Source organism: Streptococcus infantis, assembly GCF_047460685.1.
In the GTDB taxonomy this organism is placed as follows: Bacteria; Bacillota; Bacilli; order Lactobacillales; family Streptococcaceae; genus Streptococcus; species Streptococcus infantis_AD.
In genome coordinates this window covers 1-44,156 of the sequence record NZ_JASHFS010000019.1, presented here as the reverse complement: position 1 = coordinate 44,156, position 44,156 = coordinate 1, and the positions used below count along the sequence as shown (strand labels likewise).

The window sequence follows — 44,156 nt, the reverse complement described above, 5'->3', positions numbered from 1 at the left end:
ATGGCTCAACATATCCACCAGGAACTAAGGTAGAAATCCCAGGTAAAGATGGTAACCCAATCACAGTCACAATCGGTGAAGACGGTAAAGGTAAAGTACCAAACAGTGAATTACCAGACGGTAAAGTTCCAGGTACAGGTAAGATTACAGAACCAGGTCAACCAGCAGTTGAAGTTCCAGTAGAAACTCCAGCTAAGGTAACACCAGAAACACCAGTTGCGCCAGTAACACCTGATACTAATGGAGCTAAGTCAAATGATTCTCAAAAAGTATTGCCAAATACTGGTACTGAATCAAATGCGACTCTTGCTTCTCTAGGCCTTCTTGGTATTCTAGGCGGTCTCGGACTTGCTTTGGGAAAGAAAAAAGAAGACTAAAAATTTAGTCAAATAAACATTCATTCTTTTGTGTTATAAAGACAAACTAGATTGGTTCTGGGAATCATGTTAGTCGTAAAATAAAAAGAATGTTTAGATAAAGAAAGCGAACAATGCTAGGATTTTGTTAAACGGAATTCTAAGTATTGTTCGCTTTTGTGGTATAATAAATACTATGCAGAAGAAACCGACATCAGCCTACGTGCACATACCATTTTGCACACAGATTTGTTATTATTGTGACTTTTCCAAGGTCTTTATCAAAAATCAGCCAGTAGACAGCTATCTAGAGCATCTACTGCAAGAATTTCATTCTTATGATATTCAAAAATTGCGTACACTCTATATTGGTGGTGGGACACCGACAGCCCTGTCGGCTTCTCAATTGGAAGTTTTGTTAGAAGGATTGACTAAAAACTTAGATTTATCAGTCTTAGAAGAATTGACCATTGAGGCCAATCCTGGTGATTTGGATGCTGATAAGATTGCTGTTCTGCAAAATTCTGCAGTTAATCGTGTTTCACTAGGTGTTCAGACCTTTGATGATAAAATGCTGAAAAAGATAGGGCGTAGTCATACGGAAAAGGATATTTATGAAAATATCGATCGTCTCAAACTGGCTGGTTTTGACAATATTTCCATTGACTTGATCTACGCACTTCCTGGGCAGACCATGGATCAGGTAAAGGACAATGTCGCTAAGGCAATTGCCCTTGATATTCCTCATATGAGTCTCTATAGCTTGATTTTGGAAAATCATACGGTCTTTATGAATCGCATGAGACGAGGAAAATTACCACTTCCTAAGGAAGAATTAGAAGCTGAGATGTTTGAGTATATCATTGCAGAGCTAGAAAGAGCTGGATTTGAGCACTATGAGATTTCTAACTTTTCTAAGCCAGGATTTGAAAGTCGTCACAATCTTATGTACTGGGATAATGCCGAGTATTATGGAATCGGTGCTGGTGCGTCGGGCTATGTAAACGGTGTTCGCTATAAAAATCATGGTCCTATCCTCCATTATTTAAAGGCAGTAGAAGATGGGAATGCTCGTATCACAGAAGAGCACCTGAGTCAAAAAGAGCAAATGGAAGAAGAGATGTTTCTCGGCCTTCGCAAGAAGTCAGGAGTTTCCATGGCGCGATTTGAAGAAAAATTCGAACGGTCTTTTCAGGAACTTTATGGAGATGTTGTTAGAGAATTGATTCAACAAGGTCTTATGCAGGTTGAGGGTGATCGTGTTCGTATGACCAAGAGAGGGCTCTTCTTAGGTGATACAGTAGCAGAACGATTTATATTGGAGTAAAATTATGGGCTTAACTTATCAAATGAAGATGAAAATTCCTTTTGATATGGCTGACATGAATGGCCATATCAAGCTACCAGACCTTATCTTATTGTCCCTCCAGGTATCAGGAATGCAGTCAATTGAACTGGGAGTGAGTGACAAGGATGTTTTAGAACAGTATAATCTGGTCTGGATTATCACAGATTATGATATTGACGTGGTTCGTTTGCCTCGTTTTGCTGAGGAAATCACCATTGAAACAGAAGCTTTGACCTATAATCGTCTCTTTTGCTACCGCCGATTTACTATTTATGATGAAGATGGTCAAGAAATCATTCATATGGTAGCTACCTTTGTCCTTATGGATCGTGAGAGTCGAAAGGTTCATCCTGTAGTAGCAGAAATTATTGCCCCTTATCAATCTGAGTTTTCTAAGAAATGGGTCCGTGGGCCAAAATATAGAGAGCTGGAAGAAGCGATAAGCAAGGATTATCACGTTCGTTTCTATGACTTAGATATGAATGGTCACGTCAATAACAGCAAATACCTAGATTGGATTTTTGAGGTCATGGGAGCCGATTTCCTGACTAACCATATCCCTAAAAAAATTAACCTTAAATATGTTAAGGAAGTTCGACCAGGCGGAATGATTACTTCTAGTTATGAATTGAATGGACTAGAAAGCCATCACCAGATTACAAGTGATGGTGACACCAATGCTAAGGCAAGGATAACTTGGCAAGAAATTAAAAAAGATTAGAAAGAAAGATATGACTTATAAAGGATATTTAATTGATTTAGACGGAACGATCTATAAGGGGAAAGATAGAATTCCAGCAGGTGAAGCTTTTGTTCATGAGTTACAAAAAAGAGAGCTTCCTTATCTTTTTGTAACAAACAACACCACTCGTACACCTGAAAGTGTTCAAGAGATGTTAGCCAATCAGTTTAACATTGACACACCTGTATCGACGATCTATACTGCAACCTTAGCGACCATTGATTACATGAATGACCTAGGACTTAAAAAGACAGTCTATGTCATCGGAGAAGCAGGCCTAAAGGAGGCCATCCAAGCAGCAGGGTATGTCGAAGATAAAGAAAATCCAGCCTATGTGGTTGTAGGTTTGGACTGGCAAGTTGACTATGAAAAATTTGCTACGGCGACCCTAGCTATCCATAAAGGTGCTCACTTTATCGGCACCAATCCAGATTTAAATATTCCAACAGAACGTGGACTTTTGCCTGGTGCTGGTTCACTGATTACTCTTCTTGAAGCAGCAACTCGTGTAAAACCAGTTTATATTGGAAAACCTAATGCGATTATTATGGACAAGGCTGTTGAACACCTAGGCCTTGAACGCCAAGAAATTGTCATGGTGGGAGATAATTATCTTACTGATATTCGAGCTGGTATTGACAATGGCATTCCTAGTCTTTTGGTAACGACAGGATTTACAAAACCAGAAGAAGTAGCAGACTTGCCAATTGCACCAACTCATGTCCTTTCAAGTCTAGCGGAGTGGGATTTCGATGAAAACTAAGTTTACTTTTGTAGGAAGTATTCTCTTTCTTCTCTCGCTTGCAATTTTATTGACCATTTACCTGGCTTGGTTGGTCTATCCTCAGGAAATTTCTTGGTTAAACTTGACAAATCGTGTTCATCTGCAACCTCAGACCATCCAGCATAATTTTAATGTTTTGATGGATTATTTGACCAATCCATTGAGTCAAGTATTAGCAATGCCAGATTTTCCTTCGTCTGCATCTGGAATCCATCATTTTGCGGTTGTGAAGTGTTTGTTCCATCTGGCTCAAGGAGTAGCGATAGTTACCCTACCGATTTTCTATCTTTTTTGGAAGCAAGTCATTCAGAAAGGATTTCTATCTCTCTATCGTAGAGGTCTCTTAATCATGCTCTCGCTACCTTTGGTTCTTGGTTTGGTCGGAGTTTTCATTGGATTTGAGCAGTTCTTTACTTTGTTTCATCAGATACTTTTTGTAGGTGATGATACCTGGCTATTTGATCCAGCAAAGGATTCTGTCATTCTTATCCTACCAGAGGACTTTTTCCTCCATGCCTTTCTTCTATTTTTCTGCTTGTATGAATTGATTTTTGGATTTCTGTACCTACAGAGTAGAAAAACAAATAGATAAGTGAAGAAAAGTATTGCTGATTCCAAATAAAATCTAGGAAAAAACTATCGTTTGTAACATGAATATTTCTACTTTTAAGCAAAACATTCACATTTGATTCTAAAAAACCTATTTTTCTTGAAAAAGTAGGTTTTTTTACGGAAATAACTAGTCAAGCGCTTTATTTTTTTGTATAATAGGAATAGAAAAGTATGTAAAGAAGAGGAAAGCATGATTACACTATTTTTATCACCGAGTTGTACATCATGTCGTAAAGCAAAGGCCTGGCTCGAGAATCATAAAGTGCCCTTCCAAGAGCATAATATTATGACCAGCCCTTTAACGAGAAAAGAACTGCAACACATTCTTTCCTTGACCGAAAATGGTACTGATGACATCATCTCGACTCGTTCAAAGATTTTTCAAAAATTGAATATTGATGTAGAGAGTATCTCAGTATCGGAGTTGCTTCATTTAATTGAGCAGTATCCGAGTCTTTTGCGTCGTCCGATTATTATTGACGCAAAGCGGATGCAAATCGGTTTTAATGAAGATGAGATTCGTGCTTTTCTCCCTCGTAGTTACCGTAAACAAGAACTGAAAGAAGCTACATTGAGAGCTGGTATTAATTAGATGAATAAACAGTATAGTTACCCACTAGATTTGTCGTGGAGCACTGAAGAACTTGCTTCAGTGCTTTCTTTTTTTAATGATGTTGAAGCTGCCTATGAGACTAAGGTAGAGGCAAAAAAACTACTAGATTCCTATAAGGGATTCAAAGCGGTTGTTCCAAGCAAGAGTGAAGAAAAACGCTTGGGCCGTGAATTTGAAACTGCGAGTGGTTACTCCTTCTATCGAGCTGTCCAATTGGCCAAAGAACAAGGGGAAGGGAAGATTTCGCTTGGAAAATAAATTTATGTTTGCCAAAGAGATTGTCAAGGAAGCAGGAGACTATATTCTAGCTCATATGCAGGAAGAATTGCATATTGAGAGAAAATCATCCCCTACAGACTTGGTGACTCGTTTGGACAAGGAAGTTCAGAATTTTTTGATTGATAAGATTCGTTCGCATTTTCCGGATGACCAATTTTGTGCAGAAGAGGGATGTCTACGTGCTTCAGTTGGACATGGATTTGTTTGGGTCATTGATCCCATTGATGGTACCAACAACTTTGTCGCACAAGGTGATGATTTTGCCATTATGGTAGCATATTTTGAAAATGGTGTGGGCCAGTTTGGGATCATTTATGATGTCATGAAAGGTCATTGTTATCATGGAGGAGGTACTTTTCAGGCCTGTCTCAATGAAGAACCCTTGCCTAATTTTAAAGATAAGCCCTTGCGAGATTTTCTAATTGCGAGTAATGCTGGCATGTTGGAAACAAATGCCTGGGGTGTCGCAGAATTGGCTAATGCTTCACTTGGCGTACGAATATATGGAAGTGCGGCTATTAGTTTTGCAAAAATATTATCTGGTCAGCTATTGACCTATATCACCTATCTCCAACCTTGGGACTATGCTGCAGCTGGTATCATTGGAAAAAGTTTAGGTTATCAGATTGTAACCTTAACTGGAGAGCCGGTGGATTTTCAGACACGACAACCAATTATGATGGTTCCAACAGACAAGTTGGCAGAAATTCAATCCTATATCTACGAAAGGAAATAAACTTACATGCAATTTCCAGAAGGATTTGTAAAAAAATATGAAGAAATATTGGGAGATGAGGCAAGAGCTTTTCTTGCCTCTTTTGATGATGAGGCAGTTTCCGCCTTTCGCATCAATCCCTTAAAAGAAAGCCAAGTTTCTTTTTCAGATGCTATTCCACATACACCTTGGGGCTATTATGGCAAGGTTTCAGGGAAATCACCTGAGCATGTAACAGGCTTGGTCTATTCACAAGAGCCTGCTGCACAAATGGTTGCACAAGTAGCTCAACCAAAACCAGGCATGAAGGTCTTGGATTTGGCAGCGGCTCCCGGTGGGAAATCAACTCAACTGGCAGCTTATCTTGCAGGCGAAGGACTACTTGTTTCCAATGAAATTTCTAGCAAGCGAGCTAAGATTTTGGTTGAAAATATGGAGCGTTTTGGTGCATCAAATGTTGTTGTAACCAATGAATCTGCAGATCGTTTGGCTAAAGTGTTTAAGGGATATTTTGACCTAATTGTTCTAGATGCTCCATGTTCAGGAGAAGGAATGTTCCGAAAACAGCCAGATGCCATGGATTATTGGAGTGTAGAATATCCAAGCCAATGTGCTGACTTGCAGCGTGTAATTCTAGAGGATGCGGTCACCATGTTAGCTGATGGTGGTCGTTTGGTCTATTCGACTTGTACATGGGCTCCAGAAGAAAACGAAGAAATTATTAAATGGTTGCTGGATAGTTATGATTTTGAATTGATTCCAGTTACACATATCAATGGAATGGCTCCTGGGATTGATTTTCCTGAGACAGCTCGGATGTACCCACATCGTTTTAAGGGAGAAGGTCAATTTGTTGCCCATCTTCAGTTTAAGGGACAAAACAAGTCAGGGAAGTTCAAGTCTTTTAAGACTAATCTCAGTCGCGAACAGTTGAGTTTATGGCAAGATTTTGAAAAAAAACACCTGAAGATAAATTTGCCAGGAATTTTACAGACTTTTGGAGAACAACTATATCTCTTACCTGAAGTTCTACCAGATTTGGGTAAACTTAGGATTGCACGAAACGGACTTCATCTTGGAACCTTTAAGAAAAAACGTTTTGAACCAAGTTTTGCTCTTGGTTTAGCCTTAAAACCAAGCCAAGTCAATCAAAGAATTGAAATTCATGAAGCGGACTTTGTCAAATACGTGGCCGGTGAAACAGTTCAGCTGTCTGAAACTTTGTCAAATGGCTGGTATCAAGTTTTGGTTGGTGGAAATGGTCTAGGTTTTGCAAAAGTGACCGGAAATACCTTGAAGAATTATTTCCCTAAGGGCTTGAGGTTTAAGGTAAAAAACTAGTCAAAATCAGTATTCTATGTTATAGTGGAAGTATGGATTTTTTGCATAAAACAATAGAAAAATAGGGCGAAATTCCAAGCTATTCATCATTATTTTCAAGGAGACAAATAGTGAAAAAAATTAAAAAACTCACCCTCTTTCTTGCAACCTTTTTACTTGCTGGTTCACTAGCAGGATGTGCAAGTTGGATTGATCGTGGGGAGTCAATGACGGCTGTTGGCTCAACTGCCCTCCAACCTTTAGTCGAGGCGGCGGCAGATGAATTCGCATCAGCTCATATCGGTAAAACGGTCAATGTTCAAGGTGGAGGTTCTGGTACAGGACTATCGCAGGTTCAATCAGGAGCAGTAGATGTCGGAAACTCGGATGTATTTGCTGAGGAAAAAGACGGTATTGATGCTTCAGCCTTGGTCGATCATAAGGTAGCTGTTGCAGGTTTGGCTGTTATTATCAATAAAGAAGTAGATGTTGATAATCTAACGACAGATCAACTCCGACAAATCTTCACAGGAGAAATTACTAACTGGAAAGAAGTCGGCGGGAAAGATTTAGCCATCTCTATAATCAACCGTGCGGCTAGTTCAGGTTCTCGTGCAACCTTTGATAGTGTGATCATGAATGGTCAATCAGCAATGCAAAGTCAGGAACAGGATTCAAACGGGATGGTCAAATCAATCGTTTCTCAAACCCCTGGAGCTATTTCCTATCTAGCGTTTGCCTATGTCGATGATTCTGTTGGGACAATCAAACTCAATGGTTATGAACCAATTTCAGAGAATGTAACCACGAATAATTGGCCTTTGTGGTCTTATGAACATATGTATACACTTGGTGAGCCAAATGAATTGGTTGCCGAATTCTTAAACTTTGTTCTTTCAGACGAAGCTCAGAACGGAATCGTTAAAGGAATGGGCTATATTTCTGTTAAGGAAATGAAGGTTGAAAAAGATGCTACAGGGACTGTAACAGCGCTAGAAGGGAGTCAATAATGAACCAAGAAGAATTATCTAAAAAATTGCTCTCTCCGTCAAAGAACTCTCGTCTTGAGAAATTAGGGAAAAGTCTGACTTTTGCCTGCCTCTCTTTGATTGTTATCATTGTGGCTATGATTTTAATCTTTGTAGCCCAAAAAGGGTTATCTACCTTCTTTGTGAATGGTGTGAATATCTTTGATTTTCTCTTTGGTGCAACTTGGAACCCTTCAGGTAAGCAGTTTGGTGCTCTTCCAATGATTTTAGGTTCCTTTATCGTTACCATCCTATCTGCTCTCATCGCAACACCATTTGCAATTGGTGCTGCAGTCTTTATGACAGAAGTATCGCCAAAAGGAGCTAAGATTTTGCAACCAGCTATCGAACTTCTAGTTGGGATTCCTTCGGTAGTATACGGATTTATCGGTTTGCAGGTCGTTGTACCATTTGTACGTAGTGTCTTTGGTGGAACAGGTTTTGGTATTTTATCGGGGATTTTCGTTCTCTTTGTTATGATCTTGCCGACTGTAACCTTTATGACAACTGATAGCTTACGTGCAGTTCCTCGTCACTACCGTGAAGCTAGTTTAGCTATGGGAGCAACTCGTTGGCAAACAATCTGGCGTGTTACTTTGAAGGCTGCTCGTTCAGGTATTTTTACTGCTGTAGTCTTTGGTATGGCGCGTGCTTTCGGTGAAGCCCTTGCGATTCAGATGGTTGTCGGTAACTCAGCAGTTGTTCCAACTTCATTGACGACACCAGCAGCGACTCTGACATCTGTTTTGACCATGGGAATCGGTAATACCGTTATGGGAACTGTTGATAATAATGTTCTTTGGTCACTGGCCCTAGTATTGCTCTTGATGAGTTTGGCCTTTAACAGTGTGATTAAATTGATTACGAAAGAAAGAGGAAAGAAAAACTATGCACGCTAAGAAATTAGATAAACTTGCAACAGCTGTCCTCTATACCATCGCAGGAATCATTGTGACCATCCTAGCTTCCTTGATTCTCTATATCTTGGTTCGAGGATTGCCACATGTTTCATGGTCATTCTTGACAGGAAAATCATCTTCTTATCAAGCAGGTGGTGGTATCGGGATTCAGCTTTATAATTCCTTTTTCCTTTTGGTCATTACCTTGTTCATCTCTGTTCCCCTATCAATGGGAGCTGGGATTTACTTGGCTGAATATGCCAAAAAAGGTCGTGTTACCAACTTAGTTCGTACCTGTATTGAGATTTTGTCTTCTCTACCATCTGTCGTAGTCGGTCTCTTTGGTTACCTCATCTTTGTAGTTCAGTTTGAATATGGATTTTCAATTATTTCAGGTGCCTTGGCTTTGACTGTCTTTAACCTTCCCCAGATGACGCGTAATGTTGAAGACAGCTTAAAACACGTTCACCATACACAACGTGAAGCTGGTTTAGCACTTGGACTTTCTCGTTGGGAAACAGTTCTTCATGTCGTTATCCCCGAAGCCTTACCTGGTATTGTTACGGGTGTTGTCCTTGCATCAGGTCGTATCTTTGGTGAAGCTGCGGCTCTTATCTATACGGCAGGACAATCAGCTCCAGCTCTTGACTGGTCAAACTGGAATGTTCTCAGTGTAACCAGTCCGATCTCAATCTTCCGTCAAGCAGAAACCTTGGCCGTCCATATTTGGAAAGTCAACAGTGAAGGAACTATTCCTGATGGAACCCTTGTTTCAGCAGGTTCTGCTGCGGTGCTCCTAATCTTTATCTTAATCTTTAACTTTGGAGCTCGCAAACTCGGAAGCTACCTACACAAGAAATTAACCGCTGCCTAAAGGAGAAGCCATGTCAAAATATAACTGGGATGAAAAGCATATCATCACCTTCCCTGAAGAAAAAGTGGCCCTCTCTACGAAGGATTTACATGTTTACTACGGTAAGAATGAATCCATCAAGGGCGTGGATATGCAATTCGAAAAAAATAAAATCACGGCCCTGATTGGTCCGTCTGGATCTGGGAAATCAACCTATCTACGCAGTCTTAATCGTATGAATGATACCATTGATATTGCAAAGGTTACAGGACAGATTCTCTATCGAGGTATTGACGTTAACCGTCCAGAAATTAATGTTTATGAAATGCGTAAACATATCGGAATGGTATTTCAACGTCCAAATCCATTTGCTAAATCAATCTATCGTAATATCACTTTTGCACATGAACGTGCAGGTGTCAAGGACAAGAAAGTTCTAGATGAAATTGTAGAAACATCACTTCGTCAAGCTGCTCTCTGGGATCAGGTAAAAGACGACCTTCACAAGTCGGCCTTGACCCTATCAGGTGGTCAGCAGCAACGTCTTTGTATCGCTCGTGCAATCTCTGTTAAACCGGATATTCTCTTGATGGATGAGCCGGCATCAGCTTTAGATCCGATTGCGACAGCTCAACTTGAAGAAACCATGCTTGAGTTGAAGAAGGATTTTACCATTATCATCGTAACTCACAGTATGCAACAAGCTGCGCGTGCTAGTGACTATACAGGATTTTTCTACTTGGGTGACTTGATTGAGTATGATAAGACTGCTAATATTTTCCAAAATGCTAAGCTACAGTCAACAAATGACTATGTAACTGGACACTTTGGTTAGAGAGGAAATAGTATGACAGAACCGATTTTACAGGTTTCAGACCTGTCTGTTTATTATAACAAAAAGAAGGCTTTGAATAGTGTTTCCTTATCATTCCAACCTAAGGAAATTACCGCCCTTATCGGTCCCTCTGGATCTGGGAAATCAACACTTCTAAAGGCTATTAACCGAATGGGTGACCTTAATCCTGAAGTGACGACAACTGGATCAGTGGTTTATAACGGGCACAATATCTATAGTCCGCGTACCGACACTGTTGAATTACGTAAAGAAATTGGTATGGTCTTCCAACAACCCAATCCTTTTCCTATGTCTATCTACGAAAATGTCGTTTATGGCCTCCGTATAAATGGGGAAAAAGACAAGCAGGTCTTAGATGAAGCAGTGGAGAAGGCTTTACAACGTGCTTCAATCTGGGATGAAGTCAAGGATCGCTTGCATGACTCTGCTATTGGTCTTTCAGGTGGGCAACAACAACGTGTTTGTGTGGCACGTGTATTAGCGACTAGCCCTAAAATCATCCTCTTGGATGAACCCACTTCAGCCTTGGACCCTATTTCTGCTGGTAAGATTGAGGAAACCTTGTATGGTCTAAAAGACAAATACACCATGCTCTTGGTTACGCGTTCTATGCAGCAAGCATCTCGAATCTCCGATAAGACAGGCTTTTTCCTCAATGGAGATTTGATTGAATTTAACGATACCAAGGATATGTTCCTCTATCCTCAACATAAGGAGACAGAGGACTACATTTCAGGTAAATTTGGATAAGGAGTGAGAAGATGTTACGATCTCAATTTGAAGAAGATTTAGAGAAATTGCATAATCAGTTTTATGCTATGGGACAAGAAGTTCTTTCCCAAATCAATCGTACCGTACGTGCTTTTGTAACGCATGACCGTGACATGGCTAAAGAAGTCATTGAGGAAGATGCAGAAGTAAACGAATACGAAGTGAAACTTGAAAAGAAATCATTTGAAATGATCGCCCTACAACAACCAGTTTCACAAGACTTACGAACAGTTTTAACAGTTTTAAAAGCTGTTTCAGACCTAGAACGTATGGGAGACCATGCAGTTTCTATCGCAAAAGCAACGATTCGTATGAAGGGGGAGCAACGTATCCCTGCAGTTGAAGAAGAAATTAAAAAAATGGGTCGTGAAGTAAAAAACTTTGTTGAGGCAGCTTTAGAACTTTATTTGAATGGTTCTGTGGATCAAGCCTATGAAGTTGCAACTATGGATGAAAATATCAACCATTACTTTGATAACATTCGAGACCTAGCTACAGAAGAAATCAAGAAACATCCTGAAGCCATTATCACAGGTCGTGATTATTTCCAAGTTATTTCCTACTTGGAACGCATCGGTGACTATGCAAAAAATATCTGTGAATGGGTTGTTTACTTTGAAACAGGTAAGATTGTTGAATTGTAAGATTGATTAAATATACAGAAAAAAGGAGCTAAATAATGAATAAAAGCTCCTTTTTTGAAAGAAAAATTGAAAATATGCTTGACAAACGAAGTTAATAGAGTTATAATTATACAAAATCAACAGAGAGGTTGTTTATTTATGAATTTTAAAAAATGGATATTTGTCTTATGTAGTTTTCTTGCAAGCTTCTTTTTAGTAGCTTGCCAATCGTCTAGCTCAAGCTCACAATCTGCAGTGGAGGCCATCAAGCAAAAAGGGAAATTGGTGGTCGCAACTAGTCCAGACTATGCTCCCTTTGAGTTTCAAGCCCTTGTAGATGGTAAGAACCAAGTCGTAGGTGCTGATATTGACATGGCGCAAGCAATCGCTGATGAACTTGGAGTGAAATTGGAAGTTTCAAGCATGAGTTTTGATAATGTCTTGACTAGTCTTCAGACAGGTAAGGCTGATTTGGCCATTGCGGGAATCAGTGCAACTGAAGAAAGACAAGAAGTCTTTGATTTCTCAATTCCTTACTATGAAAATAAAATTAGCTTCCTTATCAGAAAGTCAGATCTTGAAAAATACAAGGATTTGGACTCTCTAGCAAGTGCTAATATTGCAGCTCAAAAAGGGACTGTTCCTGAATCTATGGTCAAAGAGCAACTTCCTAAGGCACAGTTGACTTCTTTGACAAACATGGGTGAGGCAGTCAATGAGCTTCAATCAGGTAAGGTTGATGCCGTTCATATGGATGAGCCAGTAGCACTAAGCTATGCTGCTAAGAACTCAGATTTGGCAGTAGCTACTGTAAGCTTGACTATGAAAGAAGGCGAAGCAAATGCTGTAGCTATCAAAAAAGGTAACTCAGATTTGAAGGAAGTGGTTGATAAGGTCATCCAAAAACTGAAAGATGACGGAACTTACCAAACTTATCTTGAAAAAGCTGCTAAGCTAACAGAAGTAGAACAATAAAAAATAACAGAGTTGGATTTCAGTCCAGCTCTGTTTTTAAATAGCTTAATGTTTCTTCAATATTTTCTAAAGGAACTTTTGCAAAGTGATAGGGACAAGACTCTATGTAGGATGATTCGAAAAAGTCGAGTCCTAGAGGACTGTGTTTAAGACTAGCGATGCTAGGATAGTTCCTGAGATCAAGCAAAAGCCCATCATGAAGTGGATAGCTCGGTAGGGAAATGGGATAGGTTTGTAAGAGCTGTTGGATGTGCTCCTGACTTTTTTCTTGCAGTACCAATCGTGCTAGTCTGTTTTTTTCAAAGAGTTGACTATCAATATAGAGTGATAGAGCCTTTTGCATGATAAGGTTGTTATCGTAGTCGAGAATGTTTTTATAGGTCACAAAAGCTTCCTTGATCGCATTAGGAAGAAGAAGGGCAGTAATCCGGAGGGCAGGAAATAGACTTGTAGAAAAGGACTTGATATAGATGACCAAATCATGTTGGTCCAGATAATGAAAGGTTTGTCCCATTTTAGGATCCAAGTCACCCAGGTAGTCATCCTCAACGATATAAATCTGATATTTTGCAGCTAAGTCAAGGATAGCAAGTTTTTCCTCTTCAGAATAAGAATGCCCCAGAGGATAGTGGAAACGGGGAATGGTATAGAAGAACTTAATCTTTCCGCTTTTAAACTGTTCCTCAAGTTCTTTCAGGTCAATGCCGTCCACTCGACGTTCAATGGTTTGAAAGGGAAGATTTTGGGCTAGCAGCAGCTGGTTCATTCGATGATAGGTCGGTTGTTCAACCAGTATTTCCTGAGCTTGACCTGGAAAGTCAATCTGAGAAAGAATAAACAGTGCTTGTTGGGTTCCAGACGTCATGACCAACTGGTCTGCCTTACTATAAATGGCTTGATCAAAGAGCAAAGTCTGAACGGACTGACGTAATTCTTCTAAGCCCTCTTGGTGTTCATAGTAGTTGTAGAGATAATTTTCTCGCCCAATCAAGCTTTCGTTGACACAAAGACGAAAATCATCATAGGCTGCTGCATGCTCATCGTTGACTGAGATAATTAGATCTTCATGACTGGTTTGTTGCTCCAATACATAATAACCACTTTGAGGTTTGGAGTAGATATATTTCTGGTATCGGAGTTCTAAGAGTGCGCGCTGTATGGTGTCTTTGCTACAGTGAAAATCTTGACTGAGTTTTCGGATAGATGGTAGGCGACTTCCAGTGGGAAATCTACCTGATTCTATCTCATTTTTTAGATAGTGAACGACTTGTTCATACTTGCTTTCTTGCTTCATCCCAGACCTCTCATGATTTTGTTACATTGTACCTTTTTTTTAGAAGTTTGGCAATGTTATACTCTTTGAAAATCTCTTCAAACTGCGTCAACGTCGCCTTGCTGTATATATGTTACTGACTACGTCAGTTCTATCCACAACCTCAAAACAGTGTTTTGAGCTGACTACGTCAGTTCCATCTACAACCTCAAAACAGTGCTTTGAGCTGATTACGTCAGTTCCATCTACAACCTCAAAACAGTGCTTTGAGCAACCTGCGGCTAGTTTTCTAGTTTGCTCTTTGATTTTCATTGAGTATTAAAAGGCAGTCTAGCATTCAATTCTAATCAGAAATATGATATACTTATTAAGTGAAAAATTCTGGAAAGAGTGAGATTATTAAGGTGCAAGAACCAGTAAAATTATTTCAATACAATACTTTAGGAGCGCTGATGGCGGGACTCTATGGAGGAAGTCTAACCGTTGGTGAATTGCTCCAACATGGTGATTTAGGTTTAGGGACGCTGGACTCTATCGATGGCGAGCTTATTGTCTTAGATGGTAAAGCTTATCAAGCTAAGGGATCAGGTGAAAAACCAGAGATTGTTGAAGTTTCAGCAGATGCGCTTATTCCCTATGCAGCAGTTGTCCCCCACCAGGCAGAAGTTATATTCCGTCAGCGTTTTGAAATGACTGATCAGGAACTTGAAAAACGTATTGAGTCCTACTATGATGGTGAAAACCTCTTTCGTTCTATCAAGATTCATGGTGATTTCAAGAACATGCATGTGCGCATGATTCCTAAGTCAACCTCTGAAACAAAGTTTGCAGAAGTAGCAACGCATCAGCCAGAGTATAGTCGCGAAAATGTTTCAGGAACCATCGTCGGCTTTTGGACCCCAGAGATTTTCCATGGAGTTAGTGTTGCTGGTTACCATCTACACTTTATTTCAGATGACCTAACTTTTGGTGGCCACGTTATGGACTTTGTCATCAAGGAAGGGATTGTTGAACTAGGAGCTGTTGATCAACTGGATCAACGTTTTCCTGTTCAGGATCGTCAATATCTATTTGCTAAGTTTAATGTTGACGAGATGAAAAAAGATATCGATAAGTCAGAATAAAAGGAGTCAAATATGAAAATTCATGTAATAATAACGATGCTGGCCTTGTTTGCCGTCCTCATTGCAGCAGTTTGGTACGCAAGAAAGAAATACAAGATTAATTTTGCAGTTTTGGGACTTGGTGCAGTTGCCTTTTTTGCCTCATCGCAGGTTTTAGAAAAAATCGTTCATCTGCTGGTTCTTCGACCTCAGAGAGATGGAACCATTGCTCTCATGACAGAGAATCCCCTTCTCTATGTGATTTATGGAATCTGTATGGCTGCCTTATTCGAAGAAACAGCCCGACTAATCTTTTTCAAATGGTTGAACAAAAAAAGAGAGATGGAAGATTCAGATGCCCTCGCCTATGGCCTTGGTCATGGTGGACTAGAAATGATTTATATCGGAATTGCTGGTTTACTCAATCTCTTTATCCTATTTTCAGCAGTTGAATCGCAAAATCCAGCTATCATGCAACTCTTACCTGAGAGTACACTCGCAACCATTCATAATCTAGCAGCTTGGCAAATTTATCTTTTGGGAGTCGAAAGAATTCTTGCCTTGATTCTTCAGCTTGGCTTAACTGTCTGGGTATTCCAAGCTGTTCGCCAAAAAAAATGGATTTATCTAGTAGCAGCTTACGGTCTGCATGCTTTATTTGATCTGGCACCGAGCCTTTCTCAAGTTGGCTGGATCTCAAATCCTCTGGTGGTAGAGGGAATCTTAGCAGTAGAAGTTTTGGCTTTCGTTTTCCTAACAAAATCAATCTTTTACAAGAAACAGTAATATTAAGGAGGCCTAGCCTCTTTTTGTATTGTCACTGGTAAAAGGTGACATAATCATCGAAAAAAATCGCTAAAAATGGTATAATGGAATGAATTTTATAAAAGGATTAGAAAAATGACCGTATTAGATAAATTAAATGAAACCCTAGAAGGAATCGATATTCGATTCGATGAACCGCTAAAAACTTATACCTATACCAAAGTTGGAGGGAAGGCAGATTATTTAGTATTTCCTCGTAATCGCTACGAGATGGCTCGTGTAGTAAAATTTGCCAATCAGGAAAACATTCCTTGGATGGTTCTTGGAAATGCAAGTAACATTATCGTTCGTGAGGGTGGAGTCCGTGGCTTTGTAATCATGTGTGACAAGCTCAATAATGTTTCTGTTGATGGTTACACTATTGAGGCTGAAGCTGGAGCGAACTTGATTGAAACCACTCGTATTGCCCTCCGTCATAGTTTGACTGGTTTTGAGTTTGCTTGTGGAATTCCAGGAAGCGTTGGTGGTGCTGTCTTTATGAATGCTGGGGCTTATGGTGGTGAGATTGCTCATGTTCTACAGTCTTGTCAAATCTTGACTAAGGAAGGTGAAATCGAAACCATATCTGCTAAAGATTTGGCCTTTGGTTATCGTCATTCAGCCATTCAAGCATCTGGAGCAGTTGTCCTATCTGCTAAGTTTGCACTATCGCCAGGAAATTATGAGACTATCAAACAAGAAATGGATCGATTGACCCACCTTCGTGAACTCAAGCAACCTTTAGAGTATCCTTCATGTGGATCAGTCTTTAAACGTCCAGTGGGTCATTTTGCAGGTCAATTGATTGCAGAAGCAGGATTGAAAGGTTATCGTATCGGTGGCGTCGAAGTCTCAGAAAAGCATGCAGGCTTTATGGTTAATATTGCGGATGGAACTGCTAAGGACTATGAGGAATTAATCGAGTCTGTCATTGAAAAGGTTAAAGAACACTCAGGTGTTACTCTCGAGCGAGAAGTTCGTATCTTGGGTGAACATGAGTAAATAGTAGAAATAGCCTAGCTGCTACTAACTAGACATGTAAAGGGGGTGAAAGCCTATCGGTAGCGAAGATATATGCAGGTGGTCTAACTCCCTGCAAGAGGTAGTAGCGGCCTGACAGAGCCCTGATCTGTTAATCTATGAAAAAGAAGGAATTTATGCCAATTGAAAAAACCAATTATCGAATTCAGAAACGTTTCTAAAGTTTTTGAAGATAGCAACACCAAGGTTCTCAAGGATATTAACTTTGAGTTGGAAGAAGGGAAGTTCTACACACTTCTCGGTGCCTCAGGATCTGGTAAATCAACCATCCTCAATATCATTGCAGGTTTGTTGGATGCAACAACTGGTGATATCATGCTAGACGGTGTCCGTATCAATGATATCCCAACCAATAAACGTGATGTTCATACAGTCTTCCAATCATATGCCTTGTTTCCGCATATGAATGTCTTTGAAAATGTTGCCTTTCCATTGCGTTTGCGTAAGGTCGATAAAAAAGAAATCGAACAACGTGTATTAGAAGTTCTAAAGATGGTACAGTTGGAAGGTTTCGAAAAACGTTCTATTCGTAAGCTTTCTGGAGGACAACGCCAGCGTGTAGCTATTGCGCGTGCGATTATCAACCAGCCTCGTGTGGTCTTGTTGGATGAACCTTTGTCAGCCTTGGACTTGAAATTGCGAACAGACATGCAGTACGAACTGCGTGAACTGCAACAGCGATTGGGCATTACCTTTGTCTTTGTTACCCACGATCAAGAAGAAGCCTTGGCCATGAGTGACTGGATTTTCGTTATGAATGATGGAGAAATCGTTCAGTCTGGTACACCAGTTGATATCTACGACGAGCCAATCAACCACTTTGTTGCAACCTTTATCGGTGAATCAAACATCTTGCCAGGAACCATGATTGAGGACTACTTGGTGGAATTCAACGGTAAACGATTTGAAGCGGTCGACGGTGGGATGAAGCCAAATGAACCAGTCGAAGTCGTGATTCGTCCAGAGGACTTGCGCATTACCCTTCCAGAAGAAGGAAAACTTCAAGTTAAGGTTGATACTCAGCTCTTCCGTGGAGTTCACTATGAGATTATCGCCTATGATGAACTTGGCAATGAATGGATGATTCACTCGACTCGCAAAGCTATTGTGGGCGAGGAAATCGGTCTGGACTTTGAACCAGAAGACATCCACATCATGCGTCTTAATGAAACAGAAGAAGAATTCGATGCTCGTATTGAGGAATATGTAGAAATCGAAGAGCAAGAAGCAGGTTTGATTAACGCTATTGAGGAGGAAAGAGATGAAGAAAACAACCTCTAAACTCTTTGTAGTGCCCTACATGCTTTGGATTGCACTCTTTGTTTTGGCGCCTTTGGTCTTGATTTTTGGGCAATCCTTTTTCAACATTGAAGGCCAGTTCAGTTTAGAAAACTATAAATCCTACTTTGCGTCACAAAATTTGACCTATCTCAAAATGAGTTTTAACTCAGTTCTCTATGCTGGGATTGTAACTCTAGTGACACTTCTTATCAGTTATCCAACAGCCCTCTTTTTGACTCGTCTTAAACACCGTCAACTCTGGCTCATGCTGATCATCTTGCCAACATGGATCAACCTTCTCCTCAAGGCCTATGCCTTTATCGGGATTTTTGGGCAAAATGGCTCTATCAACCAATTCCTGGAATTTATCGGAATCGGTTCGCAGCAGTTGCTCTTTACGGATTTCTCATTTATCTTTGTTGCAAGCTACATCGAGCTTCCATTTATGATTTTGCCAATCTTCAATGTCTTGGATGATATGGATAACAATCTCATTAATGCCAGCTATGACCTTGGTGCAACCAAGTGGGAAACTTTCCGTCATGTCATCTTCCCTCTGTCAATGAACGGAGTGCGAAGTGGTGTCCAATCTGTCTTTATCCCGAGTTTAAGTCTCTTCATGCTGACGCGTTTGATTGGTGGGAACCGAGTGATCACCTTGGGGACTGCTATTGAGCAGAACTTCCTTACCAATGACAACTACGGTATGGGTTCAACTATTGGTGTTGTTCTTATCCTAACCATGTTTATCACCATGTGGGTGACTAAGGAAAGGAGAGAACGATGAAAAAATTATCAAATCTTTACCTAGCCTTTGTCTTTATCGTCCTCTATCTGCCAATCTTTTACTTGATTGGTTATGCCTTCAATGCTGGGGATGATATGAATAGCTTTACAGGCTTTAGTTTGTCTCACTTTGAAACCATGTTTGGCGATGGAAGACTCATGCTAATCTTGGTTCAGACCTTTTTACTAGCCTTCCTATCAGCCCTGATTGCGACTGTCATTGGGACTTTTGGTGCCATTTACATCTACCAATCTCGAAAAAAATACCAAGAAGCCTTCCTATCACTTAATAACATTTTGATGGTTGCACCAGATGTCATGATTGGTGCCAGTTTCTTGATTCTCTTTACACAACTCAAGTTTTCACTTGGATTTTTGACAGTTCTTTCTAGTCATGTGGCCTTCTCCATTCCAATCGTAGTGCTTATGGTCTTGCCTCGATTAAAAGAGATGAATGGAGATATGATTCATGCAGCCTATGACCTTGGAGCTAGTCAGTTCCAGATGTTCAAGGAAATTATGCTTCCTTACCTAACGCCGTCTATTATTGCAGGTTACTTCATGGCATTCACCTATTCATTAGATGACTTTGCTGTGACCTTCTTTGTAACGGGAAATGGTTTTTCAACCTTGTCAGTTGAGATATACTCTAGAGCTCGTAAGGGAATTTCTCTAGAAATCAATGCTCTTTCAGCCTTGGTCTTTCTCTTTAGTATTATCCTAGTTGTCGGATATTACTTCATTTCACGTGAGAAGGAGGAGCAAGCATGAAACGACTCTATTCATTTTTAGCAGGAATTCTAGCCATTATCCTTGTCTTGTGGGGAATTTCTTACCATCTTGACAGTAAAATCAATAGTCGCGATAGTCAAAAATTGGTTATCTACAACTGGGGAGACTATATCGCCCCTGAACTTCTGGAGAAATTTACAGAAGAAACAGGAATCCAAGTTCAGTACGAAACCTTTGACTCCAATGAAGCCATGTACACGAAAATCAAGCAGGGTGGAACAACCTATGATATTGCTATCCCGAGTGAGTACATGATTAACAAAATGAAGGACGAAGACCTTCTAGTTCCACTGGATTATAGTAAGATTGAGGGCATTGAGAATATCGGTTCTGAATTTCTCAACCAGTCCTTTGATCCCAACAACCAGTACTCTATCCCATACTTCTGGGGGACCTTGGGAATTGTCTACAATGAAACTATGGTGGAAGAAGCGCCTGAACATTGGGATGACCTTTGGAAGCCAGAGTATAAGAACTCCATTATGCTTTTTGATGGGGCGCGTGAAGTACTTGGTTTAGGTCTTAACTCGCTAGGCTATAGCCTAAACTCTAAAGATCCACAGCAGTTGGAGGAAACGGTAGATAAGCTCTACAAGCTAACTCCAAATATCAAGGCTATTGTGGCGGATGAGATGAAGGGGTACATGATTCAGAATAACGCTGCTATAGGTGTGACCTTCTCTGGTGAAGCCAGTCAGATGCTAGAGAAAAATGAAAATCTTCGCTATGTCGTACCGACAGAGGCAAGTAATCTCTGGTTTGACAATATGGTCATTCCCAAAACAGTCAAAAACCAAGACGCAGCCTATGCCTTTATCAACTTTATGTTGAAACCCGAAAATGCTCTCAAAAATGCAGAATATGTCGGCTATTCAACACCAAACAATGCTGCTAAGGAAATGCTCCCTGAGGAGACCAAAGAGGACAAGTCCTTCTATCCAGATGCAGATACTATGAAACACTTGGAAGTCTATGAGAAGTTTGACCATAAATGGACAGGTATCTATAGTGACCTCTTTCTACAATTTAAAATGTATCGGAAGTAGGAGTTAGCAGTCACGAAACGAACCAGTTTAACTGGTTCGTTTTTTGAATAGTTGTATAGCTGTGTATTTTTACTATCCTATTTGCTTATTTTATAGCCTAGTAGTATACTAAGTTTATAATAATAGAAAGCGGTAACAAATCATGAAAATGTCTACTTTTTTCAAAAAAAGTTATTGGCCAACCTTTTTGATTGTTAACGAAACAATTATACTATTCCATTTAAAGGATGGCTTGGATCGACAATACCTAACAACTGATTCCATACATTTGGTGATAGGTTACTTTATATTTGCAAATATTTTCGTATTTATGTATAGCAATTCGAAAATTTGGGATAAAAGTTGGGATAAAAAGAAAAATGGCAGTAAGAAAAAATATATCCTGAAAAAGTAATCAGAGATGTAGGGAGTTGGTTATTTAAATGAGGATTATTTCCAGTTGACGCAGACTTAAAAAAACGATATAATGAGAAAGTTGAGAATTGATTTTCTCTCCATCTTAGTTCAGAGAATTGGCGGTGCTGCGAGCCATCTAAGATAGAAAATCATGCTACTCGATTGTAACAATTGCATAAGAATCAAAGAATGACAAGTTCATTGAATGAAGGTGGTACCGCGGTTTTTCGCCCTTCGTGATATGGATTTGTCTTTTATTTTTGGAGGTGTTTATGAGAACATTTCTTGTCAAACAAAAATTTCGCCTAGGTGGTGAACGCTTTGATATCAAGGATGAAATGGGCAATGTCGCCTATCAGGTTGAAGGTTCATTTTTTAAGATTCCTAAAACCTTTACCATCTATGATGCTGCTGGTGAACAGGTCAGTGAGATTAGTAAGGAAGTCTTAACTTTCCTACCTCGTTTTGAGATTCAACTCAGTAATGGCGATCATTTTTATATCCGAAAGAAGTTGACTTTCTTCAGAGATAAGTATGAGTTTGATAATCTCGGTCTTCGTATCGAAGGAAATGTCTGGGATTTGAATTTTAAATTGCTGGATGATCGTGACCGTGACCAAGTGATTGCTGAGATTACCAAGGAACTTTTCCATTTAACCTCTACCTATACTGTAACCGTCTATGACGAATCTTATGCAGACCTAGTCATTTCCCTCTGCGTTGCTATCGACTATGTGGAAATGCTAGAAAGCCAATCAAATTAGTAAAAAGGAGATACATATGAAACAATTATCTAGTGCGCAAGTTCGCCAAATGTGGCTTGATTTCTGGGCTACAAAAGGCCACTCAGTAGAACCATCCGTTAGCTTGGTTCCAGTAAACGACCCAACACTTTTGTGGATCAATTCAGGAGTTGCTACCCTCAAGAAATACTTTGACGGAACCATCATTCCTGAAAACCCACGTATTACCAATGCGCAAAAAGCCATCCGTACCAATGATATCGAAAACGTAGGAAAGACTGCTCGTCACCATACCATGTTTGAAATGTTGGGGAACTTCTCTATCGGAGATTACTTCCGTGACGAAGCAATTACATGGGCATATGAGCTTCTGACAAGTCCTGAATGGTTTGACTTCCCCAAAGAAAAACTCTACATGACCTACTACCCAGCTGATACAGATTCTTACAATCGCTGGATTGAAGTGGGCGTGGATCCAAGTCACTTGATTCCAATCGAGGACAACTTCTGGGAAATCGGTGCAGGACCTTCTGGACCTGATACAGAAATCTTCTTCGACCGTGGAGAAGCCTTTGACCCAGAAAACATCGGTCTTCGTCTTCTTGCAGAAGATATCGAAAATGACCGTTATATCGAAATCTGGAACATCGTTTTGTCACAATTTAACGCTGACCCAGCTGTTCCTCGTAGCGAGTACAAAGAATTGCCACACAAAAACATTGATACGGGCGCTGGTTTAGAGCGTTTGGTAGCAGTGATCCAAGGGGCTAAGACTAACTTTGAAACAGACCTCTTCATGCCAATTATCCGTGAAGTTGAGAAATTATCTGGTAAGGTTTACGACCAAGATGGCGACAACATGAGCTTCAAGGTTATTGCAGACCACATCCGTTCTCTTTCATTTGCGATTGGTGATGGTGCCCTTCCTGGAAATGAAGGTCGTGGTTATGTCCTTCGTCGTCTCCTCCGTCGTGCCTCTATGCATGGTCAAAAATTGGGTATCAACGAACCTTTCCTTTATAAACTCGTTCCAACTGTTGGAAAAATCATGGAAAGCTACTACCCAGAAGTGCTAGAAAAACGTGACTTTATCGAAAAAATCGTTAAGAGCGAAGAAGAGTCATTTGCTCGTACTCTTCACTCAGGTCAACACTTTGCCCAAGGCATCGTAGCAGACTTGAAAGCTAAAGGACAATCTGTCATCGCTGGTGCAGATGTCTTTAAACTCTATGATACATACGGATTTCCAGTAGAGTTGACAGAAGAAATCGCTGAAGAAGCTGGTATGACTGTAGACCGTGAAGGTTTTGAAGCAGCTATGAAGGAACAACAAGAGCGTGCACGTGCCTCTGCTGTCAAAGGCGGATCTATGGGTATGCAAAATGAAACCCTTCAAAACATCACTGTAGAAAGTGTCTTCAACTACAATGCTAGTCAATTGTCTTCTAAGTTGGTTGCTATCGTAGCGGACAATGCTGAAGTAGAAGCTGTATCAGAAGGAACTGCGTCACTTATCTTTGCAGAGACACCTTTCTACGCTGAAATGGGTGGACAAGTTGCGGACCATGGTCAAATCTTGGATGCTGCAGGAAATGTCGTAGCGACTGTAACAGACGTTCAAAAAGCACCAAACGGACAAGCATTGCACACCGTTGAAGTTCTTGCTCCTCTTGCTCTGAACCAAGAATACACTTTGGCCATCGATAGCAATCGTCGTCATCGTGTCATGAAGAACCACACAGCCACTCACTTGCTTCATGCAGCTCTTCACAATATTCTTGGCCATCATGCAACTCAAGCAGGTTCACTTAATGAAGTAGAATTCCTTCGCTTTGACTTCACTCACTTCCAAGCCGTGACTCCAGAAGAATTGCGTGCTATTGAACAACAAGTCAATGAGAAGATTTGGGAAGCCATCGCAGTAGAAACAGTTGAGACTGATATTGACACAGCTAAAGAAATGGGAGCTATGGCCCTCTTCGGTGAGAAATACGGTAAGGAAGTTCGCGTAGTCACTATCGGGGACTATTCAGTAGAGCTTTGTGGTGGTACTCACGTTGGCAATACTTCTGAAATTGGTCTCTTCAAGATTGTCAAAGAAGAAGGTATCGGATCAGGAACTCGTCGTATCTTGGCAGTGACTGGTAAAGAGGCCTTTGAAGCTTATCGTGACCAAGAAGATGCACTGAAAGCAGTCGCAGCAACCTTGAAAGCTCCTCAACTCAAAGAAGTACCTCACAAAGTTGAAGGACTTCAAGAACAACTTCGTCAATTGCAAAAAGAAAATGCAGAATTGAAGGAAAAAGCAGCGGCAGCGGCAGCAGGTGATGTCTTCAAGAATGTTCAAGAAGCAAACGGTCACCGTTACATTGCCAGCCAAGTATCTGTATCAGATGCAGGTGCCCTTCGTACCTTTGCGGATAACTGGAAACAAAAAGATTACTCTGATGTTCTTGTTCTTGTCGCAGCTATCGGTGATAAGGTCAATGTCCTTGTAGCCAGCAAGAACAAAGACATCCACGCAGGTAACTTGGTTAAAGAATTAGCTCCAATCGTCGATGGACGTGGTGGTGGTAAACCAGACATGGCCATGGCAGGAGGAAGCAACCAAGCGAAAATCCAAGAATTGTTGGATGCAGTAGCAGGTAAATTGTAAGATAACAAAGATCTATCCAGTAGGGTAGGTCTTTTTTTATGTATAAGAAAAAACTCCTCACACGAGATGTGAGGAGTTATATAGTTACTAGGAATTAAACAATCCCTTGAGCGATCATAGCGTTTGCTACGTTTTCAAAGGCTGCAATGTTAGCACCTGCAAGGTAGTCAGTTCCAAGACCGTAAGTTTCTGCAGTTGTTTTAGCTGTGTTGAAGATGTTAGTCATGATATCTCTCAAACGACCGTCCACTTCTTCACGTGTCCATGAAAGGCGAAGGCTGTTTTGGCTCATTTCAAGAGCTGATACAGCTACCCCACCAGCATTGGCAGCTTTAGCAGGTCCGTAAAGGATTCCATTTTCCTTGTAGACTTTGATAGCTTCAAGGTCGCTAGGCATGTTAGCTCCTTCAGATACACAGATAACTCCTTGAGCAACCAAGCGTTTCGCAGCTTCGCCGTTGATTTCGTTTTGAGTCGCACATGGAAGAGCGATGTCATAGTTACCAGTGTAAGTCCATACAGAACCTTCGTAGTAAGTAGCAGTTGGTTTTTCTGCAGCGTACTCAGTCAAACGAGCACGGCGTTTTTCTTTAACGTCTGTAAGAAGGTCAAAGTCGATACCATTTTCATCGATGACATAACCATTTGAGTCAGATACAGAGATAACAGTCGCACCAAGTTCAGTTGCTTTTTGAAGAGCGTATTGTGCTACGTTACCAGAACCTGAAATAACTACTTTCTTACCAGCAAAGCTGTTGCCGTTAGCTTTAAGCATTTCTTCAGTGTAGTAAACCAAACCGTAACCAGTTGCTTCTGGACGAATCAAGCTACCACCAAATCCAAGAGGTTTACCAGTCAAGACACCAGCATCAAATTGGTTGAGGCGTTTGTATTGTCCGTAAAGGTAACCAATCTCACGTCCACCAACACCGATATCACCAGCAGGTACGTCAAGAGATGGTCCGATGTATTTTTGCAATTCAGTCATGAAGCTTTGGCAGAAGCGCATCACTTCAGCATCAGTTTTGCCTTTAGGATCGAAGTCTGATCCACCTTTACCTCCACCGATTGGAAGTCCAGTCAAAACGTTTTTAAAGATTTGTTCGAATCCGAGGAATTTCAAGATTCCTTGGTTAACAGTTGGGTGGAAACGAAGTCCGCCTTTGTATGGTCCAACAGCTGAGTTGAATTGAACACGGTAACCACGGTTAACTTGAACTTTTCCATCACGGTCAACCCAAGGAACACGGAAAGAAATTACGCGCTCTGGCTCAGTGATACGTGCCAAGATATTTTCTTCAATATACTCAGGGTGTTTTTCAAAGACAGGCTCCAAAGTGCTGAAGAATTCTTCAACCGCCTGGAGAAATTCAGCCTCATGCCCGTTACGAGCTTTTACAGTTTCAAACACGCTTTGGATATATTCTTTAGCAGATGTCATATCGTTCTCCTTTTTGTTGTCATATTTTATTACATGAGTCATTATAGCAGAAAATTTTTTCAGTGTAAAGAAAAAAACACAAATTTTCTAAAAATTCTTTCAATTTGATACAACTGATTCAAAACTTGCTAAAAAACGAACATTTTCTATGGAAATGGTTTTATTGAAAAGCAAAAGTCAAAGTATGGTATAATATTAAACATAAAAAGGAATCTGGAGGAACAGAATCATGGTATCAACTAAAACACAGATTGATGGTTTTGAGTTTGACAATTGCTTGATGAATGCGGCAGGAGTTGCTTGTATGACAGTTGAGGAGTTGGAAGGTGTCAAAAACTCAGCAGCAGGAACCTTTGTCACTAAAACAGCAACCTTGGAATTTCGTCAGGGAAATCCAGAACCACGTTATCAAGATGTTCCACTCGGTTCTATCAACTCTATGGGGCTACCAAATAATGGTTTAGATTATTACTTAAACTATCTTTTAGAGTTACAAGAAAAGGAACCGAACCGTACCTTCTTTTTATCATTAGTTGGAATGTCTCCAGAGGAAACTCATACCATTTTGAAAAAGGGTCAAGAGAGTGATTTTCGTGGTCTAACTGAGCTTAATCTTTCATGCCCAAATGTTCCAGGTAAACCTCAGATTGCCTATGATTTTGAAACAACAGACCGTATCTTGTCAGAAGTCTTTGAGTATTTTACAAAACCATTAGGAATTAAGCTTCCACCTTATTTTGATATTGTTCATTTTGACCAGGCTGCAGCGATCTTTAACAAATATCCGCTCAAGTTTGTCAATTGTGTTAACTCTATTGGAAATGGTCTTTATATAGAAGATGAGTCAGTCGTGATTCGTCCTAAGAATGGCTTTGGTGGGATTGGTGGAGAATATATCAAACCAACAGCTCTTGCTAATGTCCATGCTTTTTATCAACGCTTGAATCCAGAAATTCAAATCATCGGAACTGGTGGAGTATTAACAGGACGTGATGCTTTTGAACATATCCTATGTGGTGCCAGCATGGTGCAGGTAGGAACTACCCTACATAAAGAAGGTGTGGGTGCTTTTGAACGTATTACTAAGGAACTCAAAGAAATTATGACGGAAAAAGGTTATGAAAACCTTGAAGATTTCCGTGGTAAATTGAATTATATTGATTAAATAAAAGCAAAACTAAAAAGAAAGGAGAAATGATGCTAGCAATAGAAGAAAGCCAAAAGCTATCTTTATCAAATTTACCTAGTTTGACCTTGTTTACAGGCCCTGATCAAGGACAGTATGAAATCATGAAAACTCAGGTGCTAAAGCAAATCGGCTACGATTCTGCTGATTTGAACTTTGCTTATTTTGATATGAAAGAAGTAGACTACAAAAGCTTGGAACTAGAGCTGGTCAGTCTTCCTTTCTTTGCGGATGAAAAAATTGTTATTTTAGATCATTTTCTTGATATAACAACAGCTAAAAAACGCTATCTATCTGATGATGAGCTTAAGGCTTTTGAAGAATATTTGGAAAATCCATCTCCGACGAGTAAATTAGTTATTTTTGCTGAAGGTAAACTAGACAGCAAGCGCCGTCTAGTTAAAATTCTAAAGAGGGATGCCAAGATTTTTGAAGCCATCGAGCCAAAAGAACAAGAGATGCGTGCTTATTTTCAAAAGTGGACTCAGGAACAAGGACTGACCTTTGATGGAAAATCCTTCGAACAGTTGCTTATCAAATCAGGTTTTCAATTCAGTGAAATTCAGAAAAATCTACTCTTCTTACAGTCTTATAAGGATGATGACCGAATTACCGAAGAAGACATTGTTGAGGCCATACCAAAGACTTTGCAGGATAATATCTTTGATTTAACTCAGTTAATATTGACTAAGAAGATAGATCAGGCAAGGGACTTAGTTAAAGATTTGACCCTACAGGGTGAAGATGAGATTAAACTGATTGCCATTATGCTGGGGCAGTTTAGACTCTATACCCAAGTAAAAATATTGCAAGAGTCTGGTCAGACAGAATCACAGATGGTTAGCAGTTTGGGTCATTATCTTGGTCGCAATCCGAATCCCTATCAAATCAAATTTGCCCTTCGTGACACGCGAGGGTTGTCCCTGAAGTTCCTGCAAGATTCTATTCGTTATCTCATTCAGGCAGATTATCAAATTAAGACTGGTGTTTACGAAAAAGGGTACTTGTTTGAGAAGGCTTTATTGCAGATTGCGAGCCAGTCAAATTGAGCAAATAACTTGAAAAAAAAGGTTGTTTGTGTTATCATTTTTATATAGAAAGAAAAAGAGGTATTACAGATGGCTATTATCTTACCAGATCTTCCATACGCTTACGACGCCTTGGAACCATATATTGATGCTGAAACAATGCATTTACACCATGACAAACATCACCAAGCATATGTAAATAACGCAAATGCAGCTCTTGAAAAACACCCTGAAATCGGTGAAGACCTTGAAGCTTTGCTTGCAGATGTTGAATCTATCCCTGCAGATATTCGTCAAGCTCTTATCAATAATGGTGGTGGCCACTTGAACCATGCTCTTTTCTGGGAATTGATGACTCCTGAAAAAACAGCTCCTTCAGCAGAACTTGCAGCCGCAATTGATGCAACATTTGGTTCATTCGAAGAATTCCAAGCAGCATTCACTGCAGCAGCAACAACTCGTTTTGGTTCTGGATGGGCATGGTTGGTTGTTAACAAAGAAGGTAAACTTGAAGTGACTTCAACAGCAAACCAAGATACACCAATCTCAGAAGGTAAAAAACCAATCTTGGGCTTGGACGTTTGGGAACATGCCTACTACGTGAAATACCGCAACGTTCGTCCTGACTATATCAAAGCTTTCTTCTCAGTTATTAACTGGAATAAAGTAGACGAACTCTACGCAGCAGCTAAATAATCTTAATAACGACACCTTGGGGTTAGAATTTCATCTAACTTGAAAGGTGTTTTTTGTTTGCTTTTCTTAGAAGTAATACTCAATGAAAATCAAAGAGCAAACTAGGAAACTAGCCGCAGGCTGTACTTGAGTACGGCAAGGCGACGTTGACGCGGTTTGAATTTGATTTTCGAAGAGTATAACTGTCTTATGATTTTCCTTTGTTAGATAGGCTTTATTTATGGTATAATGATAAGATAGAAAACGAAGGAGAAATCATGAATATTCAACAATTACGCTACGTTGTAGCTATTGCTAATAGTGGTACTTTTCGTGAAGCTGCTGAGAAAATGTACGTTAGCCAGCCGAGTCTATCTATTTCTGTAAGAGACTTGGAAAAAGAGCTTGGCTTCAAGATTTTCCGCAGAACCAGTTCAGGAACTTTTCTTACACGTCGTGGGATGGAATTTTATGAAAAGGCACAAGAGTTGGTTAAAGGATTTGATGTTTTCCAAAATCAGTATGCCAATCCTGAAGAGGAGAAAGATGAGTTTTCAATAGCCAGCCAGCACTATGATTTCTTGCCACCAACCATTACAGCTTTTTCGCAACAATATCCTGACTATAAGAATTTCCGTATTTTTGAATCAACAACTGTTCAGATTTTGGATGAAGTAGCCCAAGGACATAGTGAGATTGGGATTATCTACCTTAACAATCAAAACCAAAAGGGAATCATGCAACGGGTTGAAAAGTTAGGACTTGAAGTGATTGAGTTGATTCCTTTCCAAACCCATATCTATCTGCGTGAAGGGCATCCTTTAGCCAAGAAAAAAGAGTTGGTCATGGAAGATTTAGCTGATTTACCAACAGTTCGATTCACACAGGAAAAGGATGAGTATCTTTATTACTCAGAGAACTTTGTAGATACAAGTGCTAGCTCTCAAATGTTTAATGTAACTGACCGTGCTACCTTAAATGGGATTCTTGAAAGAACAAATGCTTATGCGACTGGTTCTGGATTCTTAGATAGCGACAGTGTGAACGGGATTACCGTTATTCCATTAAATGATAATCTCAATAATCGCATGGTTTATGTAAAACGTGAGGAAGTAGACTTGAGCCAAGCAGGGACTTTATTTGTAGAGGTTATGCAAGAGTATTTTGATCAGAAGAGGAAAGCATGAAAAAAAGAGGAATAATTGCAGGGATTATAGCAGCCTTGATTATCTTAGATCAATTTGTAAAGGCGTACGTCGTTCAAAATATTGCTCTTGGTGAAATCAAGTCATGGATCCCAAATCTAGTTAGTTTAACCTATCTGCAAAATAGAGGAGCTGCCTTTTCGATGCTACAAGATCAACAGTGGTTTTTTGCAGTGATTACCTTGGTAGTCATGGTTGGAGCTATCTGGTATCTTCATAAGCATATAGAGGATTCTTTCTGGACAGTCTTTGGATTGGTCTTGATTATTGCAGGTGGTCTGGGAAACTTTATCGATCGCATCAGTCAAGGCTTTGTCGTGGATATGTTTCACTTAGACTTTGTTAATTTTGCCATATTCAATGTAGCTGATAGTTATCTGACGGTCGGAGTGATTGTATTATTGCTTGCAATGCTAAAAGAGGAAATGAATGGAAATTAAAATTGAAACAGGTGGACTACGCTTAGATAAGGCTTTGTCAGATTTGACAGAATTGTCCCGTAGTCTCGCCAATGAACAAATCAAATCAGGTCAAGTCTTGGTCAATGGTCAGGTTAAAAAAGCTAAGTACTCGGTTCAAGAAGGGGATGTTATCACTTATCAAGTTCCAGAACCAGAAGTTTTGGAGTATGTAGCTGAAGATATTCCTCTAGAAATCATTTATCAAGATGAGGATGTAGCAGTAGTCAATAAACCTCAAGGTATGGTTGTTCATCCAAGCGCTGGTCATACCAGTGGTACCTTGGTTAACGCCCTTATGTACCACATCAAGGACCTATCAGGCATCAATGGTGTATTGCGTCCAGGGATTGTCCATCGTATTGATAAAGATACTTCAGGTCTCTTGATGATTGCTAAAAACGATGATGCCCATTTAGCACTAGCTCAAGAATTGAAGGACAAGAAGTCTCTTCGTAAATATTGGGCCATCGTTCATGGAAATCTTCCAAATGACCGTGGTGTGATTGAAGCACCAATCGGACGTAGTGAAAAAGACCGTAAGAAACAAGCTGTGACTGCAAAAGGGAAACCAGCAGTGACACGATTCCAAGTCTTGGAGCGCTTTGGTGATTATACCTTGCTGGAATTGCAACTGGAAACAGGACGGACTCATCAAATTCGTGTGCACATGGCTTATATCGGTCATCCTGTCGCTGGCGATGAGGTCTATGGCCCTCGTAAAACCTTGAAAGGACATGGGCAATTTCTCCATGCCAAGACACTTGGATTTACCCATCCAAGAACAGGGGAAACTATGGAATTTACTTCCGAAATCCCAGATATCTTTAAAGAGACTCTGGAAAAACTTCGAAATAACTAAAAAAGGACTCAAGCGAGTCCCTTTTATTTGCGTTTTTTCTTAGCTTTTTTCATTTTATTGGCCATGCGTTTCATGGATTGCTTCATAGCAAATTCCCCGATTTTTCCCTTGAGACCTCCACCAAACATTTGGCTCATGTCAGGCATTCCTGCTCCTCCAAGAGCTGACAAGTCAGGCATACCACCTTGTCCCATCATACCTTCAAGGGCTGACATATCCATACCTCCAGGCATATTTTTAGGAAGATTGTTAGGGTTGATGCCCATCTGTTTCATCATCTTGTTCATGTCACCAGACATGACACCTTGCATGAGTTGTTTAGCTTGGTTGAAGTCCTTGATGAACTTGTTGACTTCGATAAAGGTATTACCAGAACCGGCAGCGATACGACGACGGCGACTTGGAGTAAGCAAGTCTGGGTTTTCACGTTCTTCTGGAGTCATAGAAGAGACGATGGCACGTTTGCGAGCAATTTGTTTTTCATCCACCTTCATATTTTGAAGGGCAGGATTGTTGGCCATACCTGGAATCATCTTGAGCAAATCTTCCATTGGTCCCATATTTTGCACCTGATCCAACTGATCGATGAAATCGTTGAAATCAAAGGTGTTTTCTCGCATCTTTTCAGCCATTTCAAGGGCTTTTTGCTCGTCGTATTCTTGGGAAGCTTTCTCAATCAGAGTCAGCATATCTCCCATACCGAGAATACGGCTGGCCATACGATCTGGGTGGAAGGTTTCAATGTCAGTAATCTTTTCACCAGTACCAGTGAACTTGATTGGTTTTCCAGTGATGTGACGAACAGAAAGGGCCGCACCACCACGAGTATCACCATCAATCTTTGTAAGGATGACACCAGTCACTTCCAACTGAGCGTTAAATTCACGCGCAACGTTGGCAGCTTCCTGACCAATCATGGCATCGATGACCAAGAGAATCTCATTTGGTTGAGCAAGTGCTTTAACGTCACGAAGCTCATTCATGAGAAGTTCGTCAATTTGCAAACGACCTGCCGTATCAATCAAAACATAGTCGTTATGGTTGGCTTTGGCTTGCTCCAAACCTTGGCGAACAATCTCAACTGCAGGAACTTCAGTACCAAGAGCAAAGACGGGAACATCAATTTGTTGTCCCAGTGTTTTCAACTGGTCAATAGCAGCAGGACGATAGATATCGGCTGCAATCATCAAAGGACGAGCATCCTCTTCCTTTTTAAGTTTGTTAGCAAGTTTACCTGCAAAAGTTGTTTTACCAGCTCCTTGCAAACCGACCATCATGATAATGGTTGGAATTTTTGGTGACTTGATAATCTCGGCTGTGTCTGAACCAAGAATTTCCGTTAATTCTTCATTAACAATCTTGATGATTTGTTGAGCTGGATTAAGGGTATCAATGACTTCATGCCCGATCGCACGTTCACGAACCTTCTTGATAAAGTCCTTAACAACTGGCAGAGCAACGTCAGCCTCTAAAAGAGCCAGACGAATTTCTTTGGTTGCTTCTTGGATATCGCTCTCTGTAATTTTTCCTTTTTTACGTAGGTTTTTAAAGACGTTCTGCAAACGTTCTGTTAAATTTTCAAATGCCATTATTTTCTCCTATTTTTTCAATTCAATGGAAATCGTCCGAAATGTTGCAAACACTCTAGTTCTTCGGGTGTGACTTCTTTCATGATTTCATTTGGATATCCCCAACAGCTAAAACCTATTTGCATAGCTTTGGAGATATGATTGGGCGAGATAATCTGTAGTCGACTAGGAAATGGTTCCTCTGCAGCTAATAATTTACAGGGTATTCCTTTATAAACGACAAGATTTTCCATGATTACTCCCGATTATCAATACTGGTCAAAATCTCAATTTGCTCTTGCAGAAAAGTATCCTCTGGATAACGCTCCAAAATCTGATCAAAAATCTGACTGCGAACAATGTAGTCAGAGTACATATGGAGCTTCATCTCATAATCTTCAAGAATCTTTTCAGTTCGTTTGATATTATCATAAACAGCCTGACGACTAACGCCGAACTCTTCAGCGATTTCAGCCAAACTATAGTCATCAGCATAGTAGAGTTCGATATAGTTCATCTGCTTATCAGTCAAAAGGGCTGCATAAAACTCAAACAGAGCATTCATTCGATTGGTTTTTTCAATTTCCATAAGATTTATTATACCAAAAAAAAGCCCAATCCGCTAGCTGGGGGCTGATTTTAGCTAGAAGTTAGAAAATAAGCTTTTCACTGTTCTTTTCTGACTATGAAGGCTTTTTTTGATATAATGGATAGGATTATAATGATTTAGAAAGAGGTAATCATGAAAGAATTAGAATCAGTGTTACAAGACCGTTTTGAGCTTGTTTTTACAGATAAAAGCTTACTTGAAACAGCTTTTACCCATACCAGTTATGCCAATGAGCACCGCCTCTTAAAAATTTCACACAACGAACGCTTGGAATTTTTAGGAGACGCTGTTCTGCAATTATTGATTTCAGAATATCTGTTTAAAAAATACCCTAAAAAACCAGAAGGGGACTTGTCAAAACTCCGTGCTATGATTGTCCGTGAGGAGAGTTTGGCTGGTTTTGCCCGTGATTGTCAGTTTGACCAGTTTATCAAGCTAGGTAAGGGGGAGGAAAAGTCTGGTGGTCGTAACCGAGATACCATCTTGGGTGATGCTTTTGAAGCCTTTTTGGGTGCTCTGCTTTTAGACAAGGATATAAAGACTGTAAAAACCTTTATCTACCAAGTCATGATTCCTAAGGTTGAAGCTGGCGATTTTGAGATGATCAAGGATTATAAGACTCACCTTCAAGAATTGCTCCAAGTTAATGGAGATGTTGATATTCGTTATCAGGTGATTTCAGAGATTGGACCAGCCCATGATAAGATGTTTGAGGTTGAAGTCCTTGTTGAGGGGCAAAGTTTAGGTTCCGGTCAAGGACGCTCCAAAAAATTAGCAGAGCAGGAAGCCGCTAAAAATGCAGTTGAGAAAGGGCTGGATTCATGTATTTAAAGGAAATTGAGATCCAAGGGTTTAAGTCCTTTGCTGACAAGACCAAGGTTGTTTTTGACCAAGGGGTGACGGCGGTTGTAGGACCAAATGGCTCTGGGAAATCAAATATCACTGAAAGCCTCCGTTGGGCACTTGGTGAATCTAGTGTCAAGAGTCTTCGTGGCGGGAAGATGCCTGATGTCATCTTTGCAGGAACAGAAAGTCGGAAGCCTCTAAACTACGCTTCTGTTATTGTTACTTTGGATAACCAAGATGGTTTTATCAAGGATGCAGGCCAGGAAATCAAGGTGGAGCGTCACATCTATCGTACTGGAGACAGTGAATACAAGATTGACGGTAAAAAAGTTCGTCTTCGTGATATTCATGACCTTTTCTTGGATACTGGACTTGGACGTGATTCCTTCTCTATTATTTCCCAAGGGAAGGTCGAAGAAATCTTTAACTCTAAGCCTGAGGAACGCCGCGCTATCTTTGAAGAAGCTGCCGGAGTCTTGAAGTATAAAACCCGTCGAAAAGAAACTGAAAGCAAGCTGCAACAAACTCAGGACAATTTAGACCGCTTGGAAGACATCATCTATGAGTTAGACAATCAAATCAAACCATTAGAAAAGCAAGCAGCAACAGCTCGTAAATTTATGGACTTGGACGGTCAGCGTAAAGCCATCTACTTGGATGTTTTAGTTGCACAAATTCAAGCCAATAAGGCTGAATTGGATGTGACAGAAGAAGAATTAAACCAAGTCCAAGAACTGTTGACTAGTTATTATCAAAAACGTCAAGACTTAGAAGAAGAGAACCAAACTCTCAAAAAGAAACGTCATGATTTACAAGCAGAGATGGCTAAAGATCAAACTAGTTTGATGGATTTGACTGCCCTAATCAGTGATTTAGAACGGAAATTGGCCTTGTCTAAACTGGAGACAGAGCAGGTTGCTCTCAATCAACAAGAGGCACAGACTCGTTTGGCTAGTTTGGACGAAAAGAGAAATGTTCTCATTCAAGAGAAGGAAGAAAAAGAAACAAATCTCAGTCAGTTAGAAGAAAATCTAGCAGTCAATACTAAGGAAGTCAATCGTTTAGAAGCTGATTTGTTAGCTTTTTCTGATGATCCAGATCAGATGATTGAGCAACTGCGGGAGCGCTTTGTTGCTTTCTTGCAGGAAGAAGCGGATGTGTCTAACCAATTGACACGGATTGAGAATGACCTTGAAAATAGTCGCCAACAGACTCAAAAGCAAGAAGAACAATTCGCATCCTTGAAGGAACAATTGGCTACTGCCAAGTCTAAGGCTGCTGATCAAGAGCTTGCCCTAAAGTCTGCTAAAGAAGAAGTACAGAACTTACTCGCTGACTATCAAACCAGTGCCAAAGAAGAAGAAGCACAAAAGCAGGCTTATCAAAGCCAGCAAAATCAACTATTTGATCGCTTGGATAGTCTGAAAAACAAGCAGGCCAAGGCACAAAGTTTGGAAAACATCCTTAAAAACCATAGTAATTTCTATGCAGGTGTTAAGAGTGTTTTACAAGAGAAAAATCGCCTAGGAGGTATTGTTGGAGCTGTTAGTGAACATTTAACCTTTGATGTTCGTTATCAGACAGCACTTGAAATTGCTCTTGGTGCAAGTAGCCAACACATTATCGTTGAAGATGAACAGGCAGCAACAAAGGCCATCGATTTTCTTAAGAGAAACCGAGCTGGTCGCGCTACCTTCCTACCTTTGACAACGATTAAGGCTCGTAGCATTTCTGGGCAGAATCAAGATGTGATTGCCTCAAGTCCAGGTTTTCTTGGCATGGCAGATGAATTGGTTACTTTTGATGCCAAGCATGAAGCTATATTTAAAAACTTGCTAGCTACAACAGCAATCTTTGATACGGTAGAGCATGCGCGTGATGCAGCTCGCAAGGTACGTTATCAGGTTCGAATGGTAACGCTAGATGGTACAGAATTGCGAACAGGTGGTTCTTATGCTGGTGGTGCCAATCGTCAAAATAACAGTATTTTTATCAAGCCTGAATTGGAGCAATTGCAAAAAGAAATTGCTCAAGAAGAAAAGTTGATTCGTCAGGAAGAAGAAAAACTGAAAACAGTTCAAGAAAACTTAGCTACCCTCACTCAGACTTTGGAAACTATTAAGTCTAAAGGAGAGCAAGCTCGTATAGAGGAGCAGGGCTTATATCTTGCTTATCAACAAACTAGCCAGCAAGTCGAGGAACTAGCAACACTTTTAGAACTTCAGGAAAAAGAATTAAACAATCTCAGAGGTGGAGATTGGCAAACTGAAAAAGAAAAATGCCAAGAACGTCTTGCAGTTATTTCAACTGAAAAGCAAAAGCTTGAATCAGAAATTGAAGAAATCAAGTCCAATAAAAATGCGATTCAAGAACGTTATCAAAGCTTGCAGGATAAACTTTCTCAAGAACGTCTGCTCAAAACAGAAATGATGGGGCGAAAACGTTATGAAGTTGCAGATATTGAACGGATTAACAAAGAACTTGAGAACCTTGATTTGGAGCAAGAAGAGATTGAACGCCTTCTCCAAGAAAAGGTAGACAATCTTGAAAAGGTTGATACAGAACTTTTGGCCAAGCAGGAAGCAGAAGCCAAGAGTCAGAAGGAAGAAATTCAACAAGGGCTCATTCGTAAGCAGTTTGAACTGGATGATATTGAAGGACAGTTGGATGATATAGCCAGTCATTTAGAACAAGCTCGTCAGCAAAATGAAGAATGGATTCGTAAGCAAACACGTGCAGAAGCAACTAAAGAGAAGATTACGGACCGCCTTCGCTATCTTCAAGGTCAACTGACTGAAGAATACCAGATTAGTTATACTGAAGCGTTAGAACAAGCCAACCAATTGGAAGATTTAGCTATGGCTGAACAAGAGGTCAAGGATTTAGAAAAATCTATCCGTTCACTTGGTCCTGTTAATTTGGATGCCATTGAACAGTTTGACGAAGTACACGAACGCTTGGAGTTCTTGAATAGTCAGCGAGACGATATTCTTTCTGCTAAAAACTTGCTTCTTGAGACCATTACAGAGATGAATGATGAAGTGAAGGAACGCTTTAAATCAACCTTTGAAGCTATTCGTGAGTCCTTTAAGGTGACTTTCAAACAGATGTTTGGAGGTGGACAAGCAGACCTAATTCTGACAGAAGGTGATTTATTGACAGCAGGTGTCGAAATCTCTGTTCAACCACCAGGTAAAAAAATCCAATCTCTCAATCTCATGAGTGGTGGAGAGAAGGCTTTGTCAGCTCTGGCTTTGCTCTTCTCAATCATTCGGGTCAAGACCATCCCATTTGTTATCTTGGATGAAGTAGAAGCTGCACTTGATGAAGCAAACGTTAAACGCTTTGGGGATTATCTCAACCGATTTGACAAGGATAGCCAGTTTATCGTTGTTACCCACCGTAAGGGAACCATGGCAGCAGCAGACTCTATCTATGGGGTGACCATGCAAGAATCTGGTGTATCTAAGATTGTCTCTGTAAAACTAAAAGATTTAGAGAATATGGATGCTTAGTTAGTGCTCGTTACAAATTTTTAAGCTAAGCATTTAAATAACCTTCAAGAAGTCGGAAGGGTTACAAAATAATTTGAGGAGCTTATATGGATTTTGATCTATTCCTAATGATCTGTAATTATATTGGGACTATAGCCTTTGCGGCGTCAGGAGCCATCAAAGGATTCGGTAAACGTTTAGATATTTTTGGAATCAGTTTATTGGCAATTGTAACTGCAGTAGGCGGAGGAATCCTAAGAGATTCCATTATTAGTCGCTTTCCAGCTTCTCTAGCAGATCCTAGCCCCATTTATGTCTCTATCCTAGTAGCTGTTATCATGTATGTCTTTGTAACTTCAAAACAGGCCAATGCTAGTCATGATAAAAAGTTCTATAAGTGGTTGAGAGAAGCCTATCTCATCTTTGACTCTATTGGGTTGATTATTTTCTCCTTGATTGGAGCGACAGCCTTAGTGGATAGTAAGCTAAATTTGATGTCTGCAGGGATTTTGGCTTGTCTAACAGGAGCCGGTGGAGGTATTATCCGAGACCTATTAATCAACGAAGTTCCGAGTGTTCTTAAAGAAGACATTTATGCCCTTCTATCTTTCGTAATCGGAGTTATTTATTACTGGTTGGCCTTTGTCCTTCACTTTCCAAGAATTACTGCCTTTATCATTCTCTCAATAGTTGGCTTTGTGATTCGACTTTGTATTATTAAGTTCAAGCTCTCTTTGCCAAATATGGATAAGAGAACCTTGAATTGATGAATAAGCGAGAGTTATTTTATCAACGTCTAATCTCATGTGGATTAGGCGTTATTTTTTTGCAAATACGGGAAATTAATGATGTAAAGATTAATTTTTGCTATTATATTTGTAATTTCGAATAAGGTAGGAATAGCAATGAGTAATTTGAAACATTCAGTTGATTTTATTAAAGAAATAGAGAAATTAAAGGCAGTAAGAAGATTTAATAGAACTCTTGATGGCAGATTTGAAAATAGTGCCGAACATTCCTGGCAGGGTGCCATAGCTGCAATGGTTTTTCAAGATTATTATCCTGAAAAATTGGATATGGAAAAAGTCACTTCTATGTTATTGATTCATGATTTAGGTGAGATTTATGCCGGAGATACTTGGGTGTTTGATGATGAAAAAAAGCTCCATTCTCATGACAGAGAACTAGAATCTATAGAAAAAACAATGAGCCTCCTTCCAGAAGAAAAATATTTGAATATGAAAAATTTGTGGTTGGAATTTGAAAAAGGGCAGAGTGCTGAAGCAAGATATGCAAGAGTGATCGATGCCTTGGTACCACTGATAAATCACTTAGAAGTGTCAGAATTCAATTATAATCCTGATAATATCAGTGCAGACATGGTATTAGAAAAGAAAAAGTTCATAAAAAGTGAATCAGAAGAATTATGGAAACTGACGGAAGACTTGATTCAGGAAAGTGTGGAGAAGGGCTTATATTTTTAATAACAGTTAGCCCAATAGAAGATAGAATTTTAACCGGAGAATGGAAATATATATGATTAAACTTGTCACAACTGAAATCGGAATAAGGAAATTGATACAATAAAATACAAAGAAAGCCTTGGAATAAGCTGTTTCCAAGGCTTTTTAGCTATCTATAGGTAGAAGGAAAAAGTTGTTAGAGTAGATGATTTTTATTAGATACCCTTGATTATACCGTAGAGAATATTAGTCAAATAAAATTGTTTTGTTTTCACTAATGCATTTCTTATTATCATCCCAATAGTTAATACTTTCAAAGCTTCCTTTTCTTAAATAAAGTGGTAGCCTTTTTCTTATTTCATCTTGCATTGGTATTTTATCAATATCTTTTAGATTCCACCATTTTGGCTCACCTTCAGCAGATGTACTTAGTTCACCAGTAAACTGAGTACATAAAAAGTCATAGAAGACAAATCTCTCATTACCAATTGAATTAGTAAAGCCTGAAATTCCTTTTAATTCAAGATTTAATGCAGTGAGTCCAGTCTCTTCCTTAAGTTCCCGTAATGCAGCTTCAAAAAAACTTTCAGGGAATTCAACTTTTCCCCCCGGTGGAATCCAGCCAGGAAAATTATCGTGCTGTCTATTAAGTAATAAAATTTCTTGATTTTTCAAAACGCAAATATTAACCCAGTTTTTGATTTTTTCAGTCATATGATCAACCTCCAACAAGTATTTTTTCATATGTTAGACTATATGTCAAGAACTATATGCTATTTATGATTGTGACAAATGTATCTCAGCCAAAGATTGATAATTTTTACGCAATAGCTGATGAACTCTCAGAATAGACTTCAATCAAGAACTTTGGAAGAAAAGTGTTGAGAGGTTGGATTTAAAAGAAAGTAAGCAAATCAGCCTGGCCTTTAAATTGGGCCTACGGGATTATTTATAGAAGACAAAGACGTGTCAATTCAGCACGTCTTTTTTTACTTTTTCTGTGGTATAATAGAAGGTAGATTTATTAATTGGAGTATGAAGAATTTTATGATTAAATTAGTAGCAACGGATATGGACGGTACTTTTTTGGATGGTGCCGGTCAATTTGATATGGAGCGTCTGAAAAAGTTGCTCCATTCTTATAAAGAAAAAGGAATCTATTTTGCTGTTGCATCTGGTCGTGGGCTTTTGTCACTTGAAAAGCATTTTGCGGATGTCAAAGATGAGATAATCTTTATTGCTGAAAATGGTAGTTTGGTTCGTTTTCATGGAGAGGACCTTTATGAAGCAACCATGCCTCGTGATTTTTACCTATCAACATTTGAAAAGCTAAAGACTTCACCTTATTTTGATGAGAATAAGATGCTCTTGACTGGTAAAGAGGCTTGCTATGTCTTAGATACAGTAGATGAAATCTATCTTATGTTTAGCCATCATTATAATGAGAATATCCAAAAAGTGGCCAGACTGGAAGATATTACCGATGAGATTTTCAAATTCACAACTAACTTCACTGAAGAAACGGTTGACGCTGGAGAAGCTTGGGTCAATGAACATGTTCCTGGGGTCAAGGCTATGACGACAGGCTTTGAATCCATTGACATCGTTTTAGACCATGTTGACAAGGGAGTCGCTATTGTCGAATTGGCTAAGAAATTGAATCTAGATATGGACCAGGTGATGGCCTTTGGTGATAATCTTAATGATCTGCACATGATGCAAGTTGTAGGGCACCCGGTAGCACCTGAAAATGCTCGTCCAGAGATTTTAGAACTAGCTGAAACAGTTATCGGACATCACAAAGACCAATCAGTTATTGCTTATATGGAGGGATTATAATGGCAGATATTAAATTAATTGCCCTAGACTTAGATGGGACTTTGCTGACGACAGACAAGAAATTGACTGATCGTACTAAGGCAACTTTAAAGGCTGCGCGTGAACAGGGAGTGAAAGTGGTACTGACAACTGGACGTCCCCTCAAGGCTATGGATTTCTTCCTCAAAGAGCTTGGAACAGACGGCCATGATGATGAGTATACTATCACCTTTAATGGTGGATTGGTTCAGAAAAATACGGGTGAAATCCTTGATAAGACAGTATTCTCTATTGATGATGTGACACGTATTTACGAGGAAACTGAAAAACTAGGCATTCCTTTAGACGCCATTTCAGAAGGTACAGTTTACCAAATCCAATCAGATCAAGAGAGTCTGTATGCTAAATTTAATCCTGCTCTGACTTTTGTTCCAATTGACTTTGAAGATTTGTCTAGTCAGATGACCTACAACAAATGTGTGACCGCTTTTGCCCAAGAACCACTGGATGCCGCAATTGCTAATATTTCACCAGACTTGTTTAACAATTATGAAATTTTTAAATCTCGCGACATGCTTTTGGAATGGTCACCAAAGAACATTCATAAGGCTACTGGATTAGCTAAATTGATCGACCATCTAGGAATTGACCAAAGTCAAGTGATGGCTTGTGGAGATGAGGCCAATGACCTTTCCATGATTGAATGGGCAGGACTCGGTGTTGCTATGCAAAATGCTGTGCCTGAGGTCAAGGAAGTTGCAAATGTAGTAACCCCTATGACCAATGACGAGGAAGCTGTCGCCTGGGCCATTGAAAAATATGTACTGAAGGAGAACTAAAGTATGGGATTATTTGACCGTTTATTTGGTAGAAAAGAAGAACCAAAAATCGAAGAAGTTGTTAAAGAAGCTTTGGAAAACTTGGATCTGACAGAACCTAGCGAGGAAGTTGAAACACTTGGAACTGAAGAAGTTGAAGTGAAAAATACTGAAGAAATCGACCAAAGTTCAGAATTTGAGGAAACTTATTCTAAAGAAGCTAGTGAGTCGGAAGAACCAGTAGCAGAAACAACTCTAGAAACAGTTGAACCAATAGCAACCCCTCAGGAAGAAGAGACTCAGTTTGAAGAAGAAACTGAATGCCATTGTTGTCAGGAAGAGTCAGAGTTAACAGAAGTTGAAGAAACTGAAGCCAGCTCTCAAGAAGTAGTGGAGTTTGTTGCAGAAGAACCTGAGTCACCAGTCGAAGAAGTACCTTCAAGTGATAGCGACGATGAAGAAACTAATCAAGCTCAATCAGACGAAACGGAATTAGACACTTCTGATGAAGTGGAAGAAGATCTAGTAATCGAAGAAACTCCTCAAGTCCAAGAGACTGTACAGGAAAAATATGACCGTAGTCTCAAGAAAACTCGTACGGGCTTTGGAGCTCGTTTGAATGCTTTCTTTGCTAACTTCCGCTCTGTTGATGAAGAATTCTTCGAAGAACTAGAAGAACTCTTAATCATGAGTGACGTTGGTGTACAGGTAGCTTCAAATCTCACTGAAGAATTGCGTTATGAAGCCAAGCTTGAAAATGCCAAGAAACCAGATGTCCTCCGTCGTGTGATCATCGAAAAATTGGTAGAGCTTTACGAAAAAGATGGACAATACAATGAAAGCATTAACTTCCAAGATGGCTTGACAGTCATGCTCTTTGTAGGTGTTAATGGTGTCGGGAAAACAACTTCAATCGGTAAATTAGCGCATCGCTACAAGCAAGCAGGCAAGAAAGTCATGCTTGTTGCTGCGGATACCTTCCGTGCAGGTGCAGTTGCTCAGTTAGCAGAATGGGGTCGTCGAGTAGATGTTCCTGTGGTTACTGGACCTGAAAAAGCAGATCCGGCTAGTGTTGTCTTTGATGGGATGGAACGTGCAGTAGCAGAAGGTGTTGACATTCTCATGATTGATACAGCTGGCCGTCTGCAGAACAAAGAAAACTTGATGGCAGAGTTGGAAAAAATTGGTCGGATCATTAAACGTGTCGTGCCAGAAGCTCCGCATGAAACCTTCCTAGCACTTGACGCCTCAACAGGACAAAACGCTCTTGTACAAGCCAAAGAGTTTTCAAAAATTACTCCTGTTACAGGAATTGTCTTAACCAAGATTGATGGGACTGCCCGAGGTGGTGTTGTTTTGGCTATCCGTGAGGAACTCAATATTCCTGTTAAGTTGATTGGTTTTGGTGAAAAAATCGATGATATCGGTGAATTCAATTCTGAGAACTTTATGAAAGGCCTTCTAGAAGGTTTGATATAAAAGAAAATCCTGCAAGAATTCTTGCAGGATTGTTTTTGATTATGTGACTTTCAGTCCGTCTCGCTCCGTTAGGTGCGAGACAAAAAAACCACCCGCTATGCGGGTGCGCATCGAAGGTTATACCAAAAAAACTCCAAACGCGATACAATAAAAGTGTTCAAGCCAATTGTAAAGTGAAAGGAGAAAACCATGGCACAAAAGACACATACTTTATCACACAAAAAGTGGCACTGTAAGTATCACATTGTGTTCACCCCTAAGTATAGACGAAAAGTCATTTATAATCAATATCGAAGTAGTTTGGGAGAAATATTCCGTCGATTATGTAGTTATAAAGGTGTTGAGATTATCGAGGGCCATTTAATGCCTGATCATGTACATATGTTATAGTCAATTGAAACAAGAACAAGACAAAAGAGCCTCGAAAAAAGTACTACAACTTGGCAATACCTTTTTGAGATGCTTTTTGATATGGGCCCATGTTTTCTCAATAGGATTGTACTCAGGTGA

The 44,156-nt window shown here is 39.9% G+C and carries 45 protein-coding genes and 2 pseudogenes; 40 read left to right on the top strand and 7 right to left on the bottom strand.

All coding sequences use genetic code 11. The annotated features are described in order from the left end of the window. The 16 genes from QM917_RS09385 to QM917_RS09310 form a co-directional block, all read left to right on the top strand. On the top strand, positions 1 to 377 hold a 377-nt coding region (locus QM917_RS09385; RefSeq protein WP_414285538.1), incomplete at its 5' end, for an LPXTG cell wall anchor domain-containing protein. A gap of 175 nt (positions 378 to 552) precedes the next feature. Further along, the gene (hemW, locus tag QM917_RS09380; RefSeq protein ID WP_414285537.1) at positions 553 to 1,683 is read left to right on the top strand and encodes a radical SAM family heme chaperone HemW; all 1,131 of its coding nucleotides are present in this window, start codon (positions 553 to 555) and stop codon (positions 1,681 to 1,683) included. A 4-nt stretch (positions 1,684 to 1,687) separates the two neighbouring features. Next, the gene (locus tag QM917_RS09375; RefSeq protein WP_414285536.1) at positions 1,688 to 2,425 is read left to right on the top strand and encodes an acyl-ACP thioesterase domain-containing protein; all 738 of its coding nucleotides are present in this window, start codon (positions 1,688 to 1,690) and stop codon (positions 2,423 to 2,425) included. Between the two features lie 10 nt (positions 2,426 to 2,435). Then, positions 2,436 to 3,209 (top strand): TIGR01457 family HAD-type hydrolase, encoded by a 774-nt coding sequence (locus QM917_RS09370; RefSeq protein ID WP_414285535.1) that lies wholly within the window; start codon positions 2,436 to 2,438, stop codon positions 3,207 to 3,209. Beyond that, positions 3,199 to 3,822, top strand: coding sequence for a TIGR01906 family membrane protein (locus QM917_RS09365; protein ID WP_414285534.1), 624 nt, complete (start codon positions 3,199 to 3,201; stop codon positions 3,820 to 3,822). Before QM917_RS09370 ends, QM917_RS09365 begins: the two co-directional genes overlap by 11 nt. 210 nt (positions 3,823 to 4,032) lie before the next feature. Continuing rightward, positions 4,033 to 4,434, top strand: a complete 402-nt coding sequence (locus tag QM917_RS09360; protein WP_045763368.1) for a Spx/MgsR family RNA polymerase-binding regulatory protein — start codon at positions 4,033 to 4,035, stop codon at positions 4,432 to 4,434. Beyond that, the gene (locus QM917_RS09355; protein ID WP_045763367.1) at positions 4,435 to 4,713 is read left to right on the top strand and encodes a UPF0223 family protein; all 279 of its coding nucleotides are present in this window, start codon (positions 4,435 to 4,437) and stop codon (positions 4,711 to 4,713) included. Next, complete coding sequence (locus QM917_RS09350) at positions 4,703 to 5,470, top strand: inositol monophosphatase family protein (RefSeq protein WP_414285533.1); 768 nt, start codon at positions 4,703 to 4,705, stop codon at positions 5,468 to 5,470. Before QM917_RS09355 ends, QM917_RS09350 begins: the two co-directional genes overlap by 11 nt. Positions 5,471 to 5,476: 6 nt before the next feature. Continuing rightward, positions 5,477 to 6,790 (top strand): RsmF rRNA methyltransferase first C-terminal domain-containing protein, encoded by a 1,314-nt coding sequence (locus QM917_RS09345; RefSeq protein ID WP_414285532.1) that lies wholly within the window; start codon positions 5,477 to 5,479, stop codon positions 6,788 to 6,790. Between the two features lie 110 nt (positions 6,791 to 6,900). Next, entirely contained in the window at positions 6,901 to 7,779 is an 879-nt protein-coding gene (locus tag QM917_RS09340) for a phosphate ABC transporter substrate-binding protein PstS (RefSeq protein WP_371607632.1), read from the top strand. Then, positions 7,779 to 8,696 carry a phosphate ABC transporter permease subunit PstC gene (pstC, locus tag QM917_RS09335; RefSeq protein ID WP_045763363.1) on the top strand — a complete coding sequence of 306 codons (918 nt, stop codon included), beginning with the start codon at positions 7,779 to 7,781 and terminating at the stop codon, positions 8,694 to 8,696. Before QM917_RS09340 ends, pstC begins: the two co-directional genes overlap by 1 nt. Continuing rightward, positions 8,686 to 9,570, top strand: a complete 885-nt coding sequence (pstA, locus tag QM917_RS09330) for a phosphate ABC transporter permease PstA (protein WP_281335022.1) — start codon at positions 8,686 to 8,688, stop codon at positions 9,568 to 9,570. The genes pstC and pstA overlap by 11 nt, the downstream gene beginning before the upstream one ends. A 10-nt stretch (positions 9,571 to 9,580) precedes the next feature. Then, positions 9,581 to 10,384 (top strand): phosphate ABC transporter ATP-binding protein PstB, encoded by an 804-nt coding sequence (gene pstB / locus QM917_RS09325; protein WP_045763361.1) that lies wholly within the window; start codon positions 9,581 to 9,583, stop codon positions 10,382 to 10,384. 12 nt (positions 10,385 to 10,396) lie between these two features. After that, entirely contained in the window at positions 10,397 to 11,155 is a 759-nt protein-coding gene (gene pstB / locus QM917_RS09320; protein ID WP_045763360.1) for a phosphate ABC transporter ATP-binding protein PstB, read from the top strand. Positions 11,156 to 11,166: 11 nt separating this feature from the next. Next, positions 11,167 to 11,820 carry a phosphate signaling complex protein PhoU gene (gene phoU / locus QM917_RS09315; RefSeq protein WP_301560017.1) on the top strand — a complete coding sequence of 218 codons (654 nt, stop codon included), beginning with the start codon at positions 11,167 to 11,169 and terminating at the stop codon, positions 11,818 to 11,820. 138 nt (positions 11,821 to 11,958) lie between these two features. Then, positions 11,959 to 12,774, top strand: a complete 816-nt coding sequence (locus tag QM917_RS09310) for an ABC transporter substrate-binding protein (protein ID WP_075228282.1) — start codon at positions 11,959 to 11,961, stop codon at positions 12,772 to 12,774. A gap of 19 nt (positions 12,775 to 12,793) precedes the next feature. Here the strand turns inward: QM917_RS09310 and QM917_RS09305 are convergent, their stop codons facing one another. Continuing rightward, positions 12,794 to 14,068, bottom strand: coding sequence for a PLP-dependent aminotransferase family protein (locus QM917_RS09305; RefSeq protein WP_414285531.1), 1,275 nt, complete (start codon positions 14,066 to 14,068; stop codon positions 12,794 to 12,796). 383 nt (positions 14,069 to 14,451) lie between these two features. On the opposite strand from QM917_RS09305, the gene budA reads away from it, so the two are divergent. The 10 genes from budA to alaS all read left to right on the top strand — a co-directional run bounded on the left by budA (position 14,452) and on the right by alaS (position 24,695). Then, a complete protein-coding gene (gene budA / locus QM917_RS09300; protein WP_414285539.1) occupies positions 14,452 to 15,171 on the top strand; it encodes an acetolactate decarboxylase in 720 nt (239 codons plus the stop codon). A gap of 12 nt (positions 15,172 to 15,183) precedes the next feature. Further along, the gene (locus tag QM917_RS09295) at positions 15,184 to 15,936 is read left to right on the top strand and encodes a YhfC family intramembrane metalloprotease (RefSeq protein ID WP_414285530.1); all 753 of its coding nucleotides are present in this window, start codon (positions 15,184 to 15,186) and stop codon (positions 15,934 to 15,936) included. Between the two features lie 114 nt (positions 15,937 to 16,050). Then, positions 16,051 to 16,956 carry a UDP-N-acetylmuramate dehydrogenase gene (murB, locus tag QM917_RS09290; RefSeq protein ID WP_414285529.1) on the top strand — a complete coding sequence of 302 codons (906 nt, stop codon included), beginning with the start codon at positions 16,051 to 16,053 and terminating at the stop codon, positions 16,954 to 16,956. A gap of 162 nt (positions 16,957 to 17,118) precedes the next feature. After that, entirely contained in the window at positions 17,119 to 18,276 is a 1,158-nt protein-coding gene (locus QM917_RS09285) for an ABC transporter ATP-binding protein (RefSeq protein WP_248034087.1), read from the top strand. Continuing rightward, positions 18,257 to 19,063: an ABC transporter permease gene (locus QM917_RS09280; RefSeq protein WP_000754116.1), complete on the top strand. Its 807-nt coding sequence runs from the start codon at positions 18,257 to 18,259 to the stop codon at positions 19,061 to 19,063. Before QM917_RS09285 ends, QM917_RS09280 begins: the two co-directional genes overlap by 20 nt. After that, complete coding sequence (locus tag QM917_RS09275) at positions 19,060 to 19,833, top strand: ABC transporter permease (protein WP_045763347.1); 774 nt, start codon at positions 19,060 to 19,062, stop codon at positions 19,831 to 19,833. The genes QM917_RS09280 and QM917_RS09275 overlap by 4 nt, the downstream gene beginning before the upstream one ends. Then, entirely contained in the window at positions 19,830 to 20,900 is a 1,071-nt protein-coding gene (locus QM917_RS09270) for an ABC transporter substrate-binding protein (protein WP_049503188.1), read from the top strand. Before QM917_RS09275 ends, QM917_RS09270 begins: the two co-directional genes overlap by 4 nt. 142 nt (positions 20,901 to 21,042) lie before the next feature. Further along, a complete protein-coding gene (locus tag QM917_RS09265; protein ID WP_414285528.1) occupies positions 21,043 to 21,294 on the top strand; it encodes a hypothetical protein in 252 nt (83 codons plus the stop codon). A 274-nt stretch (positions 21,295 to 21,568) separates the two neighbouring features. Further along, complete coding sequence (locus tag QM917_RS09260; RefSeq protein ID WP_414285527.1) at positions 21,569 to 22,060, top strand: LURP-one-related/scramblase family protein; 492 nt, start codon at positions 21,569 to 21,571, stop codon at positions 22,058 to 22,060. A 16-nt stretch (positions 22,061 to 22,076) separates the two neighbouring features. Continuing rightward, positions 22,077 to 24,695 carry an alanine--tRNA ligase gene (gene alaS, locus QM917_RS09255; protein WP_414285526.1) on the top strand — a complete coding sequence of 873 codons (2,619 nt, stop codon included), beginning with the start codon at positions 22,077 to 22,079 and terminating at the stop codon, positions 24,693 to 24,695. Positions 24,696 to 24,789: 94 nt separating this feature from the next. On the opposite strand, the gene gdhA is transcribed toward alaS, so the two are convergent. Next, entirely contained in the window at positions 24,790 to 26,136 is a 1,347-nt protein-coding gene (gene gdhA / locus QM917_RS09250; protein WP_414285525.1) for an NADP-specific glutamate dehydrogenase, read from the bottom strand. Between the two features lie 229 nt (positions 26,137 to 26,365). Between gdhA and QM917_RS09245 the strand changes: the two genes are divergently transcribed. The 6 genes from QM917_RS09245 to QM917_RS09220 all read left to right on the top strand — a co-directional run bounded on the left by QM917_RS09245 (position 26,366) and on the right by QM917_RS09220 (position 31,550). Next, complete coding sequence (locus QM917_RS09245) at positions 26,366 to 27,301, top strand: dihydroorotate oxidase (RefSeq protein WP_414285524.1); 936 nt, start codon at positions 26,366 to 26,368, stop codon at positions 27,299 to 27,301. 32 nt (positions 27,302 to 27,333) lie between these two features. Further along, positions 27,334 to 28,371: a DNA polymerase III subunit delta gene (gene holA / locus QM917_RS09240; RefSeq protein ID WP_414285523.1), complete on the top strand. Its 1,038-nt coding sequence runs from the start codon at positions 27,334 to 27,336 to the stop codon at positions 28,369 to 28,371. Positions 28,372 to 28,440: 69 nt separating this feature from the next. Continuing rightward, positions 28,441 to 29,046, top strand: a complete 606-nt coding sequence (gene sodA, locus QM917_RS09235) for a superoxide dismutase SodA (protein ID WP_000974725.1) — start codon at positions 28,441 to 28,443, stop codon at positions 29,044 to 29,046. A gap of 257 nt (positions 29,047 to 29,303) precedes the next feature. Continuing rightward, complete coding sequence (locus tag QM917_RS09230) at positions 29,304 to 30,212, top strand: LysR family transcriptional regulator (RefSeq protein WP_049526940.1); 909 nt, start codon at positions 29,304 to 29,306, stop codon at positions 30,210 to 30,212. Further along, entirely contained in the window at positions 30,209 to 30,670 is a 462-nt protein-coding gene (lspA, locus tag QM917_RS09225; protein ID WP_301560011.1) for a signal peptidase II, read from the top strand. The genes QM917_RS09230 and lspA overlap by 4 nt, the downstream gene beginning before the upstream one ends. Continuing rightward, positions 30,660 to 31,550 (top strand): RluA family pseudouridine synthase, encoded by an 891-nt coding sequence (locus tag QM917_RS09220; protein WP_414285522.1) that lies wholly within the window; start codon positions 30,660 to 30,662, stop codon positions 31,548 to 31,550. The genes lspA and QM917_RS09220 overlap by 11 nt, the downstream gene beginning before the upstream one ends. Positions 31,551 to 31,573: 23 nt before the next feature. Here QM917_RS09220 and ffh read toward each other — a convergent pair whose 3' ends face one another. From ffh to QM917_RS09205, 3 genes are read right to left on the bottom strand one after another with little or no spacing between them, the layout of a single operon-like run. Then, positions 31,574 to 33,139: a signal recognition particle protein gene (ffh, locus tag QM917_RS09215; protein WP_414285521.1), complete on the bottom strand. Its 1,566-nt coding sequence runs from the start codon at positions 33,137 to 33,139 to the stop codon at positions 31,574 to 31,576. A gap of 17 nt (positions 33,140 to 33,156) precedes the next feature. After that, positions 33,157 to 33,372, bottom strand: a complete 216-nt coding sequence (locus QM917_RS09210; RefSeq protein WP_311523697.1) for a 2-oxoglutarate:acceptor oxidoreductase — start codon at positions 33,370 to 33,372, stop codon at positions 33,157 to 33,159. Positions 33,373 to 33,374: 2 nt separating this feature from the next. Continuing rightward, the gene (locus QM917_RS09205; RefSeq protein ID WP_000402065.1) at positions 33,375 to 33,707 is read right to left on the bottom strand and encodes a putative DNA-binding protein; all 333 of its coding nucleotides are present in this window, start codon (positions 33,705 to 33,707) and stop codon (positions 33,375 to 33,377) included. Positions 33,708 to 33,860: 153 nt separating this feature from the next. On the opposite strand from QM917_RS09205, the gene rnc reads away from it, so the two are divergent. From rnc to QM917_RS09185, 4 genes are all read left to right on the top strand, one after another. Next, positions 33,861 to 34,559, top strand: a complete 699-nt coding sequence (rnc, locus tag QM917_RS09200; RefSeq protein ID WP_371607651.1) for a ribonuclease III — start codon at positions 33,861 to 33,863, stop codon at positions 34,557 to 34,559. Beyond that, the gene (gene smc, locus QM917_RS09195; protein WP_281335005.1) at positions 34,550 to 38,089 is read left to right on the top strand and encodes a chromosome segregation protein SMC; all 3,540 of its coding nucleotides are present in this window, start codon (positions 34,550 to 34,552) and stop codon (positions 38,087 to 38,089) included. Before rnc ends, smc begins: the two co-directional genes overlap by 10 nt. An 86-nt stretch (positions 38,090 to 38,175) precedes the next feature. After that, positions 38,176 to 38,835 (top strand): trimeric intracellular cation channel family protein, encoded by a 660-nt coding sequence (locus tag QM917_RS09190; RefSeq protein ID WP_000344917.1) that lies wholly within the window; start codon positions 38,176 to 38,178, stop codon positions 38,833 to 38,835. 138 nt (positions 38,836 to 38,973) lie between these two features. Beyond that, complete coding sequence (locus tag QM917_RS09185; protein WP_414285520.1) at positions 38,974 to 39,552, top strand: HD domain-containing protein; 579 nt, start codon at positions 38,974 to 38,976, stop codon at positions 39,550 to 39,552. A 225-nt stretch (positions 39,553 to 39,777) separates the two neighbouring features. On the opposite strand, the gene QM917_RS09180 is transcribed toward QM917_RS09185, so the two are convergent. Beyond that, a complete protein-coding gene (locus QM917_RS09180; protein ID WP_000136624.1) occupies positions 39,778 to 40,245 on the bottom strand; it encodes an 8-oxo-dGTP diphosphatase in 468 nt (155 codons plus the stop codon). Positions 40,246 to 40,578: 333 nt separating this feature from the next. Between QM917_RS09180 and QM917_RS09175 the strand changes: the two genes are divergently transcribed. The 4 genes and pseudogenes from QM917_RS09175 to tnpA form a co-directional block, all read left to right on the top strand. Further along, on the top strand, positions 40,579 to 41,370 hold the full coding sequence (locus QM917_RS09175) for a Cof-type HAD-IIB family hydrolase (protein ID WP_414285519.1): 792 nt from the start codon (positions 40,579 to 40,581) through the stop codon (positions 41,368 to 41,370). Continuing rightward, on the top strand, positions 41,370 to 42,188 hold the full coding sequence (locus QM917_RS09170; RefSeq protein WP_414285518.1) for a Cof-type HAD-IIB family hydrolase: 819 nt from the start codon (positions 41,370 to 41,372) through the stop codon (positions 42,186 to 42,188). The genes QM917_RS09175 and QM917_RS09170 overlap by 1 nt, the downstream gene beginning before the upstream one ends. 3 nt (positions 42,189 to 42,191) lie before the next feature. After that, positions 42,192 to 43,646 carry a signal recognition particle-docking protein FtsY gene (ftsY, locus tag QM917_RS09165; protein ID WP_414285517.1) on the top strand — a complete coding sequence of 485 codons (1,455 nt, stop codon included), beginning with the start codon at positions 42,192 to 42,194 and terminating at the stop codon, positions 43,644 to 43,646. Positions 43,647 to 43,835: 189 nt separating this feature from the next. Continuing rightward, positions 43,836 to 44,033 (top strand): annotated as a pseudogene (tnpA, locus tag QM917_RS09160) (IS200/IS605 family transposase); the annotation flags it as partial. A gap of 3 nt (positions 44,034 to 44,036) precedes the next feature. Here the strand turns inward: tnpA and QM917_RS09155 are convergent. Next, positions 44,037 to 44,156 (bottom strand): annotated as a pseudogene (locus QM917_RS09155) (IS630 family transposase); the annotation flags it as partial.

What these genes read in the sequence shown, in the direction of transcription:
- QM917_RS09375 (WP_414285536.1), top strand. Translation starts at nt 1,688, where the DNA reads ATGGGCTTAACTTATCAAATGAAGATGAAAATTCCTTTTGATATGGCT.
- holA (WP_414285523.1), top strand. Translation starts at nt 27,334, where the DNA reads ATGCTAGCAATAGAAGAAAGCCAAAAGCTATCTTTATCAAATTTACCT.
- phoU (WP_301560017.1), top strand. Translation starts at nt 11,167, where the DNA reads ATGTTACGATCTCAATTTGAAGAAGATTTAGAGAAATTGCATAATCAG.
- rnc (WP_371607651.1), top strand. Translation starts at nt 33,861, where the DNA reads ATGAAAGAATTAGAATCAGTGTTACAAGACCGTTTTGAGCTTGTTTTT.
- QM917_RS09210 (WP_311523697.1), bottom strand. Translation starts at nt 33,372, where the DNA reads ATGGAAAATCTTGTCGTTTATAAAGGAATACCCTGTAAATTATTAGCT.
- QM917_RS09280 (WP_000754116.1), top strand. Translation starts at nt 18,257, where the DNA reads ATGAAGAAAACAACCTCTAAACTCTTTGTAGTGCCCTACATGCTTTGG.
- QM917_RS09360 (WP_045763368.1), top strand. Translation starts at nt 4,033, where the DNA reads ATGATTACACTATTTTTATCACCGAGTTGTACATCATGTCGTAAAGCA.
- QM917_RS09230 (WP_049526940.1), top strand. Translation starts at nt 29,304, where the DNA reads ATGAATATTCAACAATTACGCTACGTTGTAGCTATTGCTAATAGTGGT.
- QM917_RS09205 (WP_000402065.1), bottom strand. Translation starts at nt 33,707, where the DNA reads ATGGAAATTGAAAAAACCAATCGAATGAATGCTCTGTTTGAGTTTTAT.
- pstC (WP_045763363.1), top strand. Translation starts at nt 7,779, where the DNA reads ATGAACCAAGAAGAATTATCTAAAAAATTGCTCTCTCCGTCAAAGAAC.
- QM917_RS09220 (WP_414285522.1), top strand. Translation starts at nt 30,660, where the DNA reads ATGGAAATTAAAATTGAAACAGGTGGACTACGCTTAGATAAGGCTTTG.
- QM917_RS09355 (WP_045763367.1), top strand. Translation starts at nt 4,435, where the DNA reads ATGAATAAACAGTATAGTTACCCACTAGATTTGTCGTGGAGCACTGAA.
- QM917_RS09265 (WP_414285528.1), top strand. Translation starts at nt 21,043, where the DNA reads ATGAAAATGTCTACTTTTTTCAAAAAAAGTTATTGGCCAACCTTTTTG.
- QM917_RS09175 (WP_414285519.1), top strand. Translation starts at nt 40,579, where the DNA reads ATGATTAAATTAGTAGCAACGGATATGGACGGTACTTTTTTGGATGGT.
- ftsY (WP_414285517.1), top strand. Translation starts at nt 42,192, where the DNA reads ATGGGATTATTTGACCGTTTATTTGGTAGAAAAGAAGAACCAAAAATC.
- QM917_RS09310 (WP_075228282.1), top strand. Translation starts at nt 11,959, where the DNA reads ATGAATTTTAAAAAATGGATATTTGTCTTATGTAGTTTTCTTGCAAGC.
- smc (WP_281335005.1), top strand. Translation starts at nt 34,550, where the DNA reads ATGTATTTAAAGGAAATTGAGATCCAAGGGTTTAAGTCCTTTGCTGAC.
- pstB (WP_045763361.1), top strand. Translation starts at nt 9,581, where the DNA reads ATGTCAAAATATAACTGGGATGAAAAGCATATCATCACCTTCCCTGAA.
- pstA (WP_281335022.1), top strand. Translation starts at nt 8,686, where the DNA reads ATGCACGCTAAGAAATTAGATAAACTTGCAACAGCTGTCCTCTATACC.
- QM917_RS09275 (WP_045763347.1), top strand. Translation starts at nt 19,060, where the DNA reads ATGAAAAAATTATCAAATCTTTACCTAGCCTTTGTCTTTATCGTCCTC.
- QM917_RS09245 (WP_414285524.1), top strand. Translation starts at nt 26,366, where the DNA reads ATGGTATCAACTAAAACACAGATTGATGGTTTTGAGTTTGACAATTGC.
- gdhA (WP_414285525.1), bottom strand. Translation starts at nt 26,136, where the DNA reads ATGACATCTGCTAAAGAATATATCCAAAGCGTGTTTGAAACTGTAAAA.
- sodA (WP_000974725.1), top strand. Translation starts at nt 28,441, where the DNA reads ATGGCTATTATCTTACCAGATCTTCCATACGCTTACGACGCCTTGGAA.
- pstB (WP_045763360.1), top strand. Translation starts at nt 10,397, where the DNA reads ATGACAGAACCGATTTTACAGGTTTCAGACCTGTCTGTTTATTATAAC.
- QM917_RS09295 (WP_414285530.1), top strand. Translation starts at nt 15,184, where the DNA reads ATGAAAATTCATGTAATAATAACGATGCTGGCCTTGTTTGCCGTCCTC.
- QM917_RS09180 (WP_000136624.1), bottom strand. Translation starts at nt 40,245, where the DNA reads ATGACTGAAAAAATCAAAAACTGGGTTAATATTTGCGTTTTGAAAAAT.
- hemW (WP_414285537.1), top strand. Translation starts at nt 553, where the DNA reads ATGCAGAAGAAACCGACATCAGCCTACGTGCACATACCATTTTGCACA.
- QM917_RS09170 (WP_414285518.1), top strand. Translation starts at nt 41,370, where the DNA reads ATGGCAGATATTAAATTAATTGCCCTAGACTTAGATGGGACTTTGCTG.
- lspA (WP_301560011.1), top strand. Translation starts at nt 30,209, where the DNA reads ATGAAAAAAAGAGGAATAATTGCAGGGATTATAGCAGCCTTGATTATC.
- QM917_RS09365 (WP_414285534.1), top strand. Translation starts at nt 3,199, where the DNA reads ATGAAAACTAAGTTTACTTTTGTAGGAAGTATTCTCTTTCTTCTCTCG.
- ffh (WP_414285521.1), bottom strand. Translation starts at nt 33,139, where the DNA reads ATGGCATTTGAAAATTTAACAGAACGTTTGCAGAACGTCTTTAAAAAC.
- murB (WP_414285529.1), top strand. Translation starts at nt 16,051, where the DNA reads ATGACCGTATTAGATAAATTAAATGAAACCCTAGAAGGAATCGATATT.
- QM917_RS09185 (WP_414285520.1), top strand. Translation starts at nt 38,974, where the DNA reads ATGAGTAATTTGAAACATTCAGTTGATTTTATTAAAGAAATAGAGAAA.
- QM917_RS09190 (WP_000344917.1), top strand. Translation starts at nt 38,176, where the DNA reads ATGGATTTTGATCTATTCCTAATGATCTGTAATTATATTGGGACTATA.
- alaS (WP_414285526.1), top strand. Translation starts at nt 22,077, where the DNA reads ATGAAACAATTATCTAGTGCGCAAGTTCGCCAAATGTGGCTTGATTTC.
- QM917_RS09305 (WP_414285531.1), bottom strand. Translation starts at nt 14,068, where the DNA reads ATGAAGCAAGAAAGCAAGTATGAACAAGTCGTTCACTATCTAAAAAAT.
- QM917_RS09260 (WP_414285527.1), top strand. Translation starts at nt 21,569, where the DNA reads ATGAGAACATTTCTTGTCAAACAAAAATTTCGCCTAGGTGGTGAACGC.
- QM917_RS09370 (WP_414285535.1), top strand. Translation starts at nt 2,436, where the DNA reads ATGACTTATAAAGGATATTTAATTGATTTAGACGGAACGATCTATAAG.
- QM917_RS09345 (WP_414285532.1), top strand. Translation starts at nt 5,477, where the DNA reads ATGCAATTTCCAGAAGGATTTGTAAAAAAATATGAAGAAATATTGGGA.
- QM917_RS09270 (WP_049503188.1), top strand. Translation starts at nt 19,830, where the DNA reads ATGAAACGACTCTATTCATTTTTAGCAGGAATTCTAGCCATTATCCTT.